At 74.1% G+C, this 56,760-nt stretch carries 56 protein-coding genes and 1 tRNA gene (1 of these 57 cut by a window edge); 36 read left to right on the top strand and 21 right to left on the bottom strand.

Translation table 11 applies throughout. The features are described 5' to 3' along the window. The 5 genes from DQ240_RS16225 to DQ240_RS16205 form a co-directional block, all read right to left on the bottom strand. Positions 1-802, bottom strand: the 5' portion of a protein-coding gene (locus DQ240_RS16225) for a multidrug effflux MFS transporter (protein ID WP_113840651.1). 434 nt of this gene lie to the left of the window's left edge; the window shows 802 of its 1,236 coding nt (coding positions 1-802); the start codon lies at positions 800-802; its stop codon lies beyond the left edge, outside the window. Continuing rightward, positions 799-981 carry a DUF6104 family protein gene (locus tag DQ240_RS16220; protein WP_113840650.1) on the bottom strand — a complete coding sequence of 61 codons (183 nt, stop codon included), beginning with the start codon at positions 979-981 and terminating at the stop codon, positions 799-801. Before DQ240_RS16220 ends, DQ240_RS16225 begins: the two co-directional genes overlap by 4 nt. An 8-nt stretch (positions 982-989) precedes the next feature. Then, on the bottom strand, positions 990-4,817 hold the full coding sequence (locus DQ240_RS16215; RefSeq protein ID WP_233498770.1) for a multifunctional oxoglutarate decarboxylase/oxoglutarate dehydrogenase thiamine pyrophosphate-binding subunit/dihydrolipoyllysine-residue succinyltransferase subunit: 3,828 nt from the start codon (positions 4,815-4,817) through the stop codon (positions 990-992). Between the two features lie 154 nt (positions 4,818-4,971). Beyond that, complete coding sequence (locus DQ240_RS16210; protein WP_113840649.1) at positions 4,972-5,736, bottom strand: ABC transporter permease; 765 nt, start codon at positions 5,734-5,736, stop codon at positions 4,972-4,974. Beyond that, positions 5,733-6,653, bottom strand: coding sequence for an ABC transporter ATP-binding protein (locus DQ240_RS16205; RefSeq protein WP_199589347.1), 921 nt, complete (start codon positions 6,651-6,653; stop codon positions 5,733-5,735). The genes DQ240_RS16210 and DQ240_RS16205 overlap by 4 nt, the downstream gene beginning before the upstream one ends. A gap of 243 nt (positions 6,654-6,896) precedes the next feature. Here DQ240_RS16205 and DQ240_RS16200 point away from each other — a divergent pair, with 243 nt between their 5' ends. Genes DQ240_RS16200 through DQ240_RS16190 form a run of 3 tightly spaced genes read left to right on the top strand, consistent with a single transcriptional unit; the run spans position 6,897 to position 10,092 of the window. Beyond that, complete coding sequence (locus tag DQ240_RS16200) at positions 6,897-7,355, top strand: universal stress protein (protein WP_113840648.1); 459 nt, start codon at positions 6,897-6,899, stop codon at positions 7,353-7,355. A gap of 19 nt (positions 7,356-7,374) precedes the next feature. Beyond that, positions 7,375-8,430 carry an adenylate/guanylate cyclase domain-containing protein gene (locus tag DQ240_RS16195; RefSeq protein ID WP_113840647.1) on the top strand — a complete coding sequence of 352 codons (1,056 nt, stop codon included), beginning with the start codon at positions 7,375-7,377 and terminating at the stop codon, positions 8,428-8,430. 24 nt (positions 8,431-8,454) lie between these two features. Further along, a complete protein-coding gene (locus tag DQ240_RS16190) occupies positions 8,455-10,092 on the top strand; it encodes an ABC-F family ATP-binding cassette domain-containing protein (protein ID WP_113840646.1) in 1,638 nt (545 codons plus the stop codon). Here DQ240_RS16190 and DQ240_RS16185 read toward each other — a convergent pair. Further along, on the bottom strand, positions 10,079-10,693 hold the full coding sequence (locus tag DQ240_RS16185; protein ID WP_113840645.1) for a hypothetical protein: 615 nt from the start codon (positions 10,691-10,693) through the stop codon (positions 10,079-10,081). The two genes, DQ240_RS16190 and DQ240_RS16185, sit on opposite strands and share 14 nt — an antisense overlap. Before the next feature lie 216 nt (positions 10,694-10,909). On the opposite strand from DQ240_RS16185, the gene DQ240_RS16180 reads away from it, so the two are divergent. Further along, on the top strand, positions 10,910-11,440 hold the full coding sequence (locus DQ240_RS16180) for a hypothetical protein (protein ID WP_147262008.1): 531 nt from the start codon (positions 10,910-10,912) through the stop codon (positions 11,438-11,440). A gap of 46 nt (positions 11,441-11,486) precedes the next feature. On the opposite strand, the gene DQ240_RS16175 is transcribed toward DQ240_RS16180, so the two are convergent. From DQ240_RS16175 to DQ240_RS16150, 6 genes are all read right to left on the bottom strand, one after another. Further along, positions 11,487-12,689, bottom strand: coding sequence for an HNH endonuclease signature motif containing protein (locus tag DQ240_RS16175; protein WP_233498769.1), 1,203 nt, complete (start codon positions 12,687-12,689; stop codon positions 11,487-11,489). A 108-nt stretch (positions 12,690-12,797) separates the two neighbouring features. Next, entirely contained in the window at positions 12,798-13,247 is a 450-nt protein-coding gene (locus tag DQ240_RS16170) for a hypothetical protein (RefSeq protein ID WP_113840642.1), read from the bottom strand. A gap of 36 nt (positions 13,248-13,283) precedes the next feature. Next, positions 13,284-13,838, bottom strand: a complete 555-nt coding sequence (locus DQ240_RS16165) for a GNAT family N-acetyltransferase (RefSeq protein ID WP_113840641.1) — start codon at positions 13,836-13,838, stop codon at positions 13,284-13,286. A 1-nt stretch (position 13,839) separates the two neighbouring features. Next, on the bottom strand, positions 13,840-14,979 hold the full coding sequence (locus DQ240_RS16160; protein ID WP_113840640.1) for an alpha/beta fold hydrolase: 1,140 nt from the start codon (positions 14,977-14,979) through the stop codon (positions 13,840-13,842). After that, positions 14,900-15,289, bottom strand: coding sequence for a hypothetical protein (locus DQ240_RS16155; protein WP_113840639.1), 390 nt, complete (start codon positions 15,287-15,289; stop codon positions 14,900-14,902). Before DQ240_RS16155 ends, DQ240_RS16160 begins: the two co-directional genes overlap by 80 nt. After that, positions 15,286-16,788, bottom strand: coding sequence for a long-chain fatty acid--CoA ligase (locus DQ240_RS16150; RefSeq protein ID WP_113840638.1), 1,503 nt, complete (start codon positions 16,786-16,788; stop codon positions 15,286-15,288). The genes DQ240_RS16155 and DQ240_RS16150 overlap by 4 nt, the downstream gene beginning before the upstream one ends. Positions 16,789-16,928: 140 nt before the next feature. Between DQ240_RS16150 and DQ240_RS16145 the strand changes: the two genes are divergently transcribed. Then, complete coding sequence (locus DQ240_RS16145) at positions 16,929-17,699, top strand: SDR family NAD(P)-dependent oxidoreductase (RefSeq protein WP_199589346.1); 771 nt, start codon at positions 16,929-16,931, stop codon at positions 17,697-17,699. Here DQ240_RS16145 and DQ240_RS16140 read toward each other — a convergent pair. Further along, positions 17,689-18,588, bottom strand: a complete 900-nt coding sequence (locus DQ240_RS16140) for an alpha/beta fold hydrolase (protein ID WP_113840637.1) — start codon at positions 18,586-18,588, stop codon at positions 17,689-17,691. The genes DQ240_RS16145 and DQ240_RS16140 overlap by 11 nt on opposite strands. Positions 18,589-18,686: 98 nt before the next feature. On the opposite strand from DQ240_RS16140, the gene DQ240_RS16135 reads away from it, so the two are divergent. From DQ240_RS16135 to DQ240_RS16125, 3 genes are read left to right on the top strand one after another with little or no spacing between them, the layout of a single operon-like run. Further along, positions 18,687-19,166 carry a DUF2243 domain-containing protein gene (locus DQ240_RS16135; protein ID WP_233498768.1) on the top strand — a complete coding sequence of 160 codons (480 nt, stop codon included), beginning with the start codon at positions 18,687-18,689 and terminating at the stop codon, positions 19,164-19,166. Continuing rightward, a complete protein-coding gene (locus DQ240_RS16130; RefSeq protein ID WP_113840636.1) occupies positions 19,163-20,050 on the top strand; it encodes a cytochrome c oxidase assembly protein in 888 nt (295 codons plus the stop codon). The genes DQ240_RS16135 and DQ240_RS16130 overlap by 4 nt, the downstream gene beginning before the upstream one ends. After that, positions 19,999-21,450 (top strand): ATP-binding protein, encoded by a 1,452-nt coding sequence (locus DQ240_RS16125; RefSeq protein WP_113840635.1) that lies wholly within the window; start codon positions 19,999-20,001, stop codon positions 21,448-21,450. Before DQ240_RS16130 ends, DQ240_RS16125 begins: the two co-directional genes overlap by 52 nt. 29 nt (positions 21,451-21,479) lie before the next feature. Here DQ240_RS16125 and DQ240_RS16120 read toward each other — a convergent pair. The 3 genes from DQ240_RS16120 to DQ240_RS23655 form a co-directional block, all read right to left on the bottom strand. Further along, positions 21,480-21,551: transfer RNA gene (locus DQ240_RS16120), tRNA-Arg, on the bottom strand. Between the two features lie 70 nt (positions 21,552-21,621). Beyond that, the gene (locus tag DQ240_RS23660) at positions 21,622-22,323 is read right to left on the bottom strand and encodes a DUF305 domain-containing protein (protein ID WP_233498767.1); all 702 of its coding nucleotides are present in this window, start codon (positions 22,321-22,323) and stop codon (positions 21,622-21,624) included. Between the two features lie 2 nt (positions 22,324-22,325). Next, entirely contained in the window at positions 22,326-23,150 is an 825-nt protein-coding gene (locus tag DQ240_RS23655; protein ID WP_199589345.1) for a DUF3105 domain-containing protein, read from the bottom strand. A gap of 153 nt (positions 23,151-23,303) precedes the next feature. On the opposite strand from DQ240_RS23655, the gene argS reads away from it, so the two are divergent. From argS to prmC, 9 genes are all read left to right on the top strand, one after another. Then, complete coding sequence (gene argS, locus DQ240_RS16110) at positions 23,304-24,965, top strand: arginine--tRNA ligase (RefSeq protein ID WP_113840682.1); 1,662 nt, start codon at positions 23,304-23,306, stop codon at positions 24,963-24,965. Then, positions 24,962-26,452 (top strand): diaminopimelate decarboxylase, encoded by a 1,491-nt coding sequence (lysA, locus tag DQ240_RS16105; protein ID WP_113840634.1) that lies wholly within the window; start codon positions 24,962-24,964, stop codon positions 26,450-26,452. The genes argS and lysA overlap by 4 nt, the downstream gene beginning before the upstream one ends. Continuing rightward, positions 26,449-27,741 (top strand): homoserine dehydrogenase, encoded by a 1,293-nt coding sequence (locus DQ240_RS16100; protein WP_113840633.1) that lies wholly within the window; start codon positions 26,449-26,451, stop codon positions 27,739-27,741. The genes lysA and DQ240_RS16100 overlap by 4 nt, the downstream gene beginning before the upstream one ends. Then, on the top strand, positions 27,738-28,817 hold the full coding sequence (gene thrC / locus DQ240_RS16095; RefSeq protein WP_113840632.1) for a threonine synthase: 1,080 nt from the start codon (positions 27,738-27,740) through the stop codon (positions 28,815-28,817). The genes DQ240_RS16100 and thrC overlap by 4 nt, the downstream gene beginning before the upstream one ends. After that, a complete protein-coding gene (gene thrB / locus DQ240_RS16090; protein ID WP_113840631.1) occupies positions 28,814-29,767 on the top strand; it encodes a homoserine kinase in 954 nt (317 codons plus the stop codon). Before thrC ends, thrB begins: the two co-directional genes overlap by 4 nt. Before the next feature lie 365 nt (positions 29,768-30,132). Then, positions 30,133-32,178, top strand: coding sequence for a transcription termination factor Rho (gene rho / locus DQ240_RS16085; protein ID WP_369832014.1), 2,046 nt, complete (start codon positions 30,133-30,135; stop codon positions 32,176-32,178). Positions 32,179-32,313: 135 nt separating this feature from the next. Continuing rightward, positions 32,314-32,547, top strand: coding sequence for a 50S ribosomal protein L31 (rpmE, locus tag DQ240_RS16080; protein WP_113840629.1), 234 nt, complete (start codon positions 32,314-32,316; stop codon positions 32,545-32,547). Between the two features lie 99 nt (positions 32,548-32,646). Next, positions 32,647-33,738 carry a peptide chain release factor 1 gene (gene prfA / locus DQ240_RS16075; RefSeq protein WP_113840628.1) on the top strand — a complete coding sequence of 364 codons (1,092 nt, stop codon included), beginning with the start codon at positions 32,647-32,649 and terminating at the stop codon, positions 33,736-33,738. Beyond that, complete coding sequence (prmC, locus tag DQ240_RS16070; protein ID WP_113840681.1) at positions 33,735-34,607, top strand: peptide chain release factor N(5)-glutamine methyltransferase; 873 nt, start codon at positions 33,735-33,737, stop codon at positions 34,605-34,607. The genes prfA and prmC overlap by 4 nt, the downstream gene beginning before the upstream one ends. Here the strand turns inward: prmC and DQ240_RS16065 are convergent. Then, positions 34,577-35,353: an endo alpha-1,4 polygalactosaminidase gene (locus DQ240_RS16065; RefSeq protein ID WP_233498765.1), complete on the bottom strand. Its 777-nt coding sequence runs from the start codon at positions 35,351-35,353 to the stop codon at positions 34,577-34,579. The genes prmC and DQ240_RS16065 overlap by 31 nt on opposite strands. A gap of 34 nt (positions 35,354-35,387) precedes the next feature. Here DQ240_RS16065 and DQ240_RS16060 point away from each other — a divergent pair, with 34 nt between their 5' ends. The 14 genes from DQ240_RS16060 (at position 35,388) to DQ240_RS15995 (ending at position 46,753) form a co-directional block, all read left to right on the top strand. Next, positions 35,388-36,029, top strand: a complete 642-nt coding sequence (locus DQ240_RS16060; RefSeq protein ID WP_113840626.1) for an L-threonylcarbamoyladenylate synthase — start codon at positions 35,388-35,390, stop codon at positions 36,027-36,029. A 115-nt stretch (positions 36,030-36,144) separates the two neighbouring features. Then, entirely contained in the window at positions 36,145-37,404 is a 1,260-nt protein-coding gene (locus DQ240_RS16055; RefSeq protein ID WP_233498764.1) for a glycosyltransferase family 4 protein, read from the top strand. 29 nt (positions 37,405-37,433) lie between these two features. Then, positions 37,434-37,856, top strand: coding sequence for a hypothetical protein (locus DQ240_RS16050; protein ID WP_113840625.1), 423 nt, complete (start codon positions 37,434-37,436; stop codon positions 37,854-37,856). A 200-nt stretch (positions 37,857-38,056) separates the two neighbouring features. Then, on the top strand, positions 38,057-38,284 hold the full coding sequence (locus DQ240_RS16045) for a hypothetical protein (protein ID WP_233498763.1): 228 nt from the start codon (positions 38,057-38,059) through the stop codon (positions 38,282-38,284). After that, on the top strand, positions 38,281-39,108 hold the full coding sequence (gene atpB / locus DQ240_RS16040) for a F0F1 ATP synthase subunit A (protein ID WP_113840623.1): 828 nt from the start codon (positions 38,281-38,283) through the stop codon (positions 39,106-39,108). Before DQ240_RS16045 ends, atpB begins: the two co-directional genes overlap by 4 nt. Positions 39,109-39,223: 115 nt before the next feature. Continuing rightward, entirely contained in the window at positions 39,224-39,451 is a 228-nt protein-coding gene (gene atpE, locus DQ240_RS16035; protein ID WP_089402402.1) for an ATP synthase F0 subunit C, read from the top strand. Between the two features lie 63 nt (positions 39,452-39,514). Further along, a complete protein-coding gene (locus DQ240_RS16030; protein ID WP_113840622.1) occupies positions 39,515-40,075 on the top strand; it encodes a F0F1 ATP synthase subunit B in 561 nt (186 codons plus the stop codon). Further along, positions 40,075-40,947: a F0F1 ATP synthase subunit delta gene (locus DQ240_RS16025; protein ID WP_113840621.1), complete on the top strand. Its 873-nt coding sequence runs from the start codon at positions 40,075-40,077 to the stop codon at positions 40,945-40,947. Before DQ240_RS16030 ends, DQ240_RS16025 begins: the two co-directional genes overlap by 1 nt. Before the next feature lie 62 nt (positions 40,948-41,009). Continuing rightward, the gene (atpA, locus tag DQ240_RS16020; RefSeq protein WP_113840620.1) at positions 41,010-42,641 is read left to right on the top strand and encodes a F0F1 ATP synthase subunit alpha; all 1,632 of its coding nucleotides are present in this window, start codon (positions 41,010-41,012) and stop codon (positions 42,639-42,641) included. A gap of 3 nt (positions 42,642-42,644) precedes the next feature. Then, complete coding sequence (locus DQ240_RS16015) at positions 42,645-43,619, top strand: F0F1 ATP synthase subunit gamma (RefSeq protein WP_113840619.1); 975 nt, start codon at positions 42,645-42,647, stop codon at positions 43,617-43,619. 22 nt (positions 43,620-43,641) lie between these two features. Then, the gene (gene atpD, locus DQ240_RS16010; RefSeq protein ID WP_113840618.1) at positions 43,642-45,078 is read left to right on the top strand and encodes a F0F1 ATP synthase subunit beta; all 1,437 of its coding nucleotides are present in this window, start codon (positions 43,642-43,644) and stop codon (positions 45,076-45,078) included. 432 nt (positions 45,079-45,510) lie between these two features. Continuing rightward, the gene (locus DQ240_RS16005) at positions 45,511-45,774 is read left to right on the top strand and encodes a hypothetical protein (RefSeq protein WP_147262007.1); all 264 of its coding nucleotides are present in this window, start codon (positions 45,511-45,513) and stop codon (positions 45,772-45,774) included. A gap of 138 nt (positions 45,775-45,912) precedes the next feature. Next, positions 45,913-46,302, top strand: a complete 390-nt coding sequence (locus DQ240_RS16000) for a F0F1 ATP synthase subunit epsilon (RefSeq protein ID WP_113840616.1) — start codon at positions 45,913-45,915, stop codon at positions 46,300-46,302. A 49-nt stretch (positions 46,303-46,351) separates the two neighbouring features. Then, on the top strand, positions 46,352-46,753 hold the full coding sequence (locus DQ240_RS15995) for a DUF2550 domain-containing protein (protein WP_113840615.1): 402 nt from the start codon (positions 46,352-46,354) through the stop codon (positions 46,751-46,753). An 18-nt stretch (positions 46,754-46,771) separates the two neighbouring features. Here DQ240_RS15995 and DQ240_RS15990 read toward each other — a convergent pair whose 3' ends face one another. Next, the gene (locus DQ240_RS15990) at positions 46,772-47,344 is read right to left on the bottom strand and encodes a cob(I)yrinic acid a,c-diamide adenosyltransferase (protein ID WP_113840614.1); all 573 of its coding nucleotides are present in this window, start codon (positions 47,342-47,344) and stop codon (positions 46,772-46,774) included. Between the two features lie 59 nt (positions 47,345-47,403). Between DQ240_RS15990 and murA the strand changes: the two genes are divergently transcribed. Continuing rightward, positions 47,404-48,687: a UDP-N-acetylglucosamine 1-carboxyvinyltransferase gene (gene murA / locus DQ240_RS15985; RefSeq protein ID WP_113840613.1), complete on the top strand. Its 1,284-nt coding sequence runs from the start codon at positions 47,404-47,406 to the stop codon at positions 48,685-48,687. A 4-nt stretch (positions 48,688-48,691) separates the two neighbouring features. Here murA and DQ240_RS15980 read toward each other — a convergent pair whose 3' ends face one another. After that, a complete protein-coding gene (locus tag DQ240_RS15980) occupies positions 48,692-48,997 on the bottom strand; it encodes a hypothetical protein (RefSeq protein ID WP_113840680.1) in 306 nt (101 codons plus the stop codon). Positions 48,998-49,096: 99 nt separating this feature from the next. Here DQ240_RS15980 and DQ240_RS15975 point away from each other — a divergent pair, with 99 nt between their 5' ends. Continuing rightward, positions 49,097-51,124 carry a protein meaA gene (locus tag DQ240_RS15975; protein WP_113840612.1) on the top strand — a complete coding sequence of 676 codons (2,028 nt, stop codon included), beginning with the start codon at positions 49,097-49,099 and terminating at the stop codon, positions 51,122-51,124. Between the two features lie 19 nt (positions 51,125-51,143). On the opposite strand, the gene DQ240_RS15970 is transcribed toward DQ240_RS15975, so the two are convergent. Next, entirely contained in the window at positions 51,144-52,172 is a 1,029-nt protein-coding gene (locus DQ240_RS15970; protein ID WP_113840611.1) for a Gfo/Idh/MocA family oxidoreductase, read from the bottom strand. Positions 52,173-52,287: 115 nt separating this feature from the next. Between DQ240_RS15970 and DQ240_RS15965 the strand changes: the two genes are divergently transcribed. The 3 genes from DQ240_RS15965 to DQ240_RS15955 all read left to right on the top strand — a co-directional run bounded on the left by DQ240_RS15965 (position 52,288) and on the right by DQ240_RS15955 (position 55,786). Continuing rightward, positions 52,288-53,583: a sensor domain-containing diguanylate cyclase gene (locus DQ240_RS15965; RefSeq protein WP_158548744.1), complete on the top strand. Its 1,296-nt coding sequence runs from the start codon at positions 52,288-52,290 to the stop codon at positions 53,581-53,583. A gap of 71 nt (positions 53,584-53,654) precedes the next feature. Continuing rightward, complete coding sequence (locus tag DQ240_RS15960; RefSeq protein WP_113840679.1) at positions 53,655-54,185, top strand: NUDIX hydrolase family protein; 531 nt, start codon at positions 53,655-53,657, stop codon at positions 54,183-54,185. 242 nt (positions 54,186-54,427) lie between these two features. Further along, positions 54,428-55,786, top strand: a complete 1,359-nt coding sequence (locus DQ240_RS15955; RefSeq protein WP_113840609.1) for a dicarboxylate/amino acid:cation symporter — start codon at positions 54,428-54,430, stop codon at positions 55,784-55,786. A gap of 50 nt (positions 55,787-55,836) precedes the next feature. Here the strand turns inward: DQ240_RS15955 and DQ240_RS15950 are convergent, their stop codons facing one another. Beyond that, entirely contained in the window at positions 55,837-56,709 is an 873-nt protein-coding gene (locus tag DQ240_RS15950) for a hypothetical protein (protein WP_113840608.1), read from the bottom strand. Positions 56,710-56,760: the final 51 nt, after the last annotated feature.

Genomic DNA, 56,760 nt, shown 5'->3' with positions numbered 1-56,760 from the left:
GGCCGGCCAGCACGATGCCGATGCCGTTGGCGGCGAAGACGAGGCTGAACTGCTGCGCGGACAGGCCGTAGCCGTCCTGCAGCACGAACGAGGAGCCGGAGATGTAGGTGAACAGGGCACCGAACGCCAGCCCCTGGGAGAGGACCGCGGCCACGAACGGGCCCCGGCTCAGCAGCAGCCGGCCGTTGCCCAACGTCGTGCGGAGGCCGCCGGCCACCCGCCGGTCGGGGGAGAGCGTCTCCGGCAGGCGCCAGAACGCGGCCAGCAGCAGGGCCAGGCCGATGCCCGCCAGGACGACGAAGAGACCGCGCCAGTCCGTGACGCGCAGCAGCTGACCGCCGACCACGGGGGCGAGCACCGGGGCGGCGCCACCGATGGAGGCGAGCACCGCGAACACGCGGGCGGCCTCGGTGCCCTCGTACCGGTCACGGACGATCGCCCGCGCCAGCACGATCCCGGCCGCGCCGCCGAGGCCCTGCAGCACCCGGATGGCCACCAGCACCCAGACGGTGGGGGAGAACGCGCAGAGCAGGGATGCCAGCGCCCACGCACCGACCCCGAGCAGCAACGGCCCGCGCCGGCCGAAGCGGTCCGAGAGCGGGCCGGCCACCAGCTGCCCCGCGGCCAGGCCGATGGCGACGGCCGACAGGGTCAGCTGGACCGGCGACTGCCCGGCGTCCAGGTCGTCCCCGACCTGCGGCAGCGCCGGCAGGTAGAGGTCCATCGACAGCGGCCCGAACGCCGAGAGGGCGCCCAGGAGCACGAGCAGTCCGCGCGGGGAACCGGTGGTCCGGCCGCTCATTCGTCGTCGTCGTCGGTACCGCCGCGGGCCAGCCAGGTGGCGAGCCGTTCGACGGGGACCTCGAACTCCGGGTTCTGGTCGACGAAGGCCTGGAGCTGGTCGGCCAGCCAGGCGAGGGTCACCTGCTCCTCGCCCCGCCGGTCGACCAGCTCCTCCAGACCGCGATCGGTGAAGTACACGCGCGACCTCAGTCCGCGAAGGCCTGCGCGATCAGCTGCCGCTGCTCGACCTCGTGCACCTTGGCCGAGCCGACGGCCGGGCTGGCCGACGCGCGACGGCTGACCCGGCGCAGCGTGCGGCCGGCCGGCAGGTGCTCGGGCAGGTTCACGGCCATGAACTGCCAGGCGCCCATGTTCGCCGGCTCCTCCTGCACCCAGACGACGTCCGTGGCGTTCGGGTAGCGCTCGAGCTGGGCGACGATCTGCTCGGCCGGCAGCGGGTAGAGCTGCTCGACCCGCACGATCGCGGTGTCCCCGGCCTTGTCGGCCTCGCGCTGGCTCATCAGGTCGTAGGCGACCTTGCCGCTGCACAGCAGGACCTTGCGGACGGCGTTCGCGTCGAGCTCCGAGCCGCCGGTACCGGGGTCGGCCAGGACCGGGCGGAAGCCCTCGTCGGTGAACTCCGCGACCGCGCTGACCGCCGCCCGGGAGCGCAGCAGCGACTTCGGCGTGAAGACGACCAGCGGACGGTGCACGTCCGACAGCGCCTGCCGCCGCAGCAGGTGGAAGTAGTTCCCCGGCGTCGTGCAGTTGGCGACCGTCATGTTGTTCTCGGCCGACAGCTGCAGGAACCGCTCGATGCGGCCGCTGGAGTGGTCGGGACCCTGGCCCTCGAGGCCGTGCGGCAGCAGCAGGACGACGCCGGAGCGCTGACCCCACTTGGCCTCGCCGGAGCTGATGAACTCGTCGATGACCATCTGCGCGCCGTCGACGAAGTCGCCGAACTGGGCCTCCCAGAGCACCAGCGCCTTGGGGTTGGCCACCGAGTAGCCGTACTCGAAGCCGAGTGCGGCGTACTCGCTGAGCAGCGAGTCGTAGACGAAGAACTTCGCCTGGTCCTGACCCAGGTGCAGCAGCGGGGTGTACTCCGCGGCGTTGTCCCGGTCGATGAGGACGGCGTGCCGCTGCACGAACGTGCCGCGGCGGGAGTCCTGGCCGGCCAGCCGGACCGGGATGCCCTGCATGAGCAGCGACCCGAAGGCCAGCAGCTCGCCCATCGCCCAGTCGATGCCGCCCTCGCTCACCATCGCGGCGCGGCGCTCGAGCATCTTCTGCAGCTTCGGGTGCGGCGTGAAGTCCGGCGGGAACGAGACGTGCGCGTCGCCGATCGCCTTGAGCACCTCGGTCGAGATCGCCGTCGCGACGTCGGACTCGTGCGCGCTGCGCGGGTCCATCACCGGCTCGGGCTTGGAGGTGTCGCGGGCGTCGTGGGTCTCGGCGAAGGCCCGCTCCAGCTGCCCGCGGTAGTCCTTGAGCGCCTCCTCGGCCTCGGCCAGCGTGATGTCGCCGCGGCCGATGAGCGCCTCGGTGTACAGCTTCCGGACCGAGCGCTTGCGGTCGATGATGTCGTACATCAGCGGCTGGGTCATCGATGGGTCGTCGCCCTCGTTGTGCCCGCGGCGGCGGTAGCAGACGAGGTCGATGACGACGTCCTTCTTGAACGCCTGGCGGTAGTCCACGGCGAGCCGGGCGACCCGCATGCACGCCTCGGGGTCGTCGCCGTTCACGTGGAAGACCGGGGCGCCGATCATCCGCGCGACGTCGGTCGAGTAGAGGCTCGACCGCGACTGCGCCGGGCTGGTCGTGAAGCCGACCTGGTTGTTGACGACGACGTGCACCGTGCCGCCGGTGCGGTACCCGCGCAGCTGGGAGAGGTTCAGCGTCTCGGCGACCACGCCCTGACCGGCGAACGCGGCGTCACCGTGCAGCAGCACCGGCAGGACCGTGAAGCCGTTCTCGCCCTTGTTCAGCATGTCCTGCTTGGCGCGGGCGATGCCCTCGAGGACGGGGTTGACCGTCTCCAGGTGCGAGGGGTTGCTGGCGAGCGAGACGGCGATCTCCGCGCCCTCCCGGAACGGGTTGCGGAAGGTGCCGGTGGCGCCGAGGTGGTACTTCACGTCGCCGGAGCCCTGGACGGTGCCCGGGTCGATGTTGCCCTCGAACTCGCCGAAGATCTTCGAGTAGCTCTTGCCGAGCACGTTCGCCAGCACGTTCAGCCGGCCGCGGTGCGGCATGCCGATCGCGACCTCGTCCAGCCCGTAGTCGGTGGAGGCGACGAGGACCTCGTCGAGCACCGGGATGAGCGACTCGCCGCCCTCGAGGCTGAAGCGCTTCTGCCCGACGTACTTCGTCTGCAGGAAGGTCTCGAACGCCTCAGCGGCGTTGAGCCGGCCCAGGACGTGCTTCTGCTTCTCCCGGTCCGGCTGCTCGGCCTTGAGCTCGACCCGCTTCTGGATCCACTCGCGCTCCTCGGGGTCGGTGATGTGCATGTACTCCACGCCGACGGTGCGGCAGTAGGAGTTGCGGAGCACGCCGAGGATGTCGCGCAGGGCCATCATCCGCTCGCCGGCGAAGCCGCCGACGGGGAACTTGCGGTCGAGGTCCCACAGGGTCAGCCCGTGCTGGAGGATGTCCAGGTCCGGGTGGGTGCGGACCTTGAACTCCAGCGGGTCGGTGTCGGCCATGAGGTGGCCGTTGCGCCGGTAGGCCTCGATGACCTCGATGACCCGGGCTTCCTTGTCGATCTGCCCCTCGCGGCTGACCCGCGCGTCGGCCATCCAGCGGACCGGCTCGTAGGGGATGCGCAGCGACCGGAAGACGTCGTCGTAGAAGCCGTCCTCGCCCAGCAGCAGCGCGTGCAGCCGGCGCAGGAAGTCGCCGGACTCCGCGCCCTGGATGATCCGGTGGTCGTACGTCGAGGTCAGCGTGATGATCTTGGAGATGCCGAGCTCGGTGAGCGCCTCGGGGCTCATCCCCTGGAACTCGGCCGGGTACTCCATGGCGCCGACGCCGATGATCGCGCCCTGGCCGGCGGTCAGCCGCGGCACCGAGTGGTTGGTGCCGATGGTGCCCGGGTTGGTGAGGCTGATCGTCGTCCCGGAGAAGTCCTCCATCGTCAGCTTGTTCTGCCGGGCGCGGCGGATCACGTCCTCGTAGGCCGCCCAGAACTGGGCGAAGTCCATCGCCTCGGCGGCCTTGATCGACGCGACGACCAGCGAGCGGGACCCGTCGGGCTTGGGCAGGTCGATCGCGAGCCCGAAGTTGACGTGCTCGGGCTGCACGAGCACCGGCTTGCCGTCGACCTCGGCGAAGGCGCTGTTCATGTTCGGGAAGTCGTCCAGCGCCCGGACCAGCGCGTAGCCGATCAGGTGCGTGAAGGAGACCTTCCCGCCGCGGGCCCGGGCGAGGTGGTTGTTGATGACGATGCGGTTGTCGGCCAGGAGCTTGGCCGGGACCGCGCGCACGCTGGTCGCCGTCGGGACGGTCAGCGAGGCGTTCATGTTCTTGACGACGGCGGCGGCGGCACCGCGCAGCGGGGACTGCTTGGGGCCCTCGCCGGTGGCCTTCGCCGCCGCCGCCGGTGCGGCGGCCTTCGGGGCGGGGGCGGCCTTGACCTGCTGGTCGGCCCGGTCGGCGGCGCGGTGGACCACGGTGGCCTCGGTCTTCGGCTCGATGCCGGCACCGCCGGCCGGGGCGGGGGCGCCGTTCCCGCGCGGCGCTGCGGGCTCGGCCGGCGTCGCCGCGCTCTTCGCGGCCGGGGCCGGCTTCGCCGGGGCCGGCTTCGCCGGTGCGGCGGACTCCGCTGGCGCGGCCGCCGGGGCCTCCTCGCGGTCGTCACCGGACGAGACGGGGCTACCGGGCCGGTAGTCGGCGAAGAACTCGTGCCACGCCTGGTCCACGCTGGACGGATCGGTGAGGTACTGCTGGTACATCTCCTCGACCAGCCACTCGTTGGTGCCGAAGCCGGCCACCGCGGAGGTCTGGGAGGAGGGGGTGGACGGCCGGGAGGGGCTCACGCTTGACACGGGGTCGAGTGCCTTCTTCGTCGTGGGGTGCACGTGTTCGGACCGGTGTCCGACTCTACGCCCGCCGGTTGCGCCGGACCGGCCGACGTGGGGAGCCCCCGGTCGCCCGTGACGGGGGTGGCCGGTGGGGCGGCGGGGTCCTCCCTCAGACGACGTCGCGGCGGGAGGCGATCGCGGTGCCGACGAGCGCCGCGCCGATGCCGTAGGCGAGCAGGAGCACCACGCCCTGCCAGGGCTCGAGCAGGTCCGGCGCCTCGAAGTCCGAGGTGATGGCCTGCACCGCCCCGCCGGGGAGCCACTTGTAGATCCCGGAGATGGAGCCGATCGAGGCGACGATCGGCTCGATGACGTTGAGGTACACCAGCGCCCCGACGATGGCCCCGACCTGGTTGCGCACCAGCGCGCCGACCCCCACGCCGATCACCGTGAACACGACGAGCACCAGGCCCGACGCCAGCAGGGTCCGCAGGTTGTCCTCGTCCAGTGCCGGAGCGTCGCCGCGGGCGCCGGCGTAGACGAGGACGACGGCGAGGTTGACCGCGAGGACGGCGATCGCGAAGGGGACCGCCGCCACGGCGTAGGCGATCACCTTGGCGGCGATGACCCGGCCGCGCCGGGGGGTGGTGAGGAAGGTCGGCGTCGCGGTCCGGTGCCGGTACTCCTGCGTCATCCCGATGATGCCGAGGATCAGCAGGAACACGCTGGCCTGGGCCGCGACCGAGAGGACCAGCTCCTCGTAGACGGGGGTCCCCACGTCGGGGATGCCGGGCCCGTTCCCGCTGTCCTGCCCGGCGAGGCCGGTGAAGAGGGCGGCGAAGCCCCCGGCGAGGGCGCACGCGCCCAGCAGGAGGCCGATCCAGACGCGGGTGGTGAACAGCTTCGTCCACTCGGCGCGCACCAGTGCGTTCATCGGGCGCTCCCCGCGGGTGCGGCGGCGTACTGCTCGGTGCCGCTGGTCAGCTGGAAGTAGATCTGCTCGAGGCCGCTGCTGCGGGCGGCCAGCTCGTGCAGCTCGATGCCGGCGGCGAAGGCGGTCGCCCCGACCTGGTCGGTGGTCGCCCCGGCCACGGTGAGCCGGGTCGGGTCCTCCACCTCGACCCGGCGCCCCGGGCCTTCCAGCAGCGGCGCGAGCCGAGCCGCCTCCGGACTGCGGACGACGACGCTGCCCGCCCCCTCGGCACCGGCCCGCAGGTCGGCGATCGAGCCCTCGCGGACCAGCCGGCCGGCGCCGACGATGACCACGCGGTCGACGGTCTGCTCCACCTCGGCGAGCAGGTGGCTGGAGACCAGCACCGTCCGCCCCTCGACGTGGGCGAGGTGGCGGAGGAAGCCGCGCAGCCACTGGATGCCCTCGGGGTCCAGGCCGTTGGCCGGCTCGTCGAGCACGAGCACCGACGGGTCGCCGAGCAGCGCGGTGGCCAGCGCCAGCCGCTGCCGCATGCCGAGGGAGTAGCCCCCGGCCTTGCGCGACCCGGCGTCGGCGAGGCCGACCTGCTGCAGCACCTCGTCGGCGCGGGTCGCCGGCAGCCCCGCGGCGTGGCAGTAGACGCGCAGGTGGTTGCGCCCGGACCGCGCGGGGTGGAACGCGGTCTCCAGGACCGCCCCCACGACGCGGGTGGGGTCGGTCAGGTCCCGGTAGGGGCGGCCGTCGAAGGTCGCGGTGCCGCTGTCGGCGACCAGCAGGCCGAGGGCCATCCGCAGCGTCGTCGTCTTGCCGGCGCCGTTCGGGCCCAGGAAGCCGGTGACCGAGCCGGGTTCGACGGTGAAGCTCAGGTCGTCGACCGCCCGGACCCGGCCGAAGGTCTTGGTGAGGCCGGAGACCTCCACCCGTACCGGGCGGCGGTCGGCCCGGGGGCCGGTGGCTGTGCTGCCGGTGGCGATGACGCCCTCCTCGTGGCTGCGGACCCCGTGTCCAGGACATCCAATCGCATCGGCGGCCCGTTCCCGGTCGGATTCACCCAGGGTTCACCGTGTCCGACCAGCACCGGCGTCGTTGCACCCGGGAGCGGGGAGATCGCCGGTCACCTACAGTCCGGCGACGACGCACGCGAGAGATCGGAGCGCAGGTACGTGAGCACCTACCGCACGGTGGTCGTCGGCACGGACGGCTCGGAGTCCTCACTGCGCGCGGTCGACCGCGCCGGGGCGCTGGCCGGGGCCTGCGGCGCCACGCTCGTCATCGCCTGCGCGTACCTGCCGACGGAGACCGACGACCGGGAGCTCTCCCGCGCCCAGGACGTGCTGGGCGACGAGGCGTACCAGGTGATGGGCTCCTCCCCGGCGGAGGAGACGGTGCGGACCGCCACCGACCGGGCCGCGGCAGCGGGGGCGGGTCAGGTGAAGCCGATCGCGGTCGCCGGGTCGCCGGTCGAGGTCCTGCTCGACGTGGTGCGGCGGGAGTCGGCCGATCTGCTGGTGGTGGGGAACCGCGGGCTGAACAGCATCAAGGGGCGGCTCCTGGGCTCGGTGCCGGCCGACGCCACCCGCCGCTCGGCCTGCGACGTCCTCGTCGTCCACACCACCGGCTGAGCCGCGGGCGGTCCCGGCGATGGACGAGCCCGGCAACGACGCCGGCACGGCCCGCGACGCCCTCGAGCGGCTGCTGCTCGGGGGGCCGCGTCGCTGGACCCGTCACGAGGTCGCCGAGATGGCCGGTATGCCGCCGGCCCGCACGCAGCGGCTGTGGCGGGCGCTGGGGTTCCCGGACGCCGCCGACGACGCCCGCGTGTTCACCGACGCCGACGTCCACGCGCTGAGCCTGGTGTCGTCGCTGGTCGACGCCGGCTTCGTCGACGAGACCACCGAGGCGTCCATCGCCCGGGCGCTGGCGCAGGCGCTGTCCCGGCTGGCCGACTGGCAGGCCGACCTGCTCGCCGAGGTGCTCACCCGCGGCGGCCAGACCGGACAGCTGGACCCCGAGCGGGCGGTCGAGAGCACCCAGCGGGTCCTGCCGGTGCTCCGCGCGGTGCAGGACTACGTGTGGCGACGGCACCTGGCGGCCAACGCGGACCGGCTGCTCGCCGGACCGGGCGCCGGCGCGGACCGCCGCGAGCTCGCCGTCGGCTTCGCCGACCTGGTCGGCTACACCACCCGCAGTCGCGGCATGGGCGGGCGCGAGCTCGGCGCGATGATCGAGGACTTCGAGTCGATCGCCGCCGAGGTGGTCGCCCGGCGGGCCGGCCGGGTGGTCAAGACCGTGGGGGACGGCGTGCTGTTCACGGCCGCGACGGCGGTGGCCGCGACCGAGATCGCGCTCGACCTGCCCGTGGCCTGGGACGCCGAGGACCGGCCCCGGCTGCGGGTCGGCGCGGCCTACGGGCCGGTGCTGACCCACCTGGGCGACGTCTACTCGCCGGTGGTGAACCTGGCCAGCCGGCTCACCTCGCTGGCCCGGCCGGGCACGGTCCTCGTCGACCGGGAGCTGGCGTCCCACCTGCGCGACCTGCCCGGGTACCGCGTGCGCCCGCTGCGCCGGGTGTCGGTCCGCGGCTACGACCACCTCCAGCCCTGGCTGGTCCGCCGCCGGCCGCTCGACGGCGCAGACGTGACCGACCCGGACGACGACCACGACTACGACGACGGGGACGACGCCGAAGTCGGTTGAACCGCCCTGGCAGGCTGGACCCTCGTGAGCGCCACCCTCGTCGCCCGGGAGCTGGCCGCCGGTCACGGCGCCCGCGTGCTGTTCTCCGGCCTGGACCTCGTCGTCGCCCCGGGTGACGTCGTCGGGCTGGTCGGGGTGAACGGCGCCGGCAAGTCGACCCTGCTGCGGATCCTCGCCGGTGAGCTGCCGGCGGAGTCGGGCAGCATCGCGCTGAGCCCGCCGCACGCGACGGTCGGCCACCTCCCGCAGGAGACGGAGCGGCGGGCGGGGGAGACCGTGGCCGGACTCCTCGCGCGCCGCACCGGGGTGGCCGCGGCCCAGGCGGCGATGGACGCCGCGGCCGAGCACCTCGCGACCGGCGAACCGGGCGCCGACGACGCCTACGCCGAGGCGCTGGAGCGCTGGCTGGCCCTCGGCGGCGCGGACCTCGACGAGCGCGCGGAGCAGGTGGTCGCCGAGGTCGCACCCGGTGTCGCGCTCGACGTCCCGACGGTCGGCCTGTCCGGCGGCCAGGCGGCGCGGGTCGGGCTGGCCGCGCTGCTGCTGTCGCGCTACGACGTCCTGCTGCTGGACGAGCCCACGAACGACCTGGACCTCGCCGGGCTCGACCAGCTGGAGCGGTTCGTGACCGGCAACCGCGGGGGCGTGGTCGTGGTGAGCCACGACCGCGAGTTCCTCGCCCGCACCGTCACCCGCGTCGTCGAGCTGGACCTGCCGCAGCAGCTGGTGCGGGTGCACGACGGCAGCTACGAGAGCTACCTCGTCGAGCGGGAGGTGGCCCGCCGGCACGCCCGCGAGGAGTACGAGGAGTTCGCCGACACCAAGGCCGAGCTCGAGGCGCGGGCGCGGATGCAGCGCAACTGGCTGGCCAAGGGCGTCCGCGACTCGATCAAGAAGAAGAAGGACCCGGACAAGCACGTCACCGCCCACGCCCGGTCCACGGCCGAGAAGCAGGGCGCCAAGGCCAAGCAGACCGAGCGGCGGATCGAGCGGCTGGAGGTGGTCGAGGAGCCCCGCAAGGAGTGGGAGCTGCGGATGGAGATCGCCGCCGCGCCGCGCGCGGGCGCGGTCGTGGCGACCCTGCGCGGCGCCGTCGTCCGCCGCGGGGACTTCACGCTCGGCCCGGTGGACCTGCAGGTGGACTGGGGCGACCGGATCGCGATCACCGGCCCGAACGGCTCGGGCAAGACGACGCTGCTGGCGGCGCTGCTCGGCCGGGTCCCGCTGGACGAGGGGAGCGGGTCGCTGGGGCCCGCGGTGCGGATCGGCGAGATCGACCAGGCCCGTGGCCGCTTCCTCGGCCCGGAGCCGCTGCTCGACGTCTTCGGCGCCGAGGTGCCCGACTGGCCGACCGCCGAGGTGCGCACCCTGCTGGCGAAGTTCGGGCTGGTCGCCGACCACGTCACCCGACCGGCCGAGACGCTGTCACCGGGGGAGCGGACCAGGGCAGGGCTGGCGCTGCTGCAGGCCCGAGGGGTGAACGTGCTCGTCCTCGACGAGCCGACCAACCACCTGGACCTGCCGGCGATCGAGCAGCTGGAGCAGGCGCTGGCGTCCTACCGCGGCACGCTGCTGCTCGTGACGCACGACCGCCGGATGCTCGCGGCCGTGGAGACCACCCGGCGCCTCGACGTCCTCGACGGGCGGGTCACCGCGAGCTGACGGCGGCCAGCGCCCGCCGGGCGCCGTCGGCCAGCGCCGGGGCGTCGCCGGCCGCGCCGGCCACCTCGGGGAGCAGGTGGAGCTCGACGACGGTGACGCCCGCGCCGGGCCGGCTGCGCACGGCGATCGGGCACACCGGTGCGCCGACCGCCGCGGCGGCCGCGAAGCCGGCGGCGGGGAGACGGCCGTCGGCACCGGGCCGCACGGTCACCGTGGTCCCTGCACGCAGCGCGGCGGCGATGGCGTCGGCCTTGGCCGGTACGACCGGCAGCCGCAGGGCGCGGGCGTGACGACCCGGGCGGGCGCCCTCGACGGCGACCGTCCCCGGGACGGCGGTGGTCAGCGCGAGGTGGGCGAGGTCGGACCGCGAGTCGGCGACCACGAGCAGGCCGGGGGACCCGGCGCGCACGCGTGGCCAGGCGACCAGCGGCGCCTGCACTCGCACCCGGACCCCGAGGGCGGTCAGGAGACGGGCGGCGCCGCAGACCGCGGCGCGTCGGGAGGAGCCGGGGCGGAGGCCGGCGCCGGCCAGCACCGCGGCGGTGCGGAGCCGGCGGAAGGAGGGGGCGGCGGGCTCGGGCGCGATCAGCATCGGGCTCACGAGGGCAGCGTGGGCGCCCGAGGTGTCGGGACGGTGACCGGACGCGGACGGTCGTGATGCGACTACGCGACGGGCGGGGGCGCCTGTCCCGTTGGCGGCGGCGGTCGGCTGGTTCGCGAGGCCGTTCACGAGAACGGCGGGGCCGGGCCCGCTGCTCCCTCGCATGCCTTGGCCGGGTTCTGGTGCGGAACGGTGGCGTGCCGCATGCTGCTCGCTGTGCGTCGAGCCGTCGGGGGAGTGCTGCTGGTGGCAGCGATGCTCACCGGCTGCGCTGCATCCCCGGAGGAGCGCGCACACGAGAACGTGCAGGACCGGCTCGACGGCGTGCACGGCGGCTTCCTCGAGCGCCGCACCCACGACCCGACGAGCACCGGTGCGGCGGCCGTGGAGTCGCTCGACGCCTACGGCTACTCGCTGGAGACCACGGTCGGCCCGGACGAGATCACCTTCCTCCGCGCGGTCGGGTCCGTGGTGGAGTCCGGTGGCGGGCTCTCGTACGAGCAGGTGTCGGTCGGCGCCTGCGTGCTGGTCACCGTGCGCTTCGGCGAGGGCGGCTCCGATCGGGGTTCGGTGACCACGGAGCCGGTCCGGTGTCCCGAGGGCGTGCAGTTCGACACCGAGAAGGGTGTGCAGACCGTGGACGTCGTCACCACCGACCTCGAAACACGGTCGGACGACGTGGGGGAGCCGCCCCCGGACCGGTCGGTGTGCCATTCCGGCGAGCTCTGCACCGAAGGCGGCGGCTGACCCGGCCGACACACCGCAGGGCGCGGTGGGGCTGCGCCGCCTGCGGTCAGGCAGCGGTCAGCAGGGACTCGCCGATGAGGATCTCGGTGCCGTCGGGTCGCCAGGTGCGCCATCGGCCGTCGGGTTGTCGCTCGATCCGGAACCCGTGGTGCACCTTCGCGTGGTGGCGCTCGCACAGCAGGGCCAGGTTCTCCAGCTTCGTCTCACCGCCGAAGAGCCACTCGAGGAGATGGTGGGCCTCGCACCACCACGGCGGCGCGGTGCACCCGGCGAAGACGCAGCCCCGGTCGCGCAGGTCGACCGCCTTGCGCAGGTACGGGTCGACGACCCGCTTGTCCCGGCCCAGGTCGACCGGCACTCCGGCCGGACCCATGACGATCCGGCCGATCTCCCCGTCGCAGGCCACCCAGCGGGCGCGGGCGGCGGAGATGACGGCGCCGAACGCCGTCCGCGCGGCGGCCGGACCGGTCGTGGTGCCGACCAGGTCGTCGAGGGCGACGACCACCCCGATCTGCGGCTTCCGGGTGCGCAGCACCGGCACGGCTCCGCCGGCGAGGGTGTTGTCCGCCCACTGCACGAACGCGTCGCCGAACTGCTGGGACCTCGTCCGCTCGTCGCCGGCGGTGCGGCCGGCCGCGACCATCGGCTCCAGCACCGCCCGCACCTTCTCGCCGCCGACGGCGTCGAGCTCGAAGGACCCGGTGACCGAGCCGTCGTCGTGCCGGGTGATCCGGAGGGCGCGCTGGTCCGTCGGGTCGGGTTCGGGACCGTCGGGATCGAGCTGCGCGAGGTAGCGCTCGACCGCTTCGCCGAGCCTCTCGAATCGCTGGGTCGTCGCGACCCCGGCCAGCACTGCGTCGATGACGCCGACGTCGACGCCCTGATCGGCGGCCTGGCCCACTCGCGCGGGAGTGACGGCCTTGGCCGCCACCGTGACCTGCTCGGCCGAGACCGCACCGGCGGCGAACGCGTCCTCGACGGCCGGCAGATGCGTGAGGGCCCGGCCGTGGGACACCAGTCGTGCGGCCGCGGCAGGCTGCATCCGGCCATGCCCCACGAGCCAGGAGGTCATCGACCGCAGACCGTCGCGTTCCGGCAGCTGGCGCGCCTGGGCGACCCGGACGGCGCGGGTCAGCTCGGCGGTGACGCGGTTCTGCAGCGCGACCAGGTCGAGCACCCGGTCGAGCGCCTCGTCCTCGCCCAGCGCGAACAGCTCGGCGTCGGACAGCGGCTCCATCCCACTGTCCACGACGCCTCCTCAGACTCGAACGTGTGTACGGAGAATACCACTCGGGAGGACGATCGACGAGGTAAATGCCCTGGTCAGAGCCGTGACGACGGCACCATCGGCACCGCTTCAGATACCGGCGTCGACCCAGGACCGCAGCTGGTCCGCCTGGTCCTCCAGGCGCCCGCGCGTCCCCGGGAACGGCGGGGCCTCCGTGCCGACCAGCGGCAGCGTCGTCCCGTCCAGCAGCAGCAGCTCGATGCGCCGGTTGGAGCCGAAGCCGCCGACCGAGCCGAGCAGCACCCGGTCGATCTCCGAGCGGTGCAGCCGGCGCGTCCGGAAGCGGTTGCGCACCTCGAGGACGCCGTCGGCACGTGCCCGGGCGGAGCAGAGCGCGGTGCCGAGGTTGAACCCGGTGATGCCCACGACGGCCGCGACGAAGAGGAGCGCGAACAGCAGAGGCGGCCGGGTGCGCACGACGGCCAGGACGAGACCGGCACCGACGACCACCGATGCCAGGGACAGCACGGTCGCCAGCGGTGGCGGCTTCAGCTCCAGGACGACGTCGGGCGAGCTCACGGGGGGATGGTGGTCGCGCGGCGCAGGGTCCGCAGCTCAGGCGGGGTCGCCGTCCAGGGCGTCGTCCAGCCCGACGGCGCTCATCCCGGCCCAGGTGTCGCCGACGTGGTGGGCCAGGACCATGAGGTCACGCAGGTCCCCGGAGCGGTCGCGCACGTGGTCGACCAGCACCGCCTCGCCGCGGAAGCCCAGGCCGGTGAACAGCGCCAGCGCGGCGCCCTGCTCGGCCACCACCTCGACCACGATCTTGGTGAGCCCGGCCGACACCGCCTGGACCAGCGCGTGCCGGGCGAGGTCGCGGCCCAGCCCCGACCCGCGGGCGGCGGGCGAGACGACCAGCCGGAGCCGGCCGACGTGGTCCGACCAGCCGGGCAGCGGGCGGACGGCGACGTACCCGGTCACCACCGGCCCGCCGGACTCCTCCGACACCGCGACCCAGCGCGAGCCGCCGCCCTCGCCGCGGGCCCACGACCGGACGACATCGGGGTCGGTGACCTCCTCCTCGATGAAGGTGAGGTCCCCCTCGGGCAGCGCGCGGAAGAACTGCAGCAGCGCCTCGCAGTGCTCGGGGCGCACCTCGGTGACCGGCACGTCAGGCCTCCGCGGCGGTGTCGGGGCGGACCGAGGCGGCGGGGGAGACCTCGTCGCTGCGCCGCTGCAGGAACTCGATGATCGTCGGCACCGTCGTCCTCGCCGCCGTCCGCCCGACCACCAGGCCCATGTGCCCGGCCGGCAGCCGCAGCTCGTGCTTGTCCGGGGAGCCGACGAGGTCGATCAGCGGCGCGGTCGCGTCCGGTGGCACGATGTGGTCCCGCTCGGCCATGACGGTGAGGAACGGCACCGTGATGTCGCGCAGGTGCACGCGGTCACCGGCCACGGTCAGCCGGTCGGTGAGCATCCCGTTGGCGCGCACGAGCATCTCGACGGTCTCCCGCGCCGCCGCGCCGGGGAAGGGCACGTGGTCATCGGACCAGCCGGTCATGGCCTGGTAGGAGTTCACGTACTGGTCGTTCCAGAGCCGTTCCCACAGCGTCACGTAGCGGGTGACCTCCGCCGTCGGCGTCAGCGACCGGAACCCCTGGACGACGACGCGGGGCGGCACGTTCCCGTCCACGTCGAGCACCTGGTCGACCTCGAGCCCGCCCACGCGGAAGACGTCCGCGAGCGGGCCCATGTGCCGGAAGTCCACGGGTGTGGCCAGCACCGTCAGGCTGCGCAGCGGGGCGTCGGGGTGGTGGGCGGCGTACAGCAGCGAGAGGTCCCCGCCGAAGCAGTAGCCGAACAGGTTGACCTCGCCGCAGCCGGAGATCTCCATGACCCGGTCCACGGCCGCAGGGACGTAGTCGTCGACGTAGTCCTCGAGGCGGTTCTCGGCGTCGCGCTCGTCCGGCTCGCCCCAGTCGAGCATGTAGACGTCGAAGCCCGCGTCGAGCAGCTGCTCCACGAAGCTGTTGCCCGGCTGCAGGTCGAGGATGTAGCTGCGGCTGATCAGGCTGAACACGAGCAGCAGCGGCGGGGAGTACCGCACGCCGCCACGGGTCTCGACGTCGTTGCGGTAGTGCCACAGCTGGGTGCGGCCGCGCTGCCACACGACGTCCTTGGGCGTGCAGCCGACGCCGGGCCGGTCGAGGCCGGCGGCCAGCTTGATCCCGTTACGCGCCCGGAGGGCGTTGCGTTCGACGTCGCGGCGGACCCGGTCGAGGACCGTCTGGGGGTCGGGCAGCGTGGGCATCGGCGTTCTCCGTCTCCGCGGCGCCGCGGCGCCGCTCGGTCTCCAGCTGCAGGGTGAGCCGGCGCACCTCGCGGTCGAGCGCGCCCAGCTGGGCGCGCAGGCGGGCGACGTCGGTACCGGCCGGCAGGTTCACCAGGTGCCAGGCCCGCGCGGTCACGCCCTGCACGGTCTCGCGGGCGAGCAGGTGGGTGCGGCGGAGCAGGGTGACGCCGAGGGCGAACCCCGGGGTGCGGACCAGCCGGTCGGCGTGCGGCGTGACCCGCTGCTCGACCGCGTCGAACGCCTGCCGCCACCGGGGTGGCTCCGTCACGACCGGGTCTCCTCGGGCACCTCGACCGCCCGGCGCAGGATCTTGCCGGTGGGGCCCTTGGGCAGGACGTCGACCAGCCACAGGTGCCGCGGGTACTTGTAGGCCGCGACCCGCTCCTTGACCCACGCCTTCAGCTCGTCGACCTCCGCCGACGCGCCGGGCTTGAGCGCCACGGCGGCGGCGACCTCCTCGCCGAGGTCGGCGTGCGGGACGCCGACGCAGGCGACCTCGGCGACCGCCGGGTGCTCGTAGAGCGCCTCCTCGATCTCCCGGGGGTACACGTTGTAGCCGCCCCGGATGATCATCTCCTTCTTGCGGTCGACGATGGAGTAGTAGCCGTCGGCGTCGCGGCGGGCGAGGTCGCCGGTGCGGAACCAGCCGTCGGGGATCGCCTTCGCCGTCTCCTCCGGCCGCTGCCAGTAGCCGCGCATGACGTTCTCGCCGCGGATCGCGATCTCGCCGACCTCGCCCTCGGGCACGTCGCGGCCCTCGTCGTCGACCAGGCGCATCTCGACCCCGCGGATCGGCGTGCCGATCGTGCCCGGCTTGCGCTCGGCGTGCGGGTGGTTGAAGGAGGCCACCGGCGAGGTCTCCGACAGCCCGTAGCCCTCGAGGACGATGCAGCCGAACGCCTCCTCGAAGCCGCGCATCACCTCCACCGGCATGGCCGAGCCGCCGGAGACGCACAGCCGCAGGCTCGACACGTCGTACCGGCCGGCGTCGGGCTGGTGCAGCATCGCGGCGAACATCGTCGGCACGCCCTGGAACACCGTGACCCGGTCCCGCTCGACGATCTCCAGCGCCCGGGCGCCGTCGAAGCGCGGCAGCAGGGTGAGGCAGGCCCCGGCCAGGACGCCGGCGTTCAGCGAGCAGGTCAGCCCGAAGACGTGGAACAGCGGCAGGCAGCCCATGATCACGTCGTCGGGGCTGCCCTCCAGGAGCGTCTCCTGCGTGGTCCGGGCGTTGCCGCGCAGGTTGGCGTGCGTCAGCTCCGCGCCCTTGGGCTGCCCGGTCGTCCCCGAGGTGTAGAGGATCACCGCGTCGTCCTCGTCGGCCCGCTCGGTGACCTCGACGCCGGCGCCCGCCACGCCCAGGGTCGCCCCCGGGTCGACCGGGCCGACCGGCACCGCCTCGATGCCCACCGTCGCGGCCGCCTCGGTCGCGGCCTCGGCCACCGAGTCCAGCGCGACGACGAGGCGGGCACCGGAGTCGCGCAGGTAGTACTCGACCTCCCGGGCCTTGAGCAGCGGGTTCATCGGGACGACAGCGGCGCCGGCCATCAGCGCGCCGTAGAAGACGACCGGGAAGCTGACGACGTTGGGCAGGACCATGCCGACCCGGTCGCCGGGCTGCACGCCCCGCTCCCGCAGTCCCGCGGCCACTGCGGCGGCCGCGTCGCGGAACTGCGCGTAGGTCAGGACGACGTCGTCCATCTTCAGCGCGGGCCGGTCGCCGGACTCGGCGGCGGTGTCGACGAGGTGCTGCGCGAGGTTGCTCATCGGGTGCTCCTGCCCTGGGGAGGACGGGGCCCTACCCAGTGCCGGATGTGGTCTACCGCACAGGATGCGACGCGCCGCGGTGGCGGGCGGACCCGCCGGGCGACAGGCTCGGGGCACAGCACCGACGACGGGAGAAGCGCGTGGCCGACAGGCAGATCCTCGACATGTTCCGGCTCGACGGGAAGGTGGCGATCGTGACCGGGGCGTCGTCCGGTCTCGGCGTCGTCTTCGCCCAGGCGCTGGCCCAGGCCGGAGCGGACGTCGCCCTGGGGGCACGGCGCGAGGACCGGCTGGCCGCCACCCGCGAGGCGGTGGAGGCGGCTGGACGGCGGGCGATCACGGTGCGCACCGACGTCGCGCGGCCCGAGGACTGCCAGGCGCTGGTGGACGCGACGATGGCGGAGTTCGGCCGGGTCGACGTCCTCGTGAACAACGCGGGCATCGGCACCGCGGTGCCGGCCACCCGGGAGTCGCCCGATCAGTTCCGGCAGGTCATCGACGTCAACCTCAACGGCTGCTACTGGATGGCGCAGGCCTGCGGCCGGGTCATGCAGCCGGGCAGCTCGATCGTGAACATCTCGAGCATCCTCGGGCTGACCACCGCCGGCCTGCCGCAGGCCGCCTACGCGGCCAGCAAGGCGGGCCTGATCGGGCTGACCCGCGACCTCGCGCAGCAGTGGACCGGCCGCAAGGGCATCCGCGTCAACGCCCTCGCGCCGGGCTTCTTCGACTCCGAGATGACCGACCAGTACCCCGAGGGCTACATCACCCAGCAGCTGGGCCGGGTGCTCGTCGGCCGGCCCGGCGACCCGATGGAGCTGGCCGCGGCGCTGGTGTTCCTCGTCAGCGAGGCCGGCGGCTACGTCACCGGGACGACCATCCCGGTGGAGGGCGGCCTGCTCACGAGCTGAGCGGCTCCTCGCCGCGCTGCACGGTCGCGCCGATCCGGTCGACCAGCTCCGGCCACAGCTCCTGCGGGAGGTCGTGGCCCATGCCCTCGACCACCCACAGCTCGGCGCCGGGGATGGCCGCGGCCGTGGCCCGGCCACCGCTGACGTCGACCAGGGTGTCCTGCGCGCCGTGCACCACCAGCGTGGGCACGGTGATCTCGCCCAGGTGCGGGGTCCGGTCGTCGGTCGTGAGGATCGCGGCGAGCTGACGGGCCACCCCGGCCGGGTCGTACGCGCGGTCGAAGGAGAGCCCGGCCCGCTCGCGCAGGGCGGCCTCGTCGAACTCGAAGCCGGGGGAGCCGATCACCCGGTAGGTGTCGACGGCGCGCTGCAGCGCCTCGTCGCGGTCGCGCGCGGCCGGGGCCAGCAGCACGCCGAGGGCGACGTCGGCCGGGCTGCCGACGGCGCGGTCGCCCGTGGTGGACATGATCGACGTCAGGCTGCGCACCCGCTGCGGGTGCCGGATGGTCAGCGACTGGGCGATCATCCCGCCCATCGAGGCGCCGACGACGTGGGCGCTCTCCCAGCCCAGGGCGTCGAGCAGGCCGGCGGTGTCGTCGGCCATGTCGCCGAGCGTGTAGGGCGCGGTGCCGGCACCGGCGAACAGGCTCATGACGTCCGGTGCGCCGGCGTCGTGCAGGTGCGTGGACAGCCCGATGTCGCGGTTGTCGAAGCGGACGACGTGGTGGCCGCGCTCGGCCAGCGCCCGGCAGAACCCGTCCGGCCAGCCGACCATCTGCGTGGCCAGGCCCATGACCAGCAGCAGGGGGGTGTCGCCGGGCGACCCGAAGCTCTCGTAGGCGATCTCGACGTCCCCGACGCTGGTGCGCTGCACCCCGGTGTGCTCCATGACGAGGACGGTATCCGCGGGTGGCGGTGCGCCGGCCCGGCCCCCGTGCCGCGGCCCGCGTCGGTGTGGCGGGGGCCCGCGGTGGCTATCGGGGGAGCGTGACCGCCGCCGCGTCCCCGGCCGTGCCCGCCCGGGCGGCCCGCCGCCGCTCGCTGCTGACCGGCGGGATGCTCGGCGTCGGTGTCATGGCCGCCGTCGACGTCGTCGTCTTCCACCTGCTGCTGGGCTGGCACCACTTCTACGACCGCTCGACCCCCGCCGTGGGGCTGCTCTCCGACGGCCTGCTGCAGACCGGCTACCTGGTCCTGCTGGTCGCCGGTGCCTTCCGCCTGGCCGACGCCCGCCGTGCCGGGACGCTGGCCCGCCGGTCCGCCGTCGCCGGGTTCGTCACCGGCCTCGGGGCCTTCCAGCTCTTCGACGGGGTGGTCGACCACAAGCTCCTGCGGGTGCACCAGGTGCGCTACGGCGTGGACCTCCTGCCCTACGACCTCGTCTGGAACGGCGCCGCGCTGCTCCTGCTCCTCGCCGGCCTGGGCCTCGTGGTCGCCACCCGCGGCGAGGGACGCGGGACCGGGTGACCGGGGCGCTGGCCGCCGGGTGGCTGGCGGCGGCGGGAGCGGTGCTGCTGCCGGCCGCGCTCTACCTCGCCGGGGTGGGTGTGCGCCGGGACGGCGGCCGGGACTGGCCGGCGGCCCGGACGGCGAGCTGGCTGCTCGGCTGCCTGCTGGTCGGGACCGCGCTGTCCCCGCCCGTGGAGACCGCCGGCACCGGCGCGACCGGCCACATGGTGCAGCACCTCCTGCTCGGGGCGGCCGCGCCGCTCGCCCTCGTCCTGGGCGCGCCGATGACCCTGCTGCTGGGGGCGCTGGGCCCGGCGGCACGCCGGCCGGTCGCCGCCGTCCTGCACTCGAGGCCGCTGCGGCTGCTCGCGCATCCCGCGACCGGCGCCGTGCTCGCCACCGGCGGCCTCCACCTGCTCTACCTGACCCCGCTCCACGCGCTGAGCACGCGGTCGGACGCCGTGCACGCGCTGGTGCACGGTCACCTGCTGGTCGCCGGCTGCCTCTTCGCGTGGTCGGTGGCCGGTCCCGACCCGGCTCCGCGCCGCCCCGGCACCGGCGTGCGGGTGGCGGTCGTCGTCGCGGCCGGGGGTGCGCACGCGGTGCTGGCGCAGCTGCTGTACGCCCGGGCGGGGGCGCTGCCGCCGGGCGCGGGGCTCGACGCCGAGGAGGTGCGGACCGCCGCGCAGGTCATGTACCACGGCGGCCACCTGGTGGACCTGGCGCTGCTGGTCGCGCTCTTCGGCGCCCGGTACCGCCGCGGACGGCGCCGGGAAACGGCACGCGCCGCGGGAGCCGACGTCGCTACGCTCCGCGCCCACGTGCCGGGCGACGACGACGGAGGGGTGCCGTGGCGGGGGAGCAGGCAGGGGCCGATGGCGCGGAGTTCGCCGCCGGGCTGAGGAGGCTGCTGGAGTGGCTGCACGTGCCCGGCGGCGGAGGTGCGCGCAACGAGGTCGTCCAGCTCGTGCGGACCGCGCTGGGCCCGGCCGGGCTCGAGGAGTCGGTCGTCGCCCGTGAGCTGCCCGAGTTCGAGCACGTCAACCTGCAGACGGCTCTCGACGCGTGGACGGCGGAGAGCGGACGTCGCGTGGAGGTCCGCGGCGTCGTGCTGCCGCCGCACTTCGGTGGGGTGGACCTCCAGCAGCTGATGACGGGGGAGGGTCTGCCCCCGGTCCGGCTGAGCGCCCCGGCCGTCGTCGACCTGCCGGACGGCCCCGGCTCCACGCTGGCGTGCCTGCGCCTGGCGCTGCTGCTGGTCACCGACGACGCCGGTTCCTACGTGCTGCTCGTCCAGGGCGCGGGCGAGCACCGCCCGACGATGAGCGTCGAGGTCGCCGGGCTGCCGGTGCAGCAGGCGCAGGCCGTCCTCGCCGAGCTCGACCGGCTCCGCAGGGAGCTGAACGTCTACCGGGGCCGGCTCGTGGAGGTCACCCCCACGCAGATGGGCGGGGTCGCACTGAGCTTCCTGGACCCCCCGGACGTGCGGCGCGACGACGTCGTCCTCCCCGGGGCCGTCCTGACCCGGGTCGAGCGGCACGCCCTCGGTGTCGCCGAGCACCGTGCCGGCCTGCGGGCCGCCGGCCAGCACCTCAAGCGGGGACTGCTCCTCTACGGCCCGCCCGGCACCGGCAAGACGCACACGGTGCGTTACCTGCTGGGTCGGATGGAGGAGTACACCCGGCTGCTGCTCACCGGTCGCTCGCTCGGTGCGGTCGGCTCGATCGCCGACCTGGCGCGCGAGCTGCAACCGGCCGTCGTGGTGCTGGAGGACGTCGACCTGGTCGCCGCGGAGCGGTTCTCGCACCACGGCCACGGCGGCGGCCCGGTGCTGTTCGACCTGCTGGACGCCATGGACGGTGCCGCTCCGGACGCCGACCTGCTGTTCGTCCTGACGACCAACCGGGCGGACCTGCTGGAGCCGGCGCTGGCGGCACGACCGGGCCGCATCGACGTCGCCGTGGAGGTCGACCTCCCCGACGCCGCGGCCCGACGCCGGCTGCTGGACCTGTACGGCCGGGCCGTGCCGCTGCGGCTCACCGAGGACGACGTCGCGGCGGCGGTGGAGCGGACCGAGGGCGTCACCGCCTCGTTCCTCAAGGAGCTGCTGCGGCGGGCGGTGCTGGAGGCCCTGCACGACGCGGACCCCCTGACCGAGGTCGGCGGCGAGCACCTGCGCCGCGCTCTCGACGACCTGCTCGACAGCACCCAGCACATCACCCGGACGCTGCTCGGGGTGGGGGGCGGCGAGATCGTCGACGACGCCGGGATCGAGCTGGACGGGTCCTACTGGCCGCGCTGACGAGCCGGCGTCGGAGGTCCTGCGATGTGTGCCCCCGGCAGGATTCGAACCTGCGCCCCTGCCTCCGGAGGGCAGTGCTCTATCCCCTGAGCTACGGGGGCTCGGGGCAGGGATGAAGTTACCAGCCCCGCTCCGACCGGCCGACGGCGGTGCCCGGACTCCGCTGCCGGGTCAGGGCGGCGGCAGCGGGGTCCCGCCGCGCGCGGCGAGCATGTCGGTCATCAGCGACGTCTCCGCGGCCTGGGACTCCTCGATGGACCGCGCGAGCGAGCGGACGACGTCCTGGCCGGCGTGCTCCGCGGCGTACTGCGCCATGCCCGCGCCGCCCTCGTGGTGGCGGATCATCAGCCGCAGGAACTGGACGTCGAAGTCGGTGCCCGAGAGCTCGCGCAGCTCCGCGAGCTCCTCCTCGGTCGCCATGCCCGGCATGAGGCCGCCGGACATGTCGTGACCGGACATGTCGTGCCCCGCCATCGCCGCATCGTCCATCCAGGCCATCCGCTCGCCGCCCGTCGGGGTCAGCCCCCAGAGCGACAGCCACCCCCGCATGCGCCCGACCTGGTTGTTCTGCGTCTCGGCGATGTCGAACGCCAGGCCGCGGACGGCGGGGTCGGTGCTGCGGTCCAGCGCGAGGTTGGCCATCTCCACGCCCTGGTCGTGGTGGATGGACATGTCGCGGGAGAAGCCGGCGTCGACCGAGTCGGCCCCCGGGGTGGCCGGGGCGTCGTCGTCGCCGATGCCGAGGGCGACGGCGAGACCGCCTCCCAGCAGCACCAGCGCCACGGCGATGACGGCGAGGAGAGCGGCGCGCAGGCCGCCCCCCCGCGGCGCGGGAGTGCCGGTGCCCGGGACGGCCGGGGACTCCGTGGTCACCGTCACTCGGCCGCCGGCTCGGTGGACCCGGTCCCGGCGGCGTCGGCCGGTGCCGCCGCGCCGTCCTCGCTGGCCAGCCGCGGGCTGGCGATGAAGTCCGGGTTCTGGCAGCTGGCCCCGACCTCGGGGTAGTAGTCGCCGTTGAGCGTCATGAGGTCCGCGAACTGCTCCAGCCGCGGGTCGTCGGCGCTGTCGACCTTGAGCTGGTGGTTCCAGCTCTGGATGCTGACCGGCGAGTCGAGGCCGGCGTAGGGGGACAGCATCCGGCCGTTCTCGCCCTCGACGAGGTCGGCGAGGGTGCCGATCTGGTCGGCGTCGAGGACCTCGGGGTCGTAGGTGATCCAGACCGCGCCGTGCTCGAGGCTGTGCACCGCGTTCTCGTGCCGGATGTCGACGTCGTAGACGGTGCCGGTGCAGTCGGCCCAGCCCGGCGCCGGCTCGTGCGGCCCGCCGACCGGCGGGGACTCGGCGTAGTCGACGACGGTGATCACGTGGTCCTGACCGGCGGCGTAGTCGTAGGTCCGGACGCCGTTGATGTCCTCCGGTCCGCCGGCGGCGTTCTCCTCGGACTCCCGCACCTGCAGGACGGCGTAGGTCAGCACCGCCGCGGCGAAGACGGCGACGGCGATCGCGGCCGCGATGAGGCCCCATGGCCGCTGCGGGGAGACGACGTTGGCCACCGGCCGGGTGCGGCCGCCCTTGCCCGAGCCACCCCTGCTCCCTGCCGGCCGCGATCCGCTCCCGCCCCGGCCCGACGACGCCGAGCTGCCCCGGCCGGACGCACCGCGCGCGCTCCGGGGGTCCTCGGGCTTACGGTCCTTGGGCACAGCGTCTCCTCGGGTCGTCCGGGCGGGCCCGCACACCGCCGGCCCACCGGGGGCAGCGCTCCGGCTCCTCCCGGCGGACGAGTCTAGGTGCGCAACCTGTGCATGCCCTGGACCTCGACCGGGGCGCCCCGACCGGCCCCGTACGATCGCGCGGTGACACCGGAGCAGTTGCGCGACCTCGTCCGGACCGCGGTCGGGGCGGCAGTCGAGCGCGGCACGCTCGCCGTCGCCGTCCCCGACGACCTCGTCGTCGAGCGTCCTCGGAACCCCGAGCACGGCGACTACGCCACCAACGTCGCCATGCGGCTGGCCAAGCCGGCCGGCCGCCCGCCGCGCGAGGTGGCCGAGGTGGTCGCCGAGGAGCTGCGCGCGCTCGACGGGATCGACCGGGTCGACGTGGCCGGCCCGGGCTTCCTCAACATCACCCTGGCCCAGGGGGCGCTGGGACGGCTGGCCGTCGACGTGGTGACCGCCGGCGAGGCCTACGGCCGCACGGGTGCGCTGGCCGGGACCCGGATCGACCTCGAGTTCGTCTCCGCCAACCCCACCGGGCCGGTGCACATCGGCGGCAGCCGCTGGGCGGCGGTGGGTGACGCGATCGGCCGGCTGCTGGAGGCCAGCGGCGCCGACGTGACCCGCGAGTACTACATCAACGACGCCGGTGCGCAGATCGACCGCTTCGCCCGCAGCCTGCAGGCGGCGGCCACCGGGCAGCCGGTGCCCGAGGACGGGTACGGCGGCACCTACATCGCCGACATCGCCGCGCAGGTCGTCGCCGTCGAGCCCGACGTCACCGGCCGCGACGAGGCCGCCCAGGTGCAGGCGTTCCGGGAGCGGGGCGTCGCCCTGATGGTGGACGAGATCCGCCGGTCGATGGAGGACTTCGGGGTCGACTTCGACGTCTGGTTCAGCGAGAAGTCGCTGTACGACTCGGGCGCGGTGGAGAAGGCGATCGGCCGGCTGCGCGACCAGGGCCACGTCTACGAGGCCGACGGCGCGGTGTGGCTGCGGACGACGACCTTCGGCGACGACAAGGACCGCGTGCTGGTCAAGGCCGACGGCGAGACGACCTACTTCGCCTCCGACTGCGCCTACTACCTGGACAAGCGGGCCCGCGGCTTCGACAAGGTCGTGATCATGCTCGGGGCCGATCACTCCGGGTACGTCGGCCGGTACAAGGCGCTGGTCGCCGCGACCGGGGACGACCCGGCCGAGCACCTCGAGATCCTCATCGGCCAGCTGGTGAACCTGCTCCGCGGCGGCGAGCCGGTCCGGATGAGCAAGCGGGCCGGCACGATCGTGCTGCTCTCGGACCTCGTCGACGCGATCGGCGTGGACGCCGCCCGCTACGCCCTGGCCCGGGCGTCGGTGGACCAGATGATCGACATCGACGTCGACGTGTGGAGCCGGCAGACCAACGACAACCCGGTCTTCTACGTCCAGTACGCCCACGCCCGGATCTCCTCGCTGCTGCGCAACGCCGCCGACCTCGGGCTGCCGCTCGGTGAGGCGACCGCCGTGGAGGCCGGCCTGCTCACCCACGAGCGGGAGAACGACCTGCTGCGCGCCCTGGCGGAGTTCCCCCGGGTCGTCACCTCCGCCGCCGAGCTGCGCGCCCCGCACCGCGTGGCGCGCTACCTCGAGGAGCTGGCCGGCACCTACCACCGCTTCTACGACGCGTGCCGGGTGCTGCCCCGCGGCGACGAGGAGGTCACCCCGCTGACCACCGCGCGCCTGTGGCTGTGCGCGGCCACCGCCGTCGTCCTGCGCAACGGACTGGCCGTGCTCGGCGTCTCCGCGCCGGAGCGGATGTGAGAGCGCACCCCGCCGGCCCGCTGCACGGGGGCTTCGAGACCCCGGCGTCGGTCGGCGCACCGCCGGCCGACCTCGGCGCGCTCGACCCCGCCGTCTGGCCGCGCTCGGCGACCCGCGTCGACGGCGAGCTGCACCTGGCCGGCCGGCCGGTCACCGAGCTCGCCCGGGAGCACGGCACGCCGCTGTTCGTCCTCGACGAGGCGGACTTCCGCGGCCGGGCCGCGGACTTCGCGACCGCGTTCGCCGACGCCGACGTCCACTACGCCTCCAAGGCGTTCCTCTGCGGCCAGGTCGCCCGCTGGATCGCCGACGACGGCCTGCACCTGGACGCCTGCAGCGGCAACGAGCTCGCCGTCGCGCTGGCCGCCGGCTTCCCCGCCGGGCGGATCGCGCTGCACGGCAACAACAAGTCGCTGGTCGAGCTGCAGCTGGCGGTCGACGCCGGCATCGGGCACGTCGTCGTCGACTCCTTCGACGAGATCGAGCGGCTGGTGCCGCTGGCCGCGGCCCGGGTCGCCGCGGGCGGATCGCCGGTGCCGGTGCTGATCCGCACCACGGTCGGCATCGAGGCGCACACCCACGAGTTCATCGCCACCGCGCACGAGGACCAGAAGTTCGGCTTCTCGCTGGCCACCGGGGACGCGCTCACCGCCGCCGTCCGCATCATCCGCGAGCCGGCGCTGCAGCTGACCGGCCTGCACAGCCACATCGGCTCGCAGATCTTCGACACCGCGGGCTTCGAGGCCGCCGCGCACCGGGTGGTCGGCCTGCTCGGCCAGATCGCGCAGGCGACCGGGCAGGTGCTCGGCGAGCTCAACCTCGGCGGTGGCTTCGGCATCGCCTACCTGTCCGAGGACGACCCGGTGACCCCCGAGGACGTCGCCCGGCGGCTGCGCTCCGTCGTCGCCGCCGAGTGCGCCGCCCTGGACCTCCCGGTCCCGCGGCTGGCCGTCGAGCCCGGCCGGGCGATCGCCGGGCCCGGCACCGTGACGCTGTACGAGATCGGCACGATCAAGCCGGTCCGCCTCGGCGCGGGCGGGGGCGGGGGAGCGCCCGTGCGCAACTACGTCTCCGTCGACGGCGGGATGAGCGACAACATCCGCACCGCCCTCTACGACGCGTCCTACACCTGCGTGCTGGCGAACCGGACCTCCACCGCGCCGCCGGCGCTGTGCCGGGTCGTGGGCAAGCACTGCGAGAGCGGTGACGTGCTGGTCCGCGACCTGTGGCTGCCCTCGGACGTCGTCCCCGGCGACCTGCTCGCGGTGGCCGCGACCGGCGCCTACTGCTGGTCGATGGCGAGCAACTACAACTACCTGCTCAAGCCGCCGGTGGTCGCCGTACGGGACGGCGTCGCCACGGAGATCGTGCGGCGTCAGACACTGTCCGACGTGTTCGCCCTCGACGCCGTCCTCGCCGGGACGCCCGCGCCCTCGCCGGCGGTCGACCAGCCCGCGCCCGAGCACGCCGCGGGGTTCTCCTCGTGACCGCGCCGCTGCGGGTCGCCCTCCTGGGCTGCGGCACCGTCGGGAGCGCCGTGCTGCGGCTGCTCGACGAGCAGGCCGACGACCTCGCCGCCCGCATCGGCCGGCCGGTGGAGGTGGCCGGCGTGGCCGTCCGCCGTCCCGACCGGCACCCCGAGGTCCCCGCGCACCTGCTCACCACCGACGCGCAGGCGCTGGTCACCCGCGACGACGTCGACCTCGTCGTCGAGGTGATCGGCGGCATCGAGCCCGCCCGCACGCTGATGCTCGCGGCCTTCGCCGCCGGGAAGTCCGTGGTCAGCGCCAACAAGGCGCTGCTGGCCGACGACGGCGTGGCGCTGCACGCGGCCGCGGCCGAGGCGGGTGTCGACCTCTACTACGAGGCGGCCGTGGCCGGCGCGATCCCGATGCTGCGCCCGTTGCGCGAGTCCCTGGCCGGTGACCAGCTGCGCCGGGTGGTCGGCATCGTCAACGGCACGACCAACTACATCCTGTCCCGGATGGCCGAGACCGGCGCCGGCTTCGCCGAGGCGCTGGCCGAGGCCACCGACCTGGGGTACGCCGAGGCCGACCCGACGGCCGACGTCGACGGCTTCGACGCCGCCGCCAAAGCCGCGATCCTGGCCTCGCTGGCCTTCCACACCGCGGTGACCGCGTCCGACGTGTACCGCGAGGGCATCTCCGCGGTCACCGCGCTCGACGTCGCCCGCGCCGCCGAGATCGGCTGCACGGTCAAGCTGCTGGCCATCTGCGAGCGGGTGGCGAACGGCGCCGGCGATTCCGTCGCCGTCCGCGTGCACCCGGCGATGATCCCGACGACGCACCCGCTGGCTGCCGTCGGCGGGTCGTTCAACGCGGTGTTCGTCGAGGCCGAGGCCGCCGGCGAGCTGATGTTCTACGGGCGCGGGGCCGGCGGCGAGCCGACCGCCAGCGCCGTGCTCGGCGACCTCGTGGCCGTGGCCCGCAACCGGGTGGCCGGCGTCGCCGGCCCCGGCATCACCACCTACGCGGAGCTGCCGGCCCGGCCGATCGCCGAGACGCCCACCCGGTACCACGTCAGCCTCGACGTGGCCGACAAGCCCGGCGTCCTGGCGACCGTGGCCCAGGAGTTCGCCCGCCAGGGCGTCAGCATCGCGACCGTGCGCCAGGACGGCCACGGCGACGCCGCGACGCTGGTCATCGTCACGCACAGCGCACCGGACGCGGCACTGTCGGCGACGATCACCGCGCTCCGGGAGATGCCCGCGGTCCGCGGGGTCACGAGCGTGCTTCGAGTGGAGGGGCTGTCATGACCGGAACGCTGCGCGGAGCCGTGTCACCGCACTGGCCGGGGCTCATCGAGGCCTACCGCTCCCGGCTGCCGGTCAGCGACAGCACGCCGGTCGTGACCCTGCAGGAGGGGGCCACCCCGCTGGTCCCGGCGGTCGAGCTCTCCCGGCGCACCGGCTGCGACGTCTACCTGAAGGTCGAGGGGGCCAACCCCACCGGCTCCTTCAAGGACCGCGGCATGACGATGGCCATCACCAAGGCCAAGGAGGAGGGCGCGCAGGCGGTCATCTGCGCCTCCACCGGCAACACCAGCGCCAGCGCCGCCGCCTACGCCGCCCGCGCCGGCATGGTCTGCGCCGTCCTCGTGCCGCAGGGCAAGATCGCGCTCGGCAAGCTCGCCCAGGCGCTGGTGCACGGGGCCAAGCTGCTGCAGGTCGACGGCAACTTCGACGACTGCCTCGCGCTGGCCAGCAAGCTCGCCATCGACTACCCGGTCAGCCTGGTCAACAGCGTCAACCAGTTCCGCATCGAGGGGCAGAAGACCGCCTCGTTCGAGATCGTCGACGTCCTCGGCGACGCCCCGGACATCCACTGCCTGCCGGTCGGCAACGCCGGCAACATCACCGCCTACTGGCAGGGCTACCGGGAGTACGCCGCCGACGGCACCGCCTCGAGGACTCCCCGCATGTGGGGCTTCCAGGCCGCCGGCTCGGCGCCGATCGTCGACGGCGCCGTGGTGGAGCACCCGCAGACGATCGCCACCGCCATCCGCATCGGCAACCCCGCGTCGTGGACCAAGGCCCTGACCGCCCGCGACGAGTCCGGCGGCCGGATCGACGCCGTCACGGACCGGGAGATCCTGGCCGCCTACCGGCTGGTCGCCCGCAGCGAGGCCGTCTTCGTCGAGCCGGCGTCGGCCGCCTCGGTGGCCGGGCTGCTCAAGGTCGCCGCGGCCGGGGGGCTGGAGCCCGGCCAGCGCGTCGTGTGCACCGTGACCGGCAACGGCCTCAAGGACCCCGAGTGGGCGATCTCCGGCGCGCCCGCACCGGTGACCATCCCGGTGGACGCGGCGGCCGCGGCCGCCCAGCTGGGCCTGTGAGCGAGGCCGCGCGCACCACGGTCCGCATCCGCGTCCCGGCCACCAGCGCCAACCTCGGCCCGGCGTTCGACTGCGCCGGCCTGGCCCTGAGCTGCGCCGACGAGCTCGAGTTCACCGTCACCGACAGCGGCCTGGCGGTGGAGATGACCGGCGAGGGCGCCGACGTCCTGCCCGCCGACGAGTCCCACCTCGTCGTCCGGGCCTTCCGCGCCGCGTGCGACCAGCTGGGCTGGCGGCCCGCGGGCCTGCGGCTGCGCACCGTCAACGCCGTCCCCCAGGGCCGGGGGATGGGCTCGTCGGCCGCCGCCGTCGTCGGGGGCGTCTTCGGTGCGTGGGCGCTGTGCCCCGACGTGGGCGCCATCGACCTGGGCGCCGTCCTGCGCCTGGCGACGGAGTTCGAGGGCCACGCCGACAACGTGGCCGCCTGCCTGCACGGCGGCGTGACGCTCGCCTGGGACGGCGCGGACGGTCCGGTCGCCGAGCGGCTCGACGTCGACCCGCGGATCCAGCCGCTGCTGCTGGTCCCGGACGCCACGCTGTCGACGACCGCCGCACGGGGGCTGCTCCCCGGGACGGTGCCGCACGCGGACGCGGCGTTCAACGCCGGACGGGCTGCCCTGCTCGTGGCGGCGCTCACCTGGGACCCGGACCTGCTGCTGCCGGCCACCGAGGACCGGCTGCACCAGCGGCAGCGGGCCACGGCCATGCCGGAGTCCCTGGCGCTGGTCGACCGGCTCCGCGCCGAGGGCCTCGCGGCCGTCGTCTCCGGTGCCGGTCCGAGCGTCCTGGTGCTCACCGTCCGGGACCCCGGTGACGACCTGGTCGACTTCTCCGACGGCGTGGCGGTCCGCCGGGTCGCCGCGCTGACGCCTCCCGACTGGCGGCTGCTCCCGCTGTCGGTGGACGTGACGGGTGTCCGGGTGCTGTCGGGGGCTCAGGTAACATCCTGATGACGAGGAACACACCGGGAACGACCGGTGTTGTCCTGCCCGTGAGCTGCATCTAGGCTCACGGTGTAGCCGCCCCAGTGGGGCAGGCCTCGCCGCGGGGCGTTGCAGACGAGAGTTCATCGCCGCAGATCCCGCCCCGCACCCATCGGATCCCTCCTCTCGTGCCGACCCCGGAAACAGACCGGGCGACCCGGGGCGGAGCGGGTCATCCCCTGCGCCGATGGGCGCAGGTCACCGCAGGGAAGGACCTGTACGTGAGCGAAACCACCGACCTCGTCGCCGCGCCCGAGGGCGCCGGTGACGAGGCAACTGCCGCTTCTGGGCAGGCGGGCCGGTCCCGCCGCCGCGGCAGCGGGCTGTCGGGGATGCTGCTGCCCGAGCTGCAGCGCCTGGCGGCCGAACTGGGCATCTCGGGCACCGCCCGGATGCGCAAGGGCGACCTCGTCGCCGCGATCTCCGCCCGCCAGGTGGGCGGCAACGGCGCCGACACGGCCGCCGACACCGCCTCCGATGGCGGCTCGACCGCCGGCGCCCGGGACGGCGTGCCGACCCCCCGCGGCGCCGCGGCCACCGCCGCGCCGCTCGAGGCGCCCATCAGCGGAGGCGCCAACGGCGGCCCGCTGACCACCGCCGACGCGGACACGCCGGCCCAGGCCCCCGTGGAGCAGCCCCGCCGCCGGCGTGCGGCCAGCCGCCCCGCCGGCGCCCCGGCCGCCGACGCGACCGCGACCGAGGAGGGGTCCGCCGACGCGTCCGCGCCGGAGACCGCCGAGCGCGGCGCCCGCACCGACGACGAGCGCGCTGCCCGTGGCGACGACGACCGCGGTCCCCGTGGCGACGACGACCGCGCCCCGCGCGGCGACGACGAGCGCGACGAGGACCGGCCCACCCGCAACCGCGATCGGAACCGCAACCGCGATCGGGACGGGGGCCGCGACGGCGCCCGCGACCGCGGTGAGCGTGCCCCCCGCGACGGCAACCGCGACGGCGGCGAGCGTGCCGCCCGCGACGGCAACCGCGACGGCGGCGAGCGCGCCGCCCGCGACGGCAACCGTGACGGTGGCGAGCGCAACGGGCGTCCCGACAACCGGACCGACGGCAACCGCTCCGAGGGGCGCGTCGACACCCGGGGCCGCGACGACCGCGCCCGCGACGACGAGGACGACGACGACTTCGAGGGCGGCCGCGGTCGCCGGGGCCGTCGCTACCGCGACCGGAACCGCCGCAACGGCCGGGAACGCTTCGACCAGCCGAACGAGCCGACCGTGGGCGAGGACGACGTCCTTCTGCCGGTCGCCGGCATCCTCGACGTGCTGGACAACTACGCGTTCGTCCGCACCTCGGGCTACCTGACCGGCCCGAACGACGTCTACGTGTCGCTGTCGCAGGTCCGCCGCTACGGCCTGCGCCGTGGTGATGCGATCACCGGCGCCGTCCGCCAGCCCCGCGAGGGCGAGCGCAAGGACAAGTACAACGCGCTGGTCCGACTGGACACGGTCAACGGGCTGGACCCCGAGCAGGCCAAGCAGCGACCGGAGTTCACGAAGCTGACCCCGCTCTACCCGCAGGAGCGCCTGCGGCTGGAGACCGAGCCGCAGCAGCTGACCACCCGGGTCATCGACCTGGTCATGCCGATCGGCAAGGGCCAGCGCGCGCTCATCGTCAGCCCGCCCAAGGCCGGCAAGACGATGGTGCTGCAGGCGATCGCCAACGCGATCACGACGAACAACCCCGAGTGCCACCTCATGGTCGTCCTCGTCGACGAGCGGCCCGAGGAGGTCACCGACATGCAGCGGTCGGTGAAGGGCGAGGTCATCGCCTCGACCTTCGACCGCCCGCCGGCCGACCACACCACGGTCGCCGAGCTGTCGATCGAGCGGGCCAAGCGCCTGGTCGAGATGGGCCACGACGTCGTCGTCCTGCTGGACTCGATCACCCGGCTGGGCCGCGCCTACAACCTGGCGGCTCCCGCCAGCGGCCGGATCCTGTCCGGCGGTGTCGACTCCACCGCCCTGTACCCGCCTAAGCGCTTCCTCGGCGCCGCCCGCAACATCGAGAACGGCGGCTCGCTGACCATCATCGCCTCGGCCCTGGTGGAGACCGGGTCCACGATGGACACGGTCATCTTCGAGGAGTTCAAGGGCACCGGGAACGCGGAGATCAAGCTCGACCGCCGGCTGGCGGACAAGCGGATCTTCCCGGCCGTCGACGTCAACGCGTCGGGCACCCGCAAGGAGGAGATCCTCCTCGCGCCCGACGAGCTGGCGATCATCATCAAGCTGCGCCGGGTGCTCGCCGCGCTCGAGCCGCAGCAGGCCATGGAGCTGCTCCAGGACAAGCTGCGCAAGACGCGCAACAACATCGAGTTCCTGATGCAGATCCAGAAGACGACGCTCTCCAGCGGGGAGTAGCCCACCCGGCTGCCGGGCGGGCGCACCGATCGGGGATACTCGACGGTCGACGTACCGCCCGGCAGCCCTGGAATGCCGCACCGGTAGGCGGCGTTCAGACAGACAGCACCGACACCTGCGGAAGAGGTCCACGGCATGAAGCCCGGCATCCACCCCGAGTACCACACCACCACGGTGACCTGTGGTTGCGGGAACACCTTCACCACGAAGAGCACCGTCCCCAGCGGTCAGCTGACCGTCGAGACCTGCTCCGCCTGCCACCCGTTCTACACGGGCAAGCAGCGGATCCTCGACACCGGTGGCCGCGTCGCCCGCTTCGAGAAGCGGTTCGGCAAGCGCGCCGGCTCCAAGGTCAGCGCCGGCGAGTAGCGCTCCCGACGGCGCCCGCGCCCGCCCCTCCGGGGGTGGGGGCGGGCGCCGTCGCCATGTCCGCACCCGGATCCCCACCCCTTCCGAGAGGCCACCGTCATGAGCACTCCCGACGCCGGCACCGACCGGCTGCGCGGGCTGCTCGACGAGCACGCGGCCCTGGAGCTGGAGCTCGCCGACCCGGCGGTGCACGCCGACACCGGCCGCGCCCGCCGGCTGGGACGGCGGTACGCGCAGCTGTCGCCGGTGGTGGAGACCGCCCGCGCGCTGGACCAGGCGCGCGACGACCTGGGCACCGCCCGGGAACTCGCCGCGGAGGACGCCTCGTTCCGCGCCGAGGCCGAGGCGCTGGAGCAGCAGATCGAGGAGCTGACCGGCCGGCTGCGCGAGCAGCTGCTGCCCAAGGACCCCGACGACGACAAGGACGTCATCCTCGAGATCAAGGCGGGGGAGGGCGGCGCGGAGTCCGCGCTGTTCGCCGGCGACCTGCTGCGGATGTACCTGCGCTACGCCGAGCGGCGCGGCTGGGCCACCGACGTGCTCGACGCCGTCGACGCCGAGCTCGGCGGCTACAAGGACGTCGCGGTGGCGATCAAGTCGCGACCGCCCGGTGGCGACGATGGAGCGGGCATCTTCGCCCGGCTGAAGTTCGAGGGCGGTGTGCACCGCGTCCAGCGGGTGCCGGTCACCGAGAGCCAGGGGCGCATCCACACCTCCGCCGTCGGCGTCCTGGTGCTGCCCGAGGCGGAAGAGGTCGACGTCACCGTCGACCCGAACGACCTGCGGATCGACGTGTTCCGGTCCTCCGGCCCCGGCGGGCAGAGCGTCAACACCACGGACTCGGCGGTGCGGATCACCCACCTGCCCAGCGGCATCGTGGTGAGCTCGCAGAACGAGAAGAGCCAGCTGCAGAACAAGGAGTCCGCGCTGCGCGTGCTGCGCTCCCGGCTGCTGGCCGCCGCGCGCGAGGAGGCCGCCGCGACCGCGAGCGACCAGCGCCGCAGTCAGGTCCGCACGGTCGACCGCAGCGAGCGCGTCCGGACCTACAACTTCCCGGAGAACCGGATCTCCGACCACCGGGTCGGCTTCAAGGCGCACAACCTCGACGCCGTCCTCGACGGCGAGCTCGACCCGGTCATCGACGCCCTGAGCAGCGCGCACACCGCCGAGCTGCTGGCGGCCGGCTCCTGAACAGCCGCACGCTGCTCGCCGACGCCGCCCGCCTGCTCGGCGACGCCGGGATCGAGTCCCCGCGGGTGGACGCCGAGCTGCTGCTCGCCCACGCCACGGGCCGCACCCGGGCCGGGCTGCTGACCCTCGACCGGGTCGACGACGACGCCGCGGGCCGGTTCGCCGCCCTCGTCGGGCAGCGGGCCGACCGGGTCCCGCTCCAGCACCTCACCGGTCGCGCGCCGTTCCGGTACCTCGAGCTGGCCGTCGGCCCGGGGGTGTTCGTGCCCCGCCCGGAGACCGAGCAGATCGTGGAGTGGGCCCTGACCCGCCTGGCCGGTGTCCCGGCGCCGGTCGTCGTCGACCTCGGCACGGGATCGGGCGCCATCGCGCTGTCGATCGCCCACGAGCACCCCGGAGCACGCGTGATCGCCGTCGAGCGCGATCCCGACGCCATCGAGTGGACCCGGGTCAACGCCGCCGCGCGCGCCGCCGCCGGGGACCGGCCGGTCGAGGTGCTGTCCGGGGACATGACCGACCCGCGGTTGCTGACCGACCTCGACGGCCGCGTCGACCTCGTCGTCTCCAACCCGCCCTACGTCCCCGACGGTGCCCGGCTGCCCCGCGAGGTCGCCGACCACGACCCGCCGCTGGCGCTGTGGGGCGGACCCGACGGGCTGGACGTCGTCCGCGGCCTGCTGACCACCGCCGCCCGCCTGCTGCGGCCCGGGGGTGCGCTGGGCATCGAGCACGCCGACCAGCAGGGGACCGCCCTGCCCGCGCTGGTGCGCGCGCACGGCGGTTGGGACGACGTCGCCGACCACCCCGACCTCGCGGGGCGGCCCCGGTTCGCCACCGCTCAGCGCGCCGGGCACCACTCCGCGACGTAGCCGGGGTCGTCCGGCGTCGCGACCGCCAGGTCCCGGCGCACGACCGAGACCCCCTCGACGCCCGCCGCGCACGCGGCGGCGAACCCCTCGTCGGTGTACTCGACGTCCAGCACCACGCCGAAGGCCGCGGCGTACGTCGCGCACTCGTCGTGGACGGCGCAGTCCTCGGTGACGGCGAGGTCGAAGCCGAGGTCCGCGCCGGCCAGCTCCGCGGCGTTCTTCTGCGCGATCGCCAGCCCGGCCGCGTGCGCCCGGTCGACCAGGAGCCGGGCCGTCGCCGCGGCGTCGGCCTCGCCGAGCAGACCGCGTGACCGGGTCCAGCTGTCCAGGTTGTCGGCCTCCACCGCGTCGAAGCCGTCCTCGGCGCACCGGTCCAGCCAGGGGCCGACGTGGTCCAGCAGCGCGTCCCGGCGCTCGGCGGTGGAGACGTCGAACAGGTACTCGCCGGGCCAGTCCGGGTCCTCCACCGGCAGCCCCGCGGCGTCGCGCAGCAGGAGTTCGTCGGGCACGTCCGCGCCCGGCTGGCTCTGGAAGGCGTTGACGTAGCAGAGCGAGTAGACGCCGGGTTCCGGGTCGTCGCCCCGGTCGCGCACGACGACGCCGACGCCCTCACCGGGCGGCGCGGCGCCACCGATCTGGTAGTCCCACCGCGCCCCCGGGGGCGGCAGGGCCGGATCGCCCGCCGCGGACCCCGAGCAGGCCGACGCGGCGAGCAGCAGCCCGAGCCCCGCGACCGGCCACCGCACGGCCCGCAGGGTAGGTGGGGGAGACTGACCGGCCGTGGCCGACCTCTACGACTGCTCCGACCCCGACGCCCGCTCCGCCGGGCTCGACGCCGCGGCCGCGGCGATCGGTCGCGGCGAGCTGGTGCTGATGCCCACCGACACCGTCTACGGGGTGGCGGCCGACGCATTCACCCCCGACGCCGTGACCCGGCTGCTGGCGGCGAAGAACCGCGGTCGCGCCATGCCGGTCCCGGTCCTGATCGGCGAGGCCTCGACGCTGGCCGGCCTGGTCGTGACGCTGCCGCCCACCGCCCACCGGCTCGCCGAGGAGTTCTGGCCCGGCGGCCTGACCCTCGTCCTCGAGCACGCGCCGTCCCTGGCCTGGGACCTCGGCGACGCGGAGGGGACCGTCGCCGTCCGCCTGCCCGACGACGAGATCGCCCGCGACCTGCTGCGCCGCACCGGCCCGCTGGCCGTCTCCAGCGCCAACCGGTCCGGCCGGCCGGCGGCCACCGACGCCGCGGGTGCGGTCGAGCAGCTGGGGGAGCGGGCGGCGGTGGTCCTGGACGGCGGGCCGCGCACGGGCTCGGCGGCCAGCACCATCGTGGACTGCACGGCGCCGACTCCGCGGGTGCTGCGGGTGGGAGCCGTGGACGTCGAGCAGCTCCGCGCCGTCGTCCCCGAGCTGACCGACTAGCCGCCTCCGGGGCGTTACCGTGGACCGACCGATGTCGTCCAGCCCGGGAGATCCCGCGATGAGCATCCCCGGCCGCAGCACCCCGCCCGCGCAGCCGCAGGGCGCCGCCTGACCCATGCGCGAGTACCTCGTCGTCCTCCTCACCGCCGGGCTGGTGACCTACCTCGCCACCCCGGTGGTGCGGCTGGCCGCCGTCCGGCTGCGGATGATGGCCGCACCCCGCGAGCGGGACGTGCACGTCATCCCGACGCCGCGCGGCGGGGGAGTGGCGATGTACCTCGGCGTCGCGGCCGCGGTGCTGGTGGCGACCCGGCTGCCGGCGCTGCAGCGGACCTTCGACGACTCCCAGACCGCCGCGGTGCTCGCCGCCGGCGGCCTGATCTGCCTGCTCGGGGTGCTCGACGACAAGTTCGGCCTCGACGCGCTCACCAAGCTGACCGGCCAGATCGCCGCCGCCGGGGTCATGGTGCTGCTGGGTGTGCAGCTGTCGTTCGTCTTCCTGCCGGTCGCCGACCTCGGGACGATCTCGCTGGGCCCGGACGTCGGCGTCCCGCTCACCATCCTGCTGACCGTGCTGACGGTGAACGCGCTCAACTTCATCGACGGCCTGGACGGGCTCGCGGCCGGGGTCTCCGCCATCGCGGCGCTGGCGTTCTTCGCCTACAGCTACAACCTCGGCCTCACCGGCTACGACGACGTCGCCAGCGCCCCGGCGCTGATCACCGCGATGCTGGCCGGTGCCTGCATGGGTTTCCTGCCGCACAACTTCAGCCCGGCGCGGATCTTCATGGGCGACTCGGGCTCCATGCTGGTCGGCCTCATGCTGTCGGCCGCGGCCGTCTCGGCGACGGGGAACGTCGACCCCCAGTCGTTCGACTCCGCCGCCAGCCTGCTCCCGCTCGCCCTGCCGCTGCTGGTGCCGATCGCGGTCCTCTTCATCCCCTTCATCGACCTGCTCATGGCCGTCATCCGGCGGACCCGCCGCGGCCGGTCGCCCTTCTCGCCCGACAAGATGCACCTGCACCACCGGCTGCTGGCGATCGGGCACTCCCACCGTCGCGCGGTGCTGGTCATGTACTTCTGGGCCGCCTCGTTGTCCAGCGGCGCCGTGGCGTTGTCGATCACCGGCGGCCGGGTGGAGCTGCTCGCGGCGATCGGCGCGCTGCTGGTGGTCGGCGTGGTCGTCGTCCTGGCCCCGCGGACCCGCCGGGCCGCCCGGGAGGCGCGTGCCGCGGAGCTGCTGGCCCAGCGCTCGCGCAGCCGGGCCGCGCACCCGACGGCCCGCGCGGTCCGCTCGCCCGATCCCGGCCCACGTGTGCACCCCGCTCCCGCTCCCGCCCCGCCGCCCCCCGGCACCGAACAGGTGGTCCGATGAACGCCGCATCCCGAGAGACGTCCCCCCGGATGCCCGCCGAGGAGGCGGGCTGGGACGTGTCGTTCCTCCGCGTCGGCGCGCTGGCCACCGGCGCGGTGACCGCCGTCGCCGCGCCGGTCACGGGCCTGGTCGCGGGCTGGGACGCCGCCCTCGGGGTCGTGCTGGGAGCGGTCGTGGTGACCGCGTTCTTCGTGGTCAGCGGCGTGGTCGTGGCCTGGGCGGGCCGGATCGACGACGCCTTCACGCTGCCCGCGGCGATGGGCGCGTTCTTCGTCAAGGCGATCGTGCTCTTCGGCCTGCTGAACGCGCTGCCCGAGGACGGGTGGCTCGACCGGCTCACGCTCGCCTGGTCGGTGATCGTCGGCGCGCTGCTGTGGAGCGCCGTCCAGCTGCGCTGGGTGTGGACCCGCCCGCTCTACTACGTGCAGCCCCCGCGCCCCCCCGCGTCGTGACGCGGGCACCCGTACGGGTGGTGCTGGGGAGCCGGGCCCCGTACCCCGAAAGCCCCACGACACACGGCTGATAGTGTCCGGAACCGATGGCCGAGGACGACCCGAGACCTGGGTCCGCACGGCCCCCGACTGCGAAGCCGACCAGCGGTGGTAGCGGTGCCGAGACCGGATACGCGGTCATCGGGACGCTGATCTCCGGGATGGCCGTGTGGGGCGGGGCCGGGTGGCTGCTCGACCAGTGGGTGGACACGCGAGTGTTCTTCCCGGTCGGCATCATCCTCGGCATGGCGGTGGCGATCTACGTGGTCGTCCTGCGGTTCGGCGGTCTGCCCTCACCATCGGGGGCCGCGCACAGCAGCACCAGGCACACCAGCACCACCCAGGGCGGACGACGGAGCCGGCCCAGGACGCAGAAGGGACAACGGTGACCTCCAGCGCCCAGACGCTCGGGACCGTGCTCGCGGTCGAGTCCGGCGGCGGCGACGGCTTCCAGGCCCCCGGTCTCGGTGAGTTCTACCCGGAGACGGTGGCCGAGTTCTCCCTCCTCGGCGTCGACTTCGCGATCACCCGCATCACGATCATCCTCTGGATCGCGACGGCGCTGATGCTCGCGTTCGTGATCGCGGCGTCGCGCAAGCCGCAGATCGTGCCGGGCAAGCTGCAGTTCGTCGGGGAGAGCGGCTACTCGCTGGTCCGCGACGGCATCGCCCGGGACGTGGTCGGCCCCAAGGGCATCCCGTTCGCGCCGTTCCTCGCCGCGCTGTTCTTCTTCATCCTCTTCAACAACTTCATGGCGATCGTGCCGTTCGCGCAGATCTCGCCGATGTCGAAGTTCGCCTTCCCGCTGGTGCTGGCCGGGATCTGCTGGGTCCTCTACATCTACATCGGGATCCGCGAGCAGGGCGCCGGGAAGTACTTCAAGGACATCCTGTTCCTGCCCGGCGTGCCCAAGCCGATGTACATCCTGGTCACCCCGATCGAGATCCTGCAGAACTTCGTGGTGCGGCCGTTCACCCTGGCGGTCCGGCTCTTCGCGAACATGTTCGCCGGCCACATGCTGCTGGTCGTCTTCTCCCTCGGTGCGGTCTACCTCTTCCAGGTGGGCAACTACTCGGTGGTCTTCGGCCCGATCTCCGCGCTGATGGCGATCGTGATGACCTTCTTCGAGCTGCTGGTCATCTTCCTGCAGGCCTACGTCTTCACCGTCCTGATGGGCACCTACCTCAACGGGTCCATCGAGGCGGAGCACTGAGCACCGAGCACTGAGTCCCGGCCGGAGCCGGGACCACCCCTGAACTGCACCACCCGCACCACCCCCGAAAGCCGCCCGGCAGACGCCGGGCGACGACACAGGAGGATCACCTCGCATGGACCTGTTGGCAGAGCTGACCGGCAGCATCGGTTCGGTGGGCTACGGCCTCGCCGCGATCGGCCCCGGCATCGGTGTGGGCATCGTGTGGGCGGCCTACATCCAGGCCACCGCGCGTCAGCCCGAGTCCGCCGGCCTGACCCGTACCTACGCCTTCCTCGGCTTCGCGCTCTCCGAGGCGCTGGCGCTGATCGGCTTCGTCGTCCCCTTCGTCTTCGGCATCTGATCCGTACGCCCTGATCCGTATGCCTCAGTACGGGCACCGACCCCAGACAGGGACACTGAGACCATGAGCATCCTCGCTGCGGAGAGTGAGAACCCACTCCTGCCGCCGGTCGGCGAGATCATCATCGGGCTGATCGCCTTCGCGATCGTGCTCCTGGTGTTCTTCAAGTTCGTCGCGCCGCGGTTCGAGCAGGTCTTCCGGGCTCGTCGTGAGGCGATCGAGGGCGGGATCGAGCGGGCCGAGGCGATGCAGGCCGAGGCGAAGGCGGCGCTGGAGCAGTACCGCGCCCAGCTGGCCGAGGCCCGTACCGAGGCCGCGCAGATCCGTGACCAGGCCCGGGCCGAGGGGCAGCAGATCCTCGAGGAGCTGCGCACCCAGGCCCAGGAGGAGTCGGCCCGGATCGTCGCCCGCGGGGAGGAGCAGCTCGCGGCATCCCGCCAGCAGGTCCTCAACGAGCTGCGGACGCACATCGGCACCCTCGCCGTCGACCTCGCCGGCCGGGTGGTCGGCGAGTCCCTCGACGACGAGGCCCGCCGTCGCGGCACCGTCGACCGGTTCCTCGACCAGCTCGAGGGCATGGCCGACGGTCGCGCCGGGGCAACCGTCCCCGAGGGCAGCCGCTGATGGACGCCGCCAGTCGCGCAGCCATCGCCGAGGCACGCGAGCGCCTCGGCGAGCTGACCCGGCCGGCGTCGGGTCTGCTCGAGCGGGCGCGCGACCGGGTGACCGGTCAGCCGCGCGCGGTCACCGCGGAGGACCTCGTCGGCCTGGCCGACGAGCTCTTCGCCGTGGCCCGTCTGCTCGACGCCCAGCCGTCGCTGCGGCGCGCGCTGTCGGACCCGGCGGGCAAGCCGGCCGACCGCGCCGCCCTGGCGCAGCGGCTGTTCGCCGGCAAGGTCTCCGGCCCGGCGCTCGACCTCGTCGAGACGCTCGCCCGGCAGCGCTGGTCGCGGCCGTTCGACCTCATCGAGGCGGCCGAGACCCTCGCCACCGAGGCGGCGCTCGACGCCGCCGACGTGCGCGGCGAGCTGGAGGGCGTGGAGGACGAGCTCTTCCGCTTCGGCCGCATCGTCGCCGGCGACCCCGAGCTGACCCGCATCCTGAGCGACCGCAGCGCCCCCGCTGCCGGCAAGAGCGCGCTCCTCGACCGGCTGCTGGCCGGCCGGGTCAGCCCGATCACCGAGCAGCTGCTGCGGAACCACCTGACCCGGCCCACCGTTGCCAACGCGGAGACGGCGATCGAGCGGCTCTCCGAGGTGGCCTCGCGCCGCCGCGGTCAGTCGGTCGCCCACGTCACCGCCGCCGCCCCGCTCACCGCGACGCAGGAGCAGCGGCTGGCCGACGTGCTCGGCCGGGTCTACGGCCGCGCCATCGGGCTGCAGGTGACCGTCGACCCCGCCGTTCTCGGGGGCCTGGTCATCCGCGTCGGTGACGAGGTCATCGACGGGAGCGTCCTGCGCCGCCTCGACGAGGCCGGCCGCCGCCTCGTCGGCTGATCGACCGCCACCCCCACCAGCCCGCAACACTGACACGACCCGCAGGGAAGAGGACGCGAGCCATGGCCGAGCTGACGATCTCCGCAGACGAGATCCGCAGTGCCATCCAGAACTACGTCACCGAGTACTCCCCGGACGTCTCCCGGGAAGAGGTCGGGATCGTCACCGAGGCCGGCGACGGCATCGCCCGTGTCGAGGGCCTGCCCTCGGTCATGACCAACGAGCTGCTCGAGTTCGAGAGCGGCGTGCGTGGTCTGGCGCTGAACCTCGACGTGCGCGAGGTCGGTGTCGTCATCCTCGGTGACTTCGCCGGCATCGAGGAGGGCCAGCAGGTCCGCCGCACGGGCGAGGTCCTCTCCGTGCCGGTCGGCGAGGGCTACCTCGGCCGCGTCGTGGACCCGCTGGGCAACCCGATCGACGGTGGCGGCGCCATCGCGACCTCCGGCCGCCGCGCGCTGGAGCTCCAGGCCCCGACCGTCGTCCAGCGGAAATCGGTGCACGAGCCGCTGCAGACCGGCATCAAGGCCATCGACGCCATGACGCCGATCGGCCGCGGCCAGCGCCAGCTGATCATCGGCGACCGGCAGACCGGCAAGACGGCGATCGCCATCGACGCGATCATCAACCAGAAGCAGGCCTGGGCCACCGGCGACCCGGCGCAGCAGGTCCGCTGCATCTACGTCGCCGTCGGCCAGAAGGGCTCGACGATCGCCTCGATCCGTTCGGCCCTCGAGGAGGCCGGCGCGATGGAGTACACGACCATCGTGGCCGCCCCCGCCTCCGAGGCCGCGGGCTTCAAGTACATCGCCCCCTACACCGGCTCGGCCATCGGCCAGCACTGGATGTACGAGGGCAAGCACGTCCTGATCGTCTTCGACGACCTGACCAAGCAGGCCGAGGCCTACCGCGCGGTCTCGCTGCTGCTGCGCCGTCCGCCGGGCCGCGAGGCCTACCCCGGCGACGTCTTCTACCTGCACTCCCGCCTGCTGGAGCGCTGCGCGAAGCTCTCCGACGAGCTGGGCGCCGGTTCGATGACGGGTCTCCCGCTCATCGAGACCAAGGGCAACGACGTGTCGGCCTACATCCCGACCAACGTCATCTCGATCACCGACGGGCAGATCTTCCTCGAGACCGGTCTGTTCAACTCCGGTGTCCGCCCCGCCATCAACGTCGGCATCTCGGTGTCGCGGGTCGGTGGCTCGGCGCAGATCAAGGCGATGAAGTCGGTCGCCGGCCGCCTGCGGCTGGACCTGGCCCAGTTCCGCGAGCTCGAGGCGTTCTCCTCGTTCTCCTCGGACCTGGACGCCGCCAGCCGGGCGACCCTGGACCGCGGTCAGCGCCTGGTGGAGCTGCTCAAGCAGGGGCAGTACAGCCCCTTCCCGGTCGAGAAGCAGGTCGTCTCGCTGTGGCTGGGCACCACCGGCAAGCTCGACAAGGTCCCGGTCAGCGAGGTGCGCCGCTTCGAGTCGGAGTTCCTCGACTACGTGGGCCGCAGCGAGCCCGGCGTCTACGACGGGATCCGCACCTCGCGGGCCCTGGGTGACGACGCCGTGGCCGGCCTGGAGCGGGCGGTCGAGGCCTTCTACGGCCAGTTCCAGCTCTCCGACGGCGGCACCCTGAACGAGCCCGAGGCCGAGGCCATGGACGCCTCGGAGCGTGGCCAGGAGCGCGTCCAGGTCAAGCGGAGCGCCTGACCGATGGCAGGGAACCTCCGCGCGCTGCGGCGCCGCATCCGCTCCACCAAGTCGACGAAGAAGATCTTCTCGGCCCAGGAGCTGATCGCCGGTGCCCGCATCGTGCGCGCCCAGGCCCGGGTGGAGGCCTCCAAGCCCTACGCCCGGGAGATCACGCGGGTGCTGTCGGCGCTGGCGTCCTCGGCGTCGCTGGACCACCCGCTGCTCACCGAGCGGGAGAACCCGCGGCGTGCGGCGGTCCTGGTCATCACCTCCGACCGCGGGTTCGCCGGCTCCTACAACGTCAACGTCCTGCGCCGCACCGAGGAACTGCTCTCGCTGCTGCGCCAGGAGGGCAAGGAGCCGGTGCTCTACGTCGTCGGCCGCAAGGGCGAGACCTACTACCGGTTCCGCAACCGGGAGATGGCCGAGACCTTCACCGGCTTCTCGGAGCAGCCGGCCTACACCGACGCCCAGGAGGTCGGCCGCGCGCTCATCGACGTCTTCACCGCCGGTGAGGACGACGACGAGACCGGCGGTGCCGGTGCCGACGGCGTGCTCGGCGTGGACGAGCTGCACATCGTCTACACCGAGTTCCGGTCGCTGCTCGCCCAGGTCCCGGTCGCCAAGCGGATGGCTCCGCTGGAGGTCGAGGAGGTCGAGGAGTTCGACTACGAGCGGGAGGACCGGGAGGCCGGCCGCACCGCCGACTCCGGCGTCCCGACGTCGTACGAGTTCGAGCCGTCGGCGGAGTCGCTGCTCGACGCGCTGCTGCCGAAGTACGTCACCACCCGCATCTACGCGGCGATGCTCGAGTCCGCGGCCTCGGAGTCGGCGTCGCGGCGGCGGGCGATGAAGTCGGCCTCGGACAACGCCGAGGAGCTGGCGAAGAACCTCGCCCGGCAGGCCAACCAGATCCGCCAGGCAGACATCACCCAGGAGATCAGCGAGATCGTCGGCGGGTCCGACGCGCTGGTCGCCGCCAACGCAGACGACTGACCCAGAGCAGGAGAGTTCTCCCATGACCGTCACCGAGGACCGTCCGACCACCCAGGCGACCGGCCGCGTCGTCCGGGTCACCGGGCCGGTCGTCGACGTCGAGTTCCCCCGCGACGCGATGCCCGACCTGTTCAACGCCCTCGAGGTCGAGGTCACCCTCGCCGACCTGGGCAAGAAGCTGACCCTCGAGGTCGCCCAGCACCTGGGCGACAACGTGGTCCGCACCATCTCGATGCAGCCGACCGACGGCCTGATCCGTGGCGCGCAGGTGTCCGACACCGGCCGGCCGATCTCGGTGCCCGTCGGCGACGTCACCAAGGGCCACGTGTTCAACGCCCTCGGCGAGTGCCTCGACCAGCCGGGTCACGCGGCCGACGCCCTGCACTGGGGCATCCACCGCAACCCGCCGCGGTTCGACCAGCTCGAGGGTCGCACCGAGATGCTCGAGACCGGCATCAAGGTCATCGACCTGCTGACGCCCTACGTGGCCGGCGGGAAGATCGGCCTGTTCGGTGGCGCCGGTGTGGGCAAGACGGTGCTCATCCAGGAGATGATCCGCCGCGTCGCCCAGGAGTTCGGTGGTGTGTCGGTGTTCGCCGGTGTCGGCGAGCGCACCCGTGAGGGCAACGACCTCATCGCGGAGATGACCGAGTCCGGCGTCATCGAGTCCACCGCCCTGGTCTTCGGCCAGATGGACGAGCCGCCGGGCACCCGCCTGCGGGTCGCGCTGTCGGCGCTGACGATGGCGGAGTACTTCCGCGACGAGCAGAACCAGGACGTGCTGCTCTTCATCGACAACATCTTCCGGTTCACCCAGGCCGGCTCCGAGGTCTCCACGCTGCTGGGCCGCATGCCCTCGGCCGTGGGTTACCAGCCGACCCTGGCCGACGAGATGGGCCAGCTGCAGGAGCGGATCACCTCGACCCGGGGCCGGTCCATCACCTCGCTGCAGGCGATCTACGTGCCCGCCGACGACATCACCGACCCGGCGCCGCACACCACCTTCGCCCACCTGGACGCCACGACGAACCTGTCGCGGCCCATCTCGGAGAAGGGCATCTACCCGGCCGTGGACCCGCTGGACTCCACCAGCCGGATCCTCGACCCGCAGTACGTCGGGCAGGAGCACTACCAGGTCGCGCAGCGGGTCAAGCAGATCCTCCAGCGCTACCAGGAGCTGCAGGACATCATCGCCATCCTCGGCATCGACGAGCTCGGCGAGGAGGACAAGGTCACGGTGAACCGTGCCCGGCGCATCGAGCGCTTCCTCTCGCAGAACATGTTCGTGGCCGAGGCCTTCACCGGTCAGCCCGGTTCGTTCGTGCCGCTGTCGGAGACCCTCGAGGCGTTCAAGGCGCTCACCGAGGGCACCTACGACCACGTGCCGGAGCAGGCCTTCTTCATGTGCGGTGGGCTCGAGGACCTCGAGCGCAACGCCGACAAGCTGAAGAAGGGCTGACCCGCCCGAACGGTCGCGACGGCCGGGATCCCCCATGGGGGTCCCGGCCGTCGTCGTTCCCGGACCCCTCGGTTCCGCTCGTCGAGGATGCACCGGGCGGTCAGGGTGGCCGCCGGGAGAGCGAGGGCACGGGTGGACGACGCACCGGGACACGACGACGCCTGGCGCCGGCCGGGGGCGCAGGACGCGTCGGCCGGCGGGGACGCCGTCCGGTCCCCGCACGGGACCCCGGCGGGGCCGGGAGCGTCCGGCTGGGCCGCACCCGTCCTCCCGCCACCGGGGCCTCGTCGTCACCGCCGTCTCCGTGTGCGCACTGGCCGTGGGTGCCCGGGGCGGAGGTCGCCGCGGAGCGCCGCCACGGTCGCCGACCTCGACGCCCGCTCCGCCGACCTGGACGGCCGCGAGGCAGCCGTGGCCGCCCGGGAGGATGCCGTGACGGTGCTGGAGCGGCAGGCGGTCGACGGGAGCATCTCCGGTGACGGCATCCCCATGGTGGGGTCCGAGGTCGCGCCCGGCACCTACCGGGCACAGGACCCGGGCGAGCTCTGCTACCGGGAGCGGCTGTCCGGCCTGTCAGGGGACTTCGGGGACCTGATCAGCGACGGCCTCGGGACGGCCGACGCTGCGGTGACGATCTCGGGGTCGGACGTCGCCTTCTCGACGGACGGCTGCGGCACCTGGGCGCGGATCGGCTGACGCCCGGTCGGGTGGCAGCGGGGCGGGCGGCGTCCGGGCGTGTCGGCCGCGCCGTTAGAGTGGCCGTGACCCGTCGCCGTGTCCCTCCGGGACCGGCGCCCGTTGGCCGCCTCCTGGCGGTGCACCCCGAGGAGTGACGTGGCGACCCTGCAGGTCGAGTTGGTGGCCGTCGAGCGGACGATCTGGTCCGGCGAGGCGAGCATGGTCATCGCCCGCACCACCGAGGGTGAGCTCGGCGTCCTGCCCGGACACGCGCCGCTCCTGGGTCAGCTGGCCGACGGTGGCGTCGTCACCATCCGCACCACCGAGGGCGAGGACCTGGTCGTCGCCGCGCACGGTGGCTTCCTCTCCGTGTCGCAGCAGGGGGTCTCGATCCTCGCCGAGACGGCGGAGATCTCCCGCGAGATCGACGTCGAGCGGGCCCGCGAGGCCCTGCGCCGCGCCGAGTCCGAGGGCGACGACCCCGAGGCGCTGGCCGCGGCCCGGCGGGCCCAGAGCCGGCTGCGCGCCGCCGGCCAGGAGGCCTGAGCTCCCTGCCGGACGTCGCACCGCACCCCCGGCTCCCGGAACGGGCCCCATGACCACCGCCCTCCTGGTGCTGGTCGGGGTGCTGCTGCTCGTCCTGGTCGTGGCGTTCCTGCTGCGCCGGAGATTCCTGCTCTCCGGCCTCGGCGCGGTCACCATGTGGCTGCGGCCCGGGGGCTCGTCGCGCTGGTCGGTGGGCGTCGCCTGGTACGGCGGAGACGCGCTGCTCTGGTACCGCGCCATCTCCCTGTCGGTCCGCCCTCAGCACCGGCTGTGCCGGGCCGAGCTCCAGATCGAGGGACGGCGCGCGGCCGGGCGCGACGATGTCGCGCTCCCCGAGGACGTCGTCGTCCTCTCGTGCTCGACCGCCGCCGGACCGCGGGACCTCGCGATGGACCCGTCGACGGTGACCGGGTTCCTGTCCTGGGTGGAGTCGGCCCCCCGCGGACGCTGAGTCCGGCCCGCCGGGGACCTAGCGCCCGCCGCCGGGCTGCCAGAGGACGTCGCCGCCGGGGTTGGCGACCCGGGCGAGGATGAAGAGCAGGTCCGACAGCCGGTTGAGGTAGCGGGCGGTCTCCGGGTTCGTCCGGTCCGGGTCGGCCTGCAGCAGCGCCCAGACGCTGCGCTCCGCCCGGCGGGCCACCGTTCGGGCCTGGTGCAGCAGCGCCCCCAGCGGGGTGCCGCCGGGGAGGATGAAGCTGGTCAGCGCCGCGAGCCGCTCGTTGTGCTCGTCGCAGGCCGCCTCCAGCCGCGCGGTGTACTCCGCGGTGACCCGCAGCGGCGGGTGCGCCGGGTCCGGCACGATCGGCGTCGACAGGTCGGCCCCGACGTCGAACAGGTCGTTCTGCACGCCGCGCAGCAGCACCGCGAGGTCCTCGGGCGGGCTGCCCAGTGCCAGGGCCACGCCGAGCACGCTGTTGGTCTCGTCCACGTCGGCGTAGGCGACCAGCCGCGGGTCGGTCTTGGCCACCCGGCTCATGTCGCCGAGGTGGGTCTGCCCCGCGTCACCGGTGCGGGTGTAGATGCGGGTCAGCCGGACGGTCATGCGGCAGAGCCTAAGCGCGCGCCCCGACGGGTGGTCGCGAGCCGCCGTAGGGTGATCACGTGGAGTGCTTCGAGGTCACCGGCGGTACCGCGCTCGCCGGGCGGGTCCGGGTGACCGGGGCCAAGAACAGCGCCCTCAAGCTCATGGCGGCCGCGCTGCTCGCGCCCGGCCGGACCACCATCGACGAGGTCCCCGACATCCTGGACGTCGCGATCATGAGCGAGGTCCTGCGGCGGCTGGGCTGCGGCGTCACCTACGAGCGGATGCCCGGCACCGGCGGTGGCGGCCGGGTCACCATCGACGTCCCCGAGCAGCCGGGCACGGAGACCGACTACGACCTGGTGCGCAAGATGCGTGCCTCGATCAGCGTGCTCGGCCCGCTGGTCGCCCGGTGCGGTAGCGCCCGCGTCGCGCTGCCCGGCGGCGACGCGATCGGCTCCCGCGGCCTGGACATGCACATCTCCGGCCTGGAGCGGCTCGGCGCCACCATCGACAGCGAGCACGGCTTCCTCGTCGCCACCGCGCCCCGCCTGGTGGGGACGACGATCTGGCTGGACTTCCCGTCGGTGGGCGCCACCGAGAACCTCGTGATGGCGGCGGTGCTGGCCCAGGGGACGACCGTCGTCGACAACGCCGCACGGGAGCCGGAGATCGCCGACCTCTGCGCGATGCTCAACGCCATGGGCGCCCGCATCGACGGCGCCGGCACCTCGACGATCACCGTCGAGGGCGTGACCGCCATGCACCCGGTCTCGTACACGACCGTCACCGACCGGATCGTCGCCGGGACGTGGGCGATCGGCGCGGTGATGACCCGGGGCGACGTCGTCATCGAGCGGGCGGTGCCCGAGCACCTGACCGTCGCGCTGGACAAGCTGGTCGACGCCGGGGCCACGGTCGAGGTGGTGCCCGACGGGCTGCGGGTCGCGATGGCCGACCGCCCGCGCTGCGTCGACGTCGTCACCCTGCCGTTCCCCGGCTTCCCGACCGACCTGCAGCCGATGGCGGTCGCGCTGGCCGCGGTGTCCTCGGGGACGGCGCTCATCACCGAGAACGTGTTCGAGGGTCGGTTCATGTTCGTCAACGAGCTGGTGCGGCTCGGGGCGCACGTGCGGATCGACGGTCACCACGCCGTCGTCCGGGGCCGGGAGCGGCTGTCCAGCGCGCCGGTGCAGGCCACCGACATCCGGGCCGGCGCGGGCCTGGTGCTCGCCGGCCTGGTGTCCGACGGCGTCACCGAGGTGGCCGAGGTGCACCACGTCGACCGCGGCTACCCCGACTTCGTCGACCAGCTGCGCGGGCTCGGCGCGACGATCGAGCGGGTGACCCGGCCGGCCCAGTAGCCGCTCAGCCGGGGAAGGTGGCCGCGAGGCTGCGGGCCCGCTCGGCGTCCTCCGGGAACACCAGCACCTCGACGCGGTGCGGCGCGGGGGAGCGGACGGTCGAGCGGATGCCGGCGTCGGACAGCACCGCGCGCAGCGCGAGGGCGGACTCCCGGCTCGACGCGGTGGCCACCCGGAGCAGCAGGCCGTCGTCGGACGGGGCGGCGGGACGGCGTCGGCGCGAGTCGCCGGTCCCGAACGCCCACCGCATGAACAGGGCCAGCAGCGCGAGCACGGCGAAGACGACCACCGGCGCCACGGTGTAGTGCATCCCCACCGCTGCCTCCTCTCGGCCCCGTTCGAGTGTGCCACCGGTCGCACCACCCGGGCCGGGGATGCTACTGGCCGGTAACCCCCCTATCCTCCCTCCATGCCGTTCCCCTCGTCGCCGGAGGAGCGCGACCGCCCCTGGGTCATGCGCACCTACGCGGGTCACTCCTCGCCCGCCGAGTCCAACGCCCTGTACCGCCGGAACCTGGCCAAGGGCCAGACCGGTCTGTCGGTCGCCTTCGACCTGCCGACCCAGACCGGGTACGACCCGGACGACGAGCTCGCCGTGGGTGAGGTCGGCAAGGTCGGCGTCCCGGTGACGCACATCGGGGACATGCGGGCGCTGTTCGACGGCATCCCGCTAGACGAGATGAACACGTCCATGACGATCAACGCCACCGCGATGTGGCTGCTCGCGCTCTACCAGGCGGTCGCCGAGGAGCACGGGCACGACGTCAGCAAGCTGGCCGGCACGACCCAGAACGACATCATCAAGGAGTACCTGTCGCGGGGGACCTACGTCTTCCCGCCCGGGCCCTCGATGCGGCTGATCACCGACATGGTCGCCTACACGGTGACGGCCATGCCGAAGTGGAACCCGACCAACATCTGCAGCTACCACCTGCAGGAGGCCGGGGCGACGCCGGTGCAGGAGATCGCCTACGCGCTCTCCACCGCCATCGCCGTCCTGGACTCGGTGCGCGACTCCGGGCAGGTGCCGCAGGAGGCCTTCGGCGAGGTCGTCGCGCGGATCTCCTTCTTCGTGAACGCGGGCGTCCGCTTCGTGGAGGAGATGTGCAAGATGCGCGCCTTCACGCAGCTGTGGGACGAGCTGACGAAGGAGCGCTACGGCGTCGAGAACCCCAAGCACCGCCGGTTCCGCTACGGCGTGCAGGTCAACTCCCTCGGGCTGACCGAGGCCCAGCCGGAGAACAACGTCCAGCGGATCGTGCTGGAGATGCTCGCGGTCACCCTGTCCCGCGACGCCCGCGCCCGCGCGGTGCAGCTGCCGGCGTGGAACGAGGCGCTCGGCCTGCCCCGGCCGTGGGACCAGCAGTGGTCGCTGCGCCTGCAGCAGGTGCTCGCCTACGAGACCGACCTGCTCGAGTACGAGGACCTCTTCACCGGGTCGGTCGTCGTCGAGCGCAAGGTCGCCGAGCTGGTCGAGGGCGCGCGTGCGGAGATGGCCCGCGTCGAGGAGATGGGCGGCGCGGTCGCCGCGGTGGAGTCCGGCTACATGAAGGGCCAGCTCGTGGCCTCGCTGGCCGAGCGCCGCCGCCGGATGGAGAGCGGCGAGGACGTGGTCGTCGGCGTCAACAAGTTCGACAGCACCGAGCCCAACCCGCTCACCGCCGACCTCGACACCGCGATCATGGTCGTCGACCCGGCGGTCGAGAACGCGGCCCAGGAGGCGGTGCAGAAGTGGCGCGCCGAGCGCGACCCCGAGCCGGTCCAGCGGGCGCTGGAGCGGCTGCGGCAGGTCGCCGGCACCGACGAGAACCTCATGGAGGCCACCCTCGAGTGCGCCCGCGCCGGTGTGACGACGGGGGAGTGGGCCGGGGTGCTGCGCGAGGTGTTCGGCGAGTACCGCGCGCCCACCGGGGTCGCGGCCGCCACCGGCGGGGGGGCCGGCGAGGGCCTGGCCGCCGTCCGCGAGCGGGTGCGCGCCACCGGCGAGGAGCTCGGCGGCCGGTTGCGGTTCCTGGTCGGCAAGCCCGGCCTCGACGGGCACTCCAACGGCGCCGAGCAGATCGCCGTGCGCGCCCGGGACGCCGGCTTCGAGGTCGTCTACCAGGGCATCCGGCTCACGCCCGCCCAGATCGTGTCGGCCGCCGTCGAGGAGGACGTGCACGTGATCGGGCTGTCGGTGCTGTCGGGCTCGCACCTGCAGGTCGTGCCGGCGGTCCTGCGCGGTCTGCGCGAGGCCGGCCTCGACGACGTCCCGGTGGTCGTCGGCGGGATCGTCCCCGACAGCGACGCCCGCCGGCTGCGGGAGCAGGGCGTCGCCCGGGTGTTCACGCCCAAGGACTTCGGGCTGACCGACATCATGGGCCAGATCGTCGACGTCGTGCGCGAGGCGAACGGGCTGCCCGCGGAGTCCGGCGACCGGGTGCCGACGCCCGCCTGAGCCTCCGAGGTCGTCCGGCTCAGCGCAGCCGGACGACCTCGCCCGTGGTGGCACTGCGACGGGCGGCGTCCAGCACCGTGGCCGTCGCGACGGCGTCCCACGGGTCGACCGGCACGGCGCCCTCGCCGCGGACCGCCGCGGCGAAGGCGGGGTAGAAGACGTCCCACCGGCCGCGCTCGGTCGGCACGACCTCCCCGTCGTCCCCCCGGCGCAGCCGGCCGTAGCGCTCCGGGGGCTCGACGCCCCAGCGCTCGCCCTCACCGGCCGGCGTGCGGCCGGCCAGGATGGCGGCCTCCTGCCCGTCCATCGGGCCGCCGACGACGTAGGCGCCCTCGGTGCCCGAGACGCGGAACCGGTCGCCCGGCGCGCCCTGGGACCAGCTGCCCCACAGGTGGGACCGCGCGCCGTCGGCGTGGGTCAGTGCCACGAAGACGTCGTCGTCCCGGCCGCTGTCGCGCACCCTCCACTCGGCGTACACCGCCGCGACCGGGCCGAGGAGCACGAGCGCCTGGTCGACCAGGTGGCTGTGGAAGTCCAGCAGCGTCCCGCCCCCTGCGGCCGGCGGACCGGGCTCCGGCGCGAACCGCTCGAACCGCGACTCGAAGCGGGTGACCCGTCCCAGACGGCCGTCGGCGACCAGCGTGCGCACGGTGCGGAAGTCGGAGTCCCACCGCCGGTTCTGGTACGGCGCCAGGGGCAGGCCCCGGGCGGCGGCGAGCTCGACGCTGCGCCGGGCGGCCGCGGCGTCGAGCGCGAACGGCTTGTCGCAGACGACCGCGAGCCCGAGTTCCAGGGCGCGGTCGGTCACCGTGCTGTGGGTGTCGGCCGGCGTGGAGATGGCGACGGCCTCGGCGCCGGCCGCCGCGAGTTCCTCCAGCGAGCCGAACGTGTCCAGCCCGGGGTGGTCCGCGGCGACGAGGGCACGCCGCTCGGGGGAGTTCGTCACCACGCCGAGGAGGTCGATCTCCGGGGCCGAGGCGAGCAGCGGCGCGTGGAACCAGCGACCGCCGAATCCGTATCCGACCAGGCCGACGCGCACGCTGTCCATCTCCCGATCATGCACCCCGCACCTGCCCGGTGGTCCGCCTGACGAGTCGGACGGTTTCCGAGGATCAGTGTCGGACCGTGTGTGCATGGTGACGCTGAGCGGTTACCGTTCGGAGGTGCAGTCCGTCTCCCGCGCCGTCGCCGATCCGGCACGGCTCGCCGCCCTCGCCGGCCACCGGCTGACCGGGCACGTGGGGGACGCCGATCTGGACGCCGTCGTCGCCCACGCGGCCCACGCCCTCGGGGCGCCGGTCGCGGCGATCGAGCTGGTCGGCCCGGGCGTGCAGGTGCACCCGGCGGAGACCGGTCTCGGGGCGCCGTCGTCCGAGGAGCCCGACGAGGTCTCGTTCGCCGCGCACGTGGTCGCCTCGGGGGAGCCGCTGCGGGTGGAGGACGCCCGCGCGCACCCCGTCCTCGCGGCGAACCCGGCCGTGGCCGCCGGTGCGGTCCGCTCCTACCTGGGCGTGCCGCTGGTCGACGAGGACGGAGTCGTCCTCGGGGCACTCGGCGTCCGCGACGTCCGGGTCCGCGAGTTCCCGGACGCCCAGGTGGAGGTCCTGCAGATGCAGGCCCGCCTGGTGCGCAGCGTCCTGTCGCTGCGCCGGCAGCTCATCGCGCACTCGTGGGACGCCCGCCTGCTGGCCGTGCAGAACCGCGTGCTGGAGGCCGTGGCCACCGGCTCGCCGCTGGACGGGGTCCTGGCCCTGGTGCGCAGCGCCGTCCGCGAGCTGGCTCCGGGCGCAGACGCGCACCAGCGGCTGGCGCTGGACGACACCGTGGCGCGGCTGACCACCATCGCGACCGACTCCGACGCCTGGCGGCGGGCGCTCACCCGGACCGCCCGGCAGGACCCGCTGACCGGCCTGGCCAACCGCGGGCACCTCCTGGCCGCGGGGCAGGAGGCGCTCGCCGCCCGGGGCGGCGCCGTCCTCTTCGTCGACGTCGACCGCTTCAAGGAGGTCAACGACCGGGCGGGCCACGCCGTCGGGGACCAGTTGCTGGCACGGCTGGCGCAGCGGCTCGAGGCGGGCCTGATCGCCTTCCCCGGGGCGGTCGTCGGCCGGCTCGGGGGCGACGAGTTCGCCGCGGTCCTCCCGGGCCTCTCCGCCGACGACGCGGCGGCGGTCGGGCAGCGCCTCGTGGGGGAGCTGGCCGACGAGGTCGAGGTGGGCCGGCGGACGGTGCGGGTGTCGGTCAGCATCGGGCTGGCCGTGGCACCGGCCGGAACGGCGATCACCGACGTGCTGGCCGAGGCCGACCTCGCCATGTACGGCGCCAAGGCCCGCGGGCGCGGCCTGCTGCACGCCGGCCGGGCCGACGACGACCATGCCGACGACGAGCTGCCGGTGCCGCGCACGGACGCGGACGGGCTCCCTGCGCTGCCCTCGCCGTCGGGATGGCCGGCGTCCTGACCGTCGGCGGACGCCGCCGCGCCGACCCGGTGGGTGAGCGCGGCGTCGACGGCATCGGATAGACAGTGCCGGTGACCGATGTGACGGAGTCCGACACCGGCTGGCTCGCACCGGAGGAGATGGGCGCGGCCCGCGAGCGGTTGCCCATCGTCTACGTCGACGCGGTGCCGGTGCGGGTCGACGACCACGGGGCCGTCACCGCGGTCGGCCTGCTGCTGCGGATCGGCGAGGACGGCCAGGTGAAGCGGGCGCTGGTCTCCGGCCGGGTGCTCTACCACGAGCGGGTGCGCTCGGCGCTGCTGCGGCACCTGGAGAAGGACCTCGGTCCGCTGGCGCTGCCGCGGGTGCCGCCGGCGCCGCAGCCCTTCACGATCGCGGAGTACTTCCCGACGCCGGGCGTGACCCCCTTCCACGACCCGCGGCAGCACGCGGTGTCGCTGGCCTACGTCGTCCCGGTCGAGGGCGACTGCGCACCGCAGCAGGACGCGCTGGAGCTGACCTGGTTCACGCCGGAGGAGGCGCGCGACCCGGGCGTCCTCGCCGAGCTGGCGGGCGGGCAGGGGACGCTGCTGCTCCAGGCGCTCGCCCACCTCGGGGTCTGATGGAGGACCCCTCTGCCCCCTCACCGCTCGCAGGCTCGCGGCGGGCCCCTGCAGAGGGGCCGGGCCGTGAGACCGGGCACATCCGGGCATGACCGCGCCGGTGCCCGCATTGACCCTGCCGTGCACGACACCTGGGGGCTCACCCGCCGCCGCGCCGTCGACTACGGGCGCGTGACGACCGACCGCTGACGCGCGCCCGCGCCCGGTCCGTCCCCTCCCTCCTCCCCGAAGAGGCTCCTCTCGTGCTCGCTCGTCTCCGCCGCGTCCCGTTCGCGGCACAGGTCCTGCTCGGCCTCGTGCTGGGCATCGCACTCGGGTTCGTCGCCCGGGAGATCGGTCCCGTCGCCGACGGGACCCCCAACTGGCTGACCAGCACCCTGCAGACCGTCGGCAGCACCTTCGTGACGCTGCTGAAGGTCCTGGTCCCGCCGCTCGTCGTCACGGCGGTCGTCGTCAGCATCGCCAACCTCAAGCAGGTCTCCAACGCCGCCCGCCTAGCCGGCCAGACGCTGCTGTGGTTCGCCATCACCGCGCTGATCGCCGTCGCGATCGGCATCGGCCTGGGGCTGCTCACCGAGCCCGGCCGCAACAGCTCCGTGGACGCCGCGGCGCAGGACGTCCCGGAGACCACCGGGTCGTGGTGGGACTTCCTCACCGGCCTGGTCCCCTCGAACATCCTGGGCCTGCAGGGGTCGGCGGGCGCCGACGGATCGATCGGCCTGTCGTTCAACGTGCTCCAGCTGATCGTGCTGTCGGTGGCGATCGGTGTCGCCGTCCTCAAGGTGGGCGAGCCCGCGGAGCCGTTCCTCGCGCTGACCCGGTCGGCACTGGCGATCGTGCAGAAGGTGCTCTGGTGGGTCATCCTGCTGGCCCCGCTCGGCACGGTCGGCCTGATCGGCAACGCCGTGGCCACCTACGGCTGGGAGTCCCTCGGCTCGCTCGGCGTCTTCGCCGGAGCCGTGTACGCCGGGCTGGCGCTGGTGCTCTTCGTGGTCTACCCGGTGCTGCTGCGCCTGCACGGCCTGTCGCCGCTGCGGTACTTCGCCGGTGCCTGGCCCGCGATCCAGCTGGCCTTCGTCTCGCGCTCCTCGATCGGCACCCTGCCGGTCACCGAGCGGGTGACCGAGCAGAACCTCGGCGTGCCGCGCTCCTACGCCTCCTTCGCCGTGCCGCTGGGCGCGACGACGAAGATGGACGGCTGCGCCGCGATCTACCCGGCGCTGGCGGCGATCTTCGTGGCGCAGTTCTTCGGCGTCGACCTCGGGATCACCGACTACCTGCTGATCGCGCTGGTGTCGGTGGTGGGCTCGGCCGCGACCGCCGGTGTCACCGGCGCGGTGGTCATGCTGACCCTGACGCTCTCGACGCTGGGTCTGCCGCTGGCCGGCGTCGGCCTGCTGCTGGCCGTCGACCCGATCCTCGACATGGGGCGCACGGCGGTGAACGTCGCCGGCCAGGCGCTGGTGCCGACGATCGTCGCCAAGCGCGAGGGCATCCTCGACGTCGAGCGGTACGCCTCGACGTCGACCATCGACCCGCTCGCCCGGGCCGAGGAGACCGCCGGCGTCGACACCGACCTGCGCCAGCCGCAGCACGCCTGACGCAGCAGCCGAAGGGGTCCGCCGGGGTCACCCGGCGGGCCCCTTCTGCGTCACGCACCCAGGTCGGCGCAGCCGGTCTCGTGCGGCAGCAGCGGGCGGAAGGTCAGGGCCCACCGCGACCCGTCCGCCGCCAGCCACGGGGTGCGCGCGTTCGCCGCGGCCGCGGCCTCCAGCACGGGGGCCACGTCGCCGCCGGCCACGGTGAGGCAGGAGAGCCCCAGCGCGGGCTCGAGGGGGTCGCCGGGCAGCGGCGGGCCCGGCCAGGTGACGTCGGGCTGGGGGAGGTCGGGGTCGACGTCGCCGTCGGTCCAGGGGCGGGTCACCACGGCCAGGGTCTCCGGGACGTAGGGCTCGGCCGCCGCGTCGGTGGTCGCCACGAGCGCGTCGAGCAGCTCCTGCAGCGCGGCACGGCCCTCCCGCTGCTCGGCGGTCAGCCCGTCGTCCACACCGACGGACTCGGCCAGGGCGTACACCTCGCGCACGTAGGTGCCCTCGGCGGTGACCAGCGTGAACCGGGTCGACGGCGCGTCCGCGACCGGCGGCGCGCCCAGGTCACCGGTCTCGGCGACCCCGGCGGCCATCGCCTGCTCGACCAGCTGCTGCACCGTCTCCTCCGGCACGGGCGTCGTCAGGACGTTGGGCAGCGCCGGGCCCGGGTAGATCAGGGCGACCGGCCCCTCGGAGTAGACGCGGCCGTCGGCGTAGAGGCTCACCAACGGCAGCCGGGCCGCCGTCGTGTCGGGGCTGACGAACCCACCGGTGTACTCGACCAGGAGCGTGAGCCCGCCCGACGGCGGCAGCGCGACGGCCGGGGACGACGGCTGCGGGGACCCGGCGTCGTCGTCGGCCGGCGGATCGGCGCAGGCGGCGAGCGCCAGCAGGGCGAGCACGGCGAGCGCGGCGCGCAGCGGGATCCGGGTCACACCGGCAGGACGTCCCCGGGGGCGTCGGGGTTCCCGCGGCGTCCCGGCCGC

The sequence above is a fragment of the Blastococcus sp. TF02A-26 genome (genome assembly GCF_003319125.1).
Classification (GTDB): Bacteria; Actinomycetota; Actinomycetes; order Mycobacteriales; family Geodermatophilaceae; genus Trujillonella.
Note: the sequence above shows the minus strand (reverse complement) of the source record. Positions and strands in the feature narration are given on the sequence as shown.

What these genes read in the sequence shown, in the direction of transcription:
- DQ240_RS16210 (WP_113840649.1), bottom strand. Translation starts at nt 5,736, where the DNA reads ATGAACGCACTGGTGCGCGCCGAGTGGACGAAGCTGTTCACCACCCGC.
- DQ240_RS16195 (WP_113840647.1), top strand. Translation starts at nt 7,375, where the DNA reads ATGGACGAGCCCGGCAACGACGCCGGCACGGCCCGCGACGCCCTCGAG.
- DQ240_RS16160 (WP_113840640.1), bottom strand. Translation starts at nt 14,979, where the DNA reads ATGCCCACGCTGCCCGACCCCCAGACGGTCCTCGACCGGGTCCGCCGC.
- DQ240_RS16150 (WP_113840638.1), bottom strand. Translation starts at nt 16,788, where the DNA reads ATGAGCAACCTCGCGCAGCACCTCGTCGACACCGCCGCCGAGTCCGGC.
- DQ240_RS16140 (WP_113840637.1), bottom strand. Translation starts at nt 18,588, where the DNA reads ATGGAGCACACCGGGGTGCAGCGCACCAGCGTCGGGGACGTCGAGATC.
- thrC (WP_113840632.1), top strand. Translation starts at nt 27,738, where the DNA reads ATGACCGGAACGCTGCGCGGAGCCGTGTCACCGCACTGGCCGGGGCTC.
- rho (WP_369832014.1), top strand. Translation starts at nt 30,133, where the DNA reads ATGCTGCTGCCCGAGCTGCAGCGCCTGGCGGCCGAACTGGGCATCTCG.
- rpmE (WP_113840629.1), top strand. Translation starts at nt 32,314, where the DNA reads ATGAAGCCCGGCATCCACCCCGAGTACCACACCACCACGGTGACCTGT.
- prfA (WP_113840628.1), top strand. Translation starts at nt 32,647, where the DNA reads ATGAGCACTCCCGACGCCGGCACCGACCGGCTGCGCGGGCTGCTCGAC.
- DQ240_RS16055 (WP_233498764.1), top strand. Translation starts at nt 36,145, where the DNA reads ATGCGCGAGTACCTCGTCGTCCTCCTCACCGCCGGGCTGGTGACCTAC.
- DQ240_RS16050 (WP_113840625.1), top strand. Translation starts at nt 37,434, where the DNA reads ATGCCCGCCGAGGAGGCGGGCTGGGACGTGTCGTTCCTCCGCGTCGGC.
- DQ240_RS16045 (WP_233498763.1), top strand. Translation starts at nt 38,057, where the DNA reads ATGGCCGTGTGGGGCGGGGCCGGGTGGCTGCTCGACCAGTGGGTGGAC.
- atpE (WP_089402402.1), top strand. Translation starts at nt 39,224, where the DNA reads ATGGACCTGTTGGCAGAGCTGACCGGCAGCATCGGTTCGGTGGGCTAC.
- DQ240_RS16030 (WP_113840622.1), top strand. Translation starts at nt 39,515, where the DNA reads ATGAGCATCCTCGCTGCGGAGAGTGAGAACCCACTCCTGCCGCCGGTC.
- DQ240_RS16025 (WP_113840621.1), top strand. Translation starts at nt 40,075, where the DNA reads ATGGACGCCGCCAGTCGCGCAGCCATCGCCGAGGCACGCGAGCGCCTC.
- atpA (WP_113840620.1), top strand. Translation starts at nt 41,010, where the DNA reads ATGGCCGAGCTGACGATCTCCGCAGACGAGATCCGCAGTGCCATCCAG.
- DQ240_RS16015 (WP_113840619.1), top strand. Translation starts at nt 42,645, where the DNA reads ATGGCAGGGAACCTCCGCGCGCTGCGGCGCCGCATCCGCTCCACCAAG.
- atpD (WP_113840618.1), top strand. Translation starts at nt 43,642, where the DNA reads ATGACCGTCACCGAGGACCGTCCGACCACCCAGGCGACCGGCCGCGTC.
- DQ240_RS15995 (WP_113840615.1), top strand. Translation starts at nt 46,352, where the DNA reads ATGACCACCGCCCTCCTGGTGCTGGTCGGGGTGCTGCTGCTCGTCCTG.
- DQ240_RS15990 (WP_113840614.1), bottom strand. Translation starts at nt 47,344, where the DNA reads ATGACCGTCCGGCTGACCCGCATCTACACCCGCACCGGTGACGCGGGG.
- DQ240_RS15980 (WP_113840680.1), bottom strand. Translation starts at nt 48,997, where the DNA reads ATGCACTACACCGTGGCGCCGGTGGTCGTCTTCGCCGTGCTCGCGCTG.
- DQ240_RS15975 (WP_113840612.1), top strand. Translation starts at nt 49,097, where the DNA reads ATGCCGTTCCCCTCGTCGCCGGAGGAGCGCGACCGCCCCTGGGTCATG.
- DQ240_RS15970 (WP_113840611.1), bottom strand. Translation starts at nt 52,172, where the DNA reads ATGGACAGCGTGCGCGTCGGCCTGGTCGGATACGGATTCGGCGGTCGC.